Here is a 57,671-nt window from a genome sequence, read left to right on the forward strand (position 1 = left end):
ATCCCCGCCATCGGCGCCATACCCGCCACCAACTCCGGATCCACCAACGGCTCCGGCTCCGGCTCAGGCTCCCGACCCCCACCACCCGGCGGCGCAGACTCCACCCGCGGAGCCACCACACCACCCGGCGCACCCTCAACCGGCTGCCCCGGCTGCTGACCAGGCACACCCCCCTGCTGACCAGGCACAGCATGACCCGGAACAGGCGGACCGGACGAACCCGGGCTCGCCTGCGTCGGACCCGCGTGACCGGGATCGCCTGCTCCATTCGGCTGACCAGGCCCCGACTGGCCCGGCCCTGGAGCGCCGGACTGCCCCTGCCCAGGCGACGGGCTGCCAGGCTGCCCCGGCACCCCGCCTGGCCGTGGCCGCTGCTGATCCGGCCGGGTCGACCATGGCGTCACCGGCCCCGGCGGTGCCTCGGGCTCCTCGCCGGTCTCGATCTGGGGCTCTACTTCTGTTGGCGGCATCGCTTACTCATCACATTCCACTGCCGAGCACTCGCTTCACCCGCACGTCGTCCGCACTGGGTATAACCCGTTCCACCAAGCCGCCGCTCGACGAATCGACGGTGACGAGCGTGGTGCCGCCGACCGCGATCCCCACTTCGGTCGGCGCATTGTTCCGGTAGTTCCAGAAGACCAGATCACCCGCCGATACGGCCGAGAGGTCCACCCGCTGACCGCAGGCACCCTGCGCCGCCACGGTATTCGGCAGTACGACGACCGAGGCGCCCGAACTGTCGGATTGTCCGCACGCTCGCCGAACCGAACTGTCCGGCGGGCGTGCGACGTCCGGCGACGGCGCGCCGACGGGCGCGGTGAGTGAGCACTGCGCCGTCGACTGCGCGGCGGAGGCTCGGTAGATCACCGTTCTGGTGAGCTCGGCGGCATCCATCCGCGCACCGGCACTGCTCTCCGCTCCGCTCGACGCGCCTCGCGACAGCGCGAGCGCCAGTTGACGCGCGCAATCGGCGCCGACTCCCGAGCCCACCGTCAGCAACGGCGCGTTCTGATACGGCGCGTCTTTCAGCGCCGTCGCACAGGCACGCTGCCAGTCGGACGCGCCGGTGTCGTCCGGGGCGATGGTCAGTTCCGCGTACGGGTTGGTGGTGGGAACGGTGGTCACCCCACCCGTCGGCGCGCTGTGCGCCGTCGGCCGCGCCACCGCCGAGGCGCGACTCGCGGTCACCGTCAAAGAGGGGTCGGGCCCCACCGCACTGTCGCACTGGTAATGCAGGTCGGACGCGATCGACGATGTCGCGCCGCCGATGACCAGCACCAGGCCCATCATGAGCAGGAGCATGGCACCGACGCCCCCCAACACCACCCATACCCAGAGCGGCATCAATACGAGCGTCAGGAGACGACCGATCATCGTGTGCCTTTCTGTGATATTTGCACCACTGTTGTGCCCTCATCGAGGGGTGGTCAGCGGCCGCGGGGGTTTCTGAGGGGATTCAGAATCGCGTCCGGAATCTGAGGCAGCGGATGTGCGGGGTCCGGCTGTGGGAGCGAGACGGCACCCGTGATATTCCGGCCCGCCTGCCATTGGTCGGTTTGGGCAGCTTTGTCGATTTCGGAACGCAGTACTCGGACCCGATCGAAGTCGTTGGGATCTTGGGCCACCCAGTTGGTGGCCGCCTGGACCCGCAGGGCATGCTCGTTGGCGATCCAGCTCCTCAACCGGTCCGCTTCGGTTTGATTCAGGTCCCGGCCATTGATCCGCAGCCGCGCGGCGGAACCGCCCGTGACCGGCCCCTCTGCATGGGCCTGCAATGCATCGATCCACGCCTTGTTCGGATTGTCGATGTAATCTCTGCCGAGCTGGGCCAGCTCTTCCGAAATATGCACTCCGCCCCCATAATCACCCCGATACCGATCGACGCTGGCCTCCAACCCATGGAACCTGGCCATCATCATTCTCGGATTCGTATGGAAGTCCCGCTCGAAGTGCTTATGCGCGGCGACGACCCGGCCGAGGTGCTTCGACGCGAGCGGCTCGTCGTCTGCGTGGCGGATGATATCCGCTCGTGCGATGGTCGCCCGTTGCCCTCTCCCCCAGCTGATGCCGGCCATCCGGAGGGCGTACTGCACGCTGCCCATCATGCCTGTCGTATGCGCGACATTCTCCGCCGCGAAGGCGGCGGCTCTTTCACTGTTGCGGCGCGCCCCGGACCTCGTTATTCCTTGTCGCGCGAAATCGGCGGCGGATACCCGGTCGTATGCGGAACCGTGCGCGGCCATTCGAAGGTCCCGCGAACTCAGGCCCCTCGCCTTATTCTTCTTGTCGGCATGATCTACCCGCGAGAAGGGACTCAGCGGGTTGAGACGGCCCGCGAACATCCATGCCGTGACCGGCGAGCTGTTGATGGTGCTGACCGCGCCGAGCATCGCCAGCGGGCTCAACGAGTTGGCCGCGCCGGAGTTACCCATACCCAAGCCCATACCCAGTGCGGAGCCGCCACCCCCGCCGCCCCCTGACGATCCGCCACTTTGTATCGCCGCTCCGATACGGTTGGTCACCCAGTCGTTGGCCTCGTCGATATTCCGGCTCAGACGCCGCACCTGAATGATGGCGATGATCTCGACGCCCGCCCCGATGACGAACACCACCATGATCTGACCGTTCGCCGCTCGGAACAGGCTGCCCAGCAACAGCTCGTATACGCCGAGGGCAATGACGAAGAAGCCCATCTTTCCGGCTGAAATGAATCCGTGCACGACGCAGCGCACAGTGAACGTCTGCGTCGGACCGTAGATGAATCCCCCCGCGGCGAATCCGAAGATCGACGCGAATCCGTAGTAGATGAGGTCGAGCGCGGCCCACATGATCTTGATGGACAAATACGCGGCGAAGGCCAAGAGGATGACCGCGCACAGCAACAGCAGCAGTCCGGCTCCGATCTGACCGACGCCCGGATTCCCCATCGCGGCATACGCGGCGCCGTCGCCGCATGATCTCATGCCGTTGCGCACCCGGTCTTCGCTGCCCGCCGTCATGCCCGCCGACCACGCGGCCCGGCAGGACGGGTTGCTGTCCACGACGTGCCCGGTGTTCCACACCTGCAACGGCAATCGCACGAAGTTGTCCGTCATGGTCGCTCCTAGCGTGGCGACCAACTGGTTCGGATTAGGATTGCTGTTCCCGTTCAGACCCGCCGCGACCGAGAGTCCCAAGTCGCGCCCTTGCACCAGCAGACCGTGGTCGGACAATGCCTCGGACAACGGGTTCGCCAGGAAGAACACACCGGCGATCGCGAAGACGATCATCGTCGCGACCTGCGTAACGGCCTTGGCGTACAGAGCGCGAACGATGAAATAGCCTACGAAGAATGCACCGATCGCCAGCGCCGTCGATGCCATCAGGGGCGTCGCGATCTGCGCCGTCAGGTTGCGGGCCATCGCTTGCAGTGGCGCGCTGATCAGGTTCAGCCACTGGAAATCCAGCGCCTTGTTCGGAAGCCAGACCCCCGTGATCGACAAGAGCTGCCATACCGCGAACAACGGCATGAGGATGATCCACAGCGCGAAATTGCCCAGGTTCAGCACTCCGCCGCGATCGACCACCAGCATGTAGCTCGACGCATTGACTCCGTAGGAGTCCTTGACATTCATCCAGCTGGTCGCGGTGTTGGGTGCGGTTCCCTGAGTCGCGGTGCCCGGCTGGGCGATGGATACCGCGTGGACGAGGCCCGGGAAGACGAACAGCACGAAGAGGGCCAGGACGATCCACGCGGTTCGCCGACGACGACGCGACGCGGCGATCCAAGCCCGGAATCGCCGGAACACCATCTGCGGCCGCCAACGTTCCGCGTCCCAGAATTGCGGTTCCCAAGGCATCCCGAAGGAAGGCCGATCTACGCGAATGCCGGAGCCGAGCAAAGATCTCATCAGCGGAACTCCGTCAGCGCCGCACGCGCGCCGTTGGCGCTGGTCGGGGTGCTGGTGATCGCGGCGGCGCGATCCGGACGCGCCGGACCGAGCACCTTGCCGCGACCGATGCGGTTCAGCGCGTCACGCATGAACATCTCGCCACGACGCTCCTCGGGAATCTGACGACCGGGCCCAACCGGAGGCGAGGTCTCTTCGCGAAGGATCTGCAACAGGAAAGGCGCTTCCTCCAGATCGACGCCCAACCACTCCAAGCTGTTGCGCGCCAGCGTCTCGTCGCGCTGCCGGAAGACGAACCGGTTCGGGATGAGATTGTGCGCCGCGCCCTGGAAGTCGGTGGCCGGGTCGTGCGAGGCGAGCCCGATCGCGGCCAGGTGCTTACGGCCGTCACGACTGAAATCCGAAGTGACCGCCGAGCCGACCTGTGTCTGCGTGAAATGGTGGGCCTCGTCGCCGACCAACAGGCCGAACCTGCCGTTGTCGGAGAGGAACGCCTCCCGTGCCGCCACGCCGACCAGTTCGTACAGCGCCGTGCCGAGCCGTTTCGTCAGCGGCAACCTGTTGTACAGGTGCGGGGTGGTGAGTTCCTCGGCGCTCGGCAGTTGCAGGTGGTGACTGCGGACCACGGTCGCGGCGGCATCCAAGCGCAGCGGTCGCAGCTTGGGATCGAACAGCACCGGCACCCGCTCCACCACGGTGCCGAGCCGCGCCGCCAGATCGGCGTACTCCTCGCCTCGCTCGGGGTGCTCCCGCAAGCGGCGCACGACATGGAACAGATCGAGCAAACTCTTGATCTTGTGCTCGGCCATGCCTCGTGGTGACAGCAGATTGCTCGCCGCCGCGCCCGCACCGGAGGTCGGCGACAGATCCAGCAGCGGAAGGATCGAATCCAGTGCGCGTTCTCCCGCGATCCGCGGGCTGAACAATCGCAGCGGATCCAGGGACACCGTGGGATTCGCCAGGTCGATGATGACCGCGTCATCGATCGACCGCGCGAAATGCTCCCACTCGCCGACCTGACTGCGGTCGATGGCGAGGAACTGCCCGCCCATGTCGTGGACGAGCACCGCCATCAGCTTTAGGAAATATGACTTCCCCGAACCGAGTTCGCCGGTCACCGCGAAAGAGGCGGACAGGTCGTGCAGCGCCGCCTCCATGATGCCGAAGTGGATCGGCTCGAAATGGCCCGACAGCAGGTTCACCCCGATCACCGGCCCGCTGTCGTCGCCGATCTGACTGGTGGTGAACGGCACGAAACCGGACCACATGTCCGAGGGGACGATATGGGCGAAATCGTCGAAGGCGCGGCGCGGCGGGCTGCCGGGAATCAGCATCGACCACAGGTCGACCTGGGCGCCGACCGGCGCGGTCATATCGACCTGGAACCGCTTGTAGCGCCGCTTGAGCGTGTTGACCGCATCCATCGTGGCGTCCCGGGTCGGCCCGCCGATGGCGATGACCGTGGTGAACGAGACCTCCGATTCACCGCCGTTGACTTCGAAATGCTGGTTGTATTCACCGAGCATCTGTGCCTTCGACGCCAGCGTGTTCTGTGCGAACGAGATCTCCTGGTCCCGCTGGTCCATCTGCTCGCCGAGCCTGCGCAGGCTGAGCTCGTTGTTCTTGAGCACCTCGTCTGCGGGTTTGGTGGAGATCCGCATGCCCCAGTCCACGGTGACGTCGCCCAGTCCCTCCAGCACGTTGAGGAACTCGCTGCCGCCGGGAAACGTCATGCCCGCGTAGGGGAACGAGTGCGGCGTCAACATCGCCTGGTATGACGGGCGGTAATCGAAATCGGGCTGCACCACCTTGATCACGGGGACGAACGAGGGCCGGATACGCCGATTGCTGTCGGCCTGGGCCCCTTCGTCGAGCGCGGCAGACCGGAACACCGCCGCCGTCGCGTCGTCCAGCGCGCCGGCTCGGGTGGGCGCCACCGGGTCCCCGGCCGCACCGCGGGAGAGATAGTGCTCCCACAGCCATTGGAACAGGGCCGCGGGCACCGGCATCGGATCGAAGTCACCCCCGATCCTGGACAGGATCTCGTTCGCCTTGTCGTCGTATTCCTCCAGGTCGGCACGGGAGATCGCCGTCGCATCGACCGTCGTGGTGCTGCCGCGCCACAGGCGCGACAACGCGGACATGCTGGAGTTGCTGGCGCCGACCGGGATCGACAGCAGGAAGATGCGGGTCTGCGGCATGATCGCGTGCACCCGCTCGTAGGAGGCGACCACCTCGTCGGCGTAGTCCTCGCACTCGTCCAGGTCGACGCCCTCCACCATCTTGGTGAGCACATCGATCGTGTTCAGCCGCGCCTGGATGCCCAGCAGCAACGACCCGCTCGGCAGGTTGGTGACCAGCGCGTGGTGCGCCATCTTCACGTCGTACTTGTCGCCGGCCTTGCGCAATCCGTAGCCGAGCGGATTGATGAAGTAGGTCGCGGTCACCAGACCGGAATGGGTGAACTGAAGATTGCCGCGGATCGCCGCGGTGGGCTGTAGATCTCGTCCGAGTGCCATCAGGGGCGTCCTCCGGGAGCCGGGCTGTCGCCGTTACCATCGCCTTCGTCGTTGCCGCTCAGCCGCAGCCACAAGTCGGTGACTTTTCCGCCACCGCTCATCACCTCGAGCATCCGGACACCGGACTTCGGCTCGGCGGCCACACCCGCACCATCGGGGCGGTCGGGCAGTAAAAGAACCACGCTCTCCTCGACGAACACGGTGTGGCGCGCGGAGTCACCGGTGATCGGCATGCCGGAGGCGGACACCGGCTTGCGATAGACGATGAGCCTGCCGAGCCAGAAAGCACGCGAGATCATCCGGACGCCCGTGTACGGCACGAGCCCGAGCGCGAAGACCGCCAGGATGGTCAGCGCCAGACCCGTGATGAACGTGACGGCCGGGTTGAGCGGGAAAGTCATGGCGCACACCGACGTAACCGACAACGTCCCCACGCCGGCCGCGATCTGCGGCAGGGTATAAGGACCGAACGGAAGCTTCTGCCCGTTCTGAGCCTTGCCGATCATCGTGGGCACACGTTTGATCGGCGTGAACACCTTGATGACTTGGGTCATCGATAGCCACCGATAGGGTGATCGGGAACGATCAGGTTCGCGTCCGTGCGCGCGTAGTTGATGGTCGTGGGCAGAATCCAGATCACCACCCCGGCCATCAATCCCGATCCGAAGACGACGATGATCCGCGCCGGCGACAACCTCGATTTCGCTGCCTCGGAAATCACCACACCGATCGTCACGATGGCGATGATGATCATCCCGCCCCATCGGACAAAGATCAGGATGCCATAGAGGATGTTGCTGAGATTACCCATCGGGCTGCCTCTCGGATCAGTTCTGTGTCGCCGGCGGAATCGTCACCGTCGGCGAGGAAGACGAGGTGGAAGTGGGCGGCGCTCCGCCGCGGGAATCCTGACCGACGACTACCGCCAGCGGACTCGACAAGGCGGGAATCGGATCTATGGACACCACCTGCCACTGGCCCGCGTTGCGGATCATGGTGAGCGGGTAGGCCAGCGTCGCGGTCGCTCCCGTATCGGCTTTGGGGTTGACGGTGGCCAGCACTTGGGCTTTCGCGCCGCCGGAGCCGCAGCTCGAATCGTCCGTGGTGAGCGAGGTCAACTCGACGGCGGTGAAGGGCGGCGGTTTCAGCGCGGCCAGCCCGGCATCCGGAGTGATGTAGCGGGCCACGTCACCGTTCCCGGCCAGCATGGCACTCAGGAAACCGGCCGCGACCTGTCCGAGCGGAGTATCCGGCGCGCAGGGCGCACCGTAGGCCAGTTTGAGATCGACGCCTTTCGAAGGAGCCTGGACGAGGGCGGGCGTCGATAGCGCACGCAGCCGCCCGTCGGATACCGAGACCGCGACGCGGTAGAACTGCCGCTGATCCGGCGCGGTCGCTGCGCCGACTTTGCCGACCCGGACCGACACCGTCACCGACCAGACTTCGAGCCCGCCCGCCGAGAGCGCGCGCGATACATAGACGACCGAGGGGTCGGAGACTTGGCGCGCTGACGAAGGCAACGTGATCTGCTGATTGGAACCGACGTATTCGCCGATCCGGTCCTGTTGTCCCGCAATGGCGCTGAGGTAGGCGACGACGAACTGCTCGGCGTAAGAACCGGCCAATTGCGCATGCCCGACGATTGCCGTCGTCGAATCATCCGACGGTGCGGGTGGACCGGAGTCGAAGACACTGAGAATCGCGTGACCGCCGCCGAGTACGGCGAGAACGGCGAGCACCGCGACCACAATGTTGTCGCGACGGCGGCGGGCGGCCATCCGGCGAAGCAGTGCCTCACCCGAATCTGCCGACTCACGAACGCCTGTCCTCACTCCCGAAATGGTAGAGAGCACAGGCGTTGTTAACCGGCCGGTAGTTCCCACTCGTGGGAACTAAACTGTCAGCAGGCCGGGTTGCTTTTCATCCTGCCCGCGAGCCAATGACGCAATTGTTCGTCGTAGCCGATCGGCGCGTTGCGCTGCCGCGGTTCCAGCACCTGGCGATGGGTTTCCAGCAACGGAACGTCGTCGGCGGCACGGACCAGCTGGGCGATCGCCAGCTGTCTGCTGGAGTACCCCGGATAGGGATAGAGGAGCAGCGATGTGGGCGTGTAGCCGCCGCCGTAGTTGAGTACTCGCAACGTCACACCGCAGCTGTCGCCCGACCGCAGCCGTTCGCCGAGCTCCGCCAGCCGGGGACGGTCGTCCGGATGGAAGACGTCGACCGGACGGAAGAGGTAGTCCCACCGCACCCACGGCGCGGGATCGGTGAGCCAGTGCGAGATGCTGGTGTGCTCGAGCTGGACCACGGCCAGATGCGTACCCGCCCGGCGATGCGCCTCCCGCAATCCGATTCGTTCCAAGGTCGGCCACGCCGCAGGCGCGTTCTCCGAGGTCACGTCCTCGATCAGCCACCAAGCGCCGCGCGTGCGGTCGTCGTCGCGGGCACGAATGGTGATCCGCCATTGGGCCGGGCGCCCGAATCCGTGTATCACGGTAGTGTCGAATTGCATTCGCTCACCGGGCTTGGGGTCGTAGAGCAGATCGAGCATCTCGGCGTGCCGGTCGAAACTCGATACCCGGTGGAACAGTTCCGCGATCGACATCCTAGGGACGTACTCTTCGGCGGTACTGCCGGACAGCCGCGTGATGCCACTCGGTTGCTGAATGGTCTGACTGCTCAGGTCCCAGATGGCGCCCACCGCCGGGCGCAGCGGAGGCACCCGCTCGGACGCGGGGCCCAGCCACAGTCGCACCGCGTGCACGTCGCCCGCCGGACCGAAGATCGGGCGGATGAGCAATTGGTGCCGCCCCGCCCGCGTCTGAATGGCGAGGTCGACATCCTGCGCCTGATCGTGCGCGGTCTGGATCGCCTCCGTCAGCCCTGCGGTCGTGAGTTTGTCGTACAACGCCGGTGTTTTGGACAGGGTTCGCTGCAGCACCCGCTGCCAGCTCGCGAACTCACGCGGTGCATCCCCCACCGACGCCACGGACATGCCGTCCGGCGTCAACGTCTCGATCGTCACCCATGGAATCACTGCGCCACTTCGCTTCGCACTTGCCCGACCAGCCGTTCCTCCGGGTCCGCCAACCCGGATGAGACATTGTGACTCAGGCAATGTACCGTTATTTAGCGGCGCAATCAACTCCGTGACATCGCCGCCCGTTCTCATGAAGTCTCCACCATGTTCACGAAGCACGCGCAGCCGTGTTCATTTTGTTCACGTCCGGTTCGGGAGAACCCTCCTTCCACCGGCGCGCAGCCCAACGGCACATCCGCCGCAAACTGATCCACAAGATCAACGGAAGCCGTCGACCGCAGCCGACGGCATTCCCTCGGCAATCCATGCGCGGCTTGAATTCGCTCGCGCGCAGGGCATTACACCACCGCGCGATCGATCAGGCATTCCTTCCGGACAGCGCCAGCACGCCCGCGCCCATGATCGTCGCGATGTCTCCCAGCTGCGAGGGAAGCACCCGCAATCCGGGCAGAAAGCTCAGCCTGGCATGCGTGGCGACCGCCTCGCCGAGTGGTTTCCACAGCGCGGGCCCTGCGGCGGCGAGCGAGCCGCCGAGCACGACGAGGTCGAGATCGAGCAGTGCCGCCGTGGAGGCGATCGCTCGGCCGAGCGCCGTTCCGGCTCGGCCGAGCGCCGCGGCGGGAATGTCCTCGCCCACGCGGGCGGCGTCCAGCAGTTCCTGCACCGACGCGCCCGCCCAGCCCTGCTCCCGCGCCCAGCGCACCACGGCCAGGCCACCGGCGACCGCCTCCAGGCAACCGCGGCCGCCACACGAGCACCGCTCGTCGAAGCCGGGAACCAGGACATGACCTATGTGCCCCGCGTTGCCGGTACGCCCCACCAACACGAAGCCGCCGACGACCACCCCGCCGGTGATGCGATCGGAGACGTTGAGCGCCAGACTGTCCATCACTTCGCTCGTCGCGCCGAAACCTCGCTCCGCCAGCGCCAGGCAGACGCCGTCCAGCGCGAGCGGAACCTGCGCCTTCGGAAACAACTTCCGCGCGGCTTGAACGATGCCGAAACCGGCTCGCCATTCCGGCACCTCGGAAGGAGCGATCACCCCCGCTGCCATGTCGATCGGCCCGGCCGAAGCGATGCCGAGTGCGGTGACCTCGCCACCGCCCGCGACCTCGAGCAGCAGCTCCTGGCATTTATCCCAGGCGCCCGTCACCGGGATCGGGATCCGCCGGACGTCGTCGGTGTCGACATCGTCCGCGACCCGGGTCGCCGCGAAGCCCGACGACCCGATCTCCAATGCCAGCACTGTCATGAGTTACGCACCACCGAAGGACTCGACGCGAAAAGCTGCACGCAGCATAGTCACAGACCGTCGGTGCCGGTCGGCTTCAGGGGCTGCCCGAGCACGATGTGCCGACGGGGTGCGGGAAGAGTGGATACGGTACGCAGCGGACGCGGCCCGGTGCGAATGATGCGCATAGGGCGCTTGTGGTCGATCGGCGCGGCGCGGTGCCGGTCCAGGTTCTCGATGACGCTGCCGGAGTTGTCATAGGCGACGCCGGCCCAGATCATCGCGCGGGGACCGTCACCGCGGGTGGTCAGCGTCTGCGCCAGTTGGCGGCACTGCGTGAGCAGCGGGCAACTCTGGCAGGTGCGCACCGCCGCTCGCCAGGCATCCGGATTCCCGCTGTCCATGTCCCAGTTGTCCGGGACGTCGGCGCACGGGGGCCGCTGGTTCGACTTTGCCGGAATCGACGAGATCTTTGCTGACGCAATGGATCCCGTGTCCATCGGAAGGGTTCGCGTAATGCTCATAGCCATCTCCGGGGATGCCGAGCACACACCTCTGGCAGGTGCGTGGCCCATGGATCGGACGTCATCAGGGCTGCTCAACAGTCCCCGGAACCCAGCCGCGATAAGCTGGTCTACGCACGGTAGCCCACTGTTGCCCAGCACACAACCTTTTGTACCGCTATGTAACGGCTCGTTGACCTTCAAGCAACACCCAGCTACCGTCTTTAACGGCACGTTATGAAACGGACCGTTTTCCACGGGGGCCCGACTATGGTTTCCTTTTAAACATGGCTGCAGACTCTGAATTCACGATCGACGAACTGGCACGGGCAGCCGACACCACCGTGCGCAGCGTCCGCGTGTACCACGAGCGAGGCCTGCTGCCCTCGCCGGAGGTGCGCGGGCGGATCGGGTACTACGGGTCGGACCACCTCAACCGGCTGCAAACGATCAGCCGCTTGCTGGGGCGGGGCATGAAGCTGAACGGGATCAGGGAACTGCTCGAAGCCTGGGACCGTGGCGACGGACTCGCCGATGTACTCGGAGTGAAGAGTCAGAACGCAGCCGAAGCAGACCCGGAAGCCACCACCGAGCCACAGGACAGCTACGCGGAGTTGCCGGACTACGCGAAGCAGGCGCTGGCCTCCAGCGAGGACCCGCTCGAGGCGTATCGGGTCACGAATCCACGATGCTGCGATCTGGCCACCCGGCTGCACGACACCGGGCTGCCTATGCAGGACACGTTCCAATTGGTCGAACGTCTGCGCGCCGACTGCGATCGCATCGCCGACCGCTTCGCCACCGAGTTGTTCTACCGGCTGGCCGGGCAGACCTACGAGGAATCCGCACGAACCCCGCGGGATCGCACGAAACTGGAGACCGATCTGGCGATCGCCCGGTTGATCGTCACCCGCGCCACGTCGGAACTGATCGATCAGGCGTTCGCCCGGCACTCCGAGTTGCCGCCGGTGGTCGCCAGCCCGCAGCGGCAAGCCGAACAGTGACGGCGCGGGCCGCGAACCGACCGTTCTCTTATTTCCATCCGGCGCTGTCGAATACTTAAGTAGACAAAATCGTTCGAGTCTTTCGAGCGCTGCGCCGATGACGGCGACCCGAATGTCTCGTATCCCGATCTCGCGCGTCGAACGCGACGGCCGGCGAATCGTCGAACTCGGCTACTCAGGACCGATGCCGAAGGGTTGCCACGGGGTGTCCGGCGACCGCGGCCGCAGACGGAAGTCTCCGCGCCTTCCCCATGGCCGCCGTCGCGCACGGGCGAAACCCGCTGGGATACGTAGGTATACCGATCCGATGATCGAAGACGGCGCGGCGGCGGTACCGCCTGCCGATCGAGATCCGAGCACGAACCTCACCCCCGAACGATGGTCGGGGTGACAGGATTTGAACCTGCGACCCTCCGCTCCCAAAGCGGATGCGCTACCAAGCTGCGCTACACCCCGTGGCCCTCGCGGCGACGCGGCGGCCGCCGACGAGGATGAATGCTCCGTGGAGCGGGTGACGGGAATCGAACCCGCACCATCAGCTTGGAAGGCTGAGGTTCTACCATTGAACTACACCCGCAGGCATACGACACCGATGGGATCGCCACGATGTCGTGTGCGATCCGACTGTACCGAACCAGGCTTCCGAAACGCCAATCAGCCCCCCGCGCAGCGCGATCTCGCAGGTTGCCCGCCGTAGCGCTCCAGGGTTGCCGCGTCCAGTGTCGCACGGCGGGCGCGCGGGCACGCGGCAGCGCGCGCCGGAAATTTTTAAAGGTGATTTTTCATTGAAACTCTGGCGTGTCGGATTCCGGTGGGCGAAACTCAGATGACACAGATGTCACGCCAGGAACTTCGCTCGAGGGAATTCCGATGAGGACCGCACGACTCGCTGTCACAACCGCCGCGCGCGGCGTGTCGCGCAGCCACGGCCACGACACCGAGCAGGGTTCCGGGCGCTCTGCGCCGAGAAGTCTTTCCGGCGAACCCTCGGCCGATCGCACGGCAACCCGCTGGCCGGGAGAGCGGGATGACACCGACATCGCGCCACTGGGCGGCGAGCGGTACCCGAGCCGGTTCGGCCCGAGGACCGCGAGCAGGCGCCAACCTCGAGCACGCCAGGAACAACCATTCGCAACTCGACAGGGAAGACGAGGACGTCGCGTGCGAGAACAGATTCTCGTGAAGCAAGCGGCGCGTGGACGGTCCGGACCGCCCCCGTGGCTCACGCACCACTCTCCGCACACCTCGTACAGCGTGTCGCCAGCGCGTCGCGCCGCGATTTTGCAGCGAACGGGAATCCGGTGTAACACCAACTCGACGGGAACGATCACATACCCGATCGCCATTCGCCAGGCGTCGAGAACACGTTGCAAATCGCCGCTTTTCGATGCCGAGTGGCTTGCTAGGATCCTTTTTGCCGGACGGGGGTATCTGGAAAGGGGGCGGTGAACGTGCGCCGAACCAGGTGGACGCAACCGCGTAGCAGTGGGAACGATCAGGGTGACGCCGGCGCCTGTGTGACTACAGGGCACCTGGGTACCGACGTCGCTCACACCGGGTGAGTCCGATGTCGACCGACATCGAGCCCCCGGTAGCCGCTATGGCCCGAGCATGGGCCCGTGCGGTCTGCGCCGAGCCCGGTTCGGGCGCGGCGCCCCAGCAGTTGGAACCGGTGCTGATCGAGATCGTCGAGCGCCTGCTCACACTCGCGCGATGCGAGCCGTTCCCGGTTCCGGAAGCACGCATGCTCGGGGCCCGGCTCGCCGATGCGCCGTTCGACCGGATCCGGATGCTGGCGCAGGCCACGCGCTGGCTGCTCGGCTTCCCGTCCGGCACGCCCGGCTCCCTGGTGGCCACACGCTGGCCGTTCATCGCCAGTCAGGCCATCGACAGTTACGCCCAGGCGCTTCAGGAGCGCGCTCTCGCGCAACAGGAACAGAACCTGTCGGCCAAGGTGTCGCTGCGCGTGCAGGAGATCGCCGCGCTGCAGCACCGGTTGCGCCACGAGGCCACCCACGACGCGCTGACCGATCTGGCCAACCGGACGCTGCTGCAGGACAAGGTGCGCCTGATGGCCACCGACCCGACGCGCGGCGTCGGGTTGCTGCTGATCGACCTGGACCGGTTCAAGCAGATCAACGACGGGTACGGGCATGCGATCGGTGACGAAGTGCTGGTCGAACTGGCCGGCAGACTGCGCGAAGTGTGCCCGCCGGACACGGTGATCTGCCGGTACGGCGGTGACGAGTTCGTGCTCGCGACCAACCCCCACCACAACAACCTCGGTGACCTCGCGCATCGGATCGTGGCCGCGCTGCGTGACCCGGTCTGGTCGTCGGCCGGGCCCGTTCCGGTGTCGGCCAGCGTGGGCACCGCCTACAACCCGCCGGGCAGCCCGCTCGATTTCACCGATCTGCTGCGCCGCGCCGATCGCGCGATGTACTCCGCGAAGACGGCCGGTGGGCGCCGCTTCGCCCTCGCGGACGAGCCGGACATCGACACCGCCGTGGCCGGCTGACCCGGCCGATCCGGGTCAGCCGGGTTGACAGGTGGGGCACCAGAAGAGATTCCGCGCCTGCATCACCTGATGGGCGATCGGCGTCTCGCACAGACGGCACGGGGCGCCTTGGCGGCGGTAGACATAGGTGCGCGGGCGATCCGGGGCATACGAGGGCTCGCCGTGATCGTGTTCGGGCCGCACCACGACCATCTTCCCGACGCGCACCCCTACCCGCATGAGCGCGACCAGATCGGACCACATGTCCGCCCATTCGCCCGCGGACAGCTCCGTACCCGGACGATGCGGGGAGATCCCATGGCGGAACAGCAATTCCGCGCGATAGACGTTGCCGACCCCCGCGACCACCTGCTGGTCCATCAGCAGCGCGCCGATCGGCCTGCGGGAACGATGGATGCGCTGCCACGCCCGGTCCGGATCGGCGCCGCGCCGCAGCGGATCAGGACCGAGCCGATCGGTGAGCGCCGTCACCTCCGGCGGAAGCAGGATCTCGCACGCGGCAGGCCCGCGCAGGTCGGTGCCGAAGCCCGGCTGCCCGCCCGGTTCCCCGGACAAGCGCATCCGGACCTGCCCGACCGGCTCCCCCATCGGCAACGCGGATTCGGTGAACGTGCCGTACAGGCCGAGATGCACGTGCACCACAAGGCCCGAGTCGTAGTGGTGCAGGAGGTGTTTGCCCCACGCCTCGGATTTCGTCAGCACCTGCCCGTCCACGCGGGCAGCGCCCGCGGCGAACTTGCCTTGCGGGCTCGATACGCGCACCACACCGCCCGCGAGGCGACGCTGATGCAGCCGCGCGAGGCGGTGCAGCGTATGTCCTTCCGGCACAGCCGGTTACGACCTCCGTGCGCTCAGTACGCGGGAACCGCCGGGGCGATTCCGGTCTTCTCGTACTCGGCCAGGATGTCGATGCGCCGCTGGTGGCGCTCCTCGCCCGACCAGGGGGTGGAGACGAACGCGTCCACGATGGCCAGCGCCTCCTCGGTCGAGTGCATGCGGCCGCCGATGCCGATCAGCTGCGCGTTGTTGTGCTCGCGTGCCAGCTTCGCGGTCTCCACGCTCCAGGCCAGCGCGCACCGGGCGCCGGGCACCTTGTTCGCGGCGATCTGTTCGCCGTTGCCACTGCCGCCGAACACCAGGCCGAGGCTTCCGGGGTCGGCGACGGTCCGGCGGGCCGCCTCGATGCAGAAGGCGGGGTAGTCGTCCAGCGCGTTGTACTCGAGCGCGCCGCAGTCGACGACCTCGTGGCCCGCCTGCTCCAGATGGGCCTTGACGTGATTCTTCAATTCGAAACCGGCATGGTCGGCACCCAGGTAAACGCGCATGGCAGGCATTGTGTCAGGTGGCCGCCGCGCGGCGGCGAGAGGGCTTACCCCGCGATTAACACCGCGGCGGGCCCGCGCGAATCGACTGATGCGCCAGTTGTGTTCGCGGCCACAGTGCCCGATGACACGGCCGACGCGCCGACCCCGTTCCCGGCAACTGAATAGAGTTCATTCCATGCAGCCGTTCGAACCCCAGCCGTCCGACCAGGCGGGCCGACAGGCCGACCCGTACGCCCAGCAGGGCGGGTGGGTCTCGGATCGGAGCACGCCTGCCGCGTCGTACGGCCAGCAGTACACCTCGGGCTCCTATCCGTCCGCGCCCCCGGCTGCGTATCCGGCGCCCTATGGCTCCTACCCCGGCGCCCCGGTGCCCCCCGGAGCTCCGCCGCAGCGGCAGCCCCGCGGTCTGTCGCCGTTCGGCATGCCCGCACGGCACAGCTGGGAGATACCGATGCTCGTCGTCGTGGTGGTGTTCACCGTGTTCGCGTATCTGATCGCGCTGGTGCTGCTCGCCACCGGGAACTTCGACCAGTACGTCCTCGCGTTCGCGGCCGCCCCGCTGCTGCTGTGGTTCGGTCGCGGCATCAACTACGCGGGCCAGCGGGTGAACGGCGTGAAGATGTCGCCGACCCAGTTCCCCGAGGGCTATCAGATGGTGGTGGACGCCGCCGCTCGCTTCGGCATGTCGAAGGTGCCGGACGCCTACGTGGTGCTCGGCAACGGCCAGATCAACGCGTTCGCCAGCGGGCACGGGTTCCGCCGCTACGTAGTGGTCTACAGCGATCTGTTCGAGATCGGCGGCGCCGCACGCGAACCCGACGCGCTGGCGTTCATCATCGGCCACGAGGTCGGTCACATCGCGGCGGGGCACACGTCGTACTGGCGGCAGCTGGGCATGTTCCTGGTGCCGTTCCTGCCGGTCGTCGGCAACAGCTTGATCCGCGCGCAGGAGTACACCGCCGACAACCACGGCTTCTGCAACCGGCACACCGGCGCGTCCGCCGCCATGGGCACCCTGGCCGCGGGCAAGTACATGAACCGGCTGGTCGGCTTCGACGAGATGGCCGACCGGGCGGCCGTCGAGAAGGGCTTCTTCGTCTGGATGGTGAACGCTCTGTCCAGCCACCCCGTGCTCACCTGGCGGATGTGGGCGCTGCGCGATCGCAGCAGGCACGGGAAGCTGTTCCTGCGCCCTGCCCCGCCCGCGGGCGCCGGTGTGCCCGCGGGCGGGTACGCGAGTTCCTACGGCCAGGTGCCCGCGAGCCCGCCGAAGTCCGCGTTCTGACCGGGCCGGGTGCCGCGCGACGGCACCCGGGCGCGGGTGCTCAGTCGAACGACGGATCTTCGGTCCGCGTGCGCTTCAGCTCGAAGAAGTGCGGGTAGGACGCCAGTGCCACCGCGCCGTCCCAGACCTTGCCCGCTTCCTCGCCGCGGGGAATACGGGACAGCACCGGACCGAAGAACGCGGTCCCGTTGATGTGGATGGTCGGGGTGCCGACGTCCGGTCCCACCTTGTCCATGCCCGCGTGGTGGCTCTCACGCAGCGCCTCGTCGTAGTCGGTGCTCTCGGCGGCCGCGGCCAGCTCGGCGGGCAGACCGACCTCCGCCAGCGCGTCGGCGATCACCGCGGCGAGGGTCTCCTTGCGGCTCTCGCGTTCGTACTCGGCCCGCCGGTTGTGGATGCGCGTGCCCATCGCGGTGTACAGCGGCGACAGCACCTTGTCGCCGTGCTCCTGCGCCGCGGCGATCGCGACGCGGACCGGGCCCCATCCCGTGTCGAGCAGTTCCTTGTACTGCGGCGGCACATCTCTGCCCTCGTTCAGCACCGACAGGCTCATCACGTGGAACCGGGCTTCGATGTCGCGCACCTGCTCGACCTCGAGGATCCAGCGGGACGTGATCCAACACCACGGGCACAGCGGGTCGAACCAGAAATCGGCGACGTCCTTGGTGGCTTCGTCGGTCACGGGCGGCTTCCTCTCGATCGCAAGCGGACGGGCGGCCGCACACTGCGCCGCCCTACCGAGCAACCACGTCGGCGCGCGATTCGTTCCCACTCGCGGCATCCGTTTTCCCGAGCGGCGCGCACGGCTGCCAGTAGGGTTGACCGGCAGGTGCTTGGTTCCCTTCGGAGAAGGAGTCCGCGATGAGTTCTGACCAGCATTTCGTCATAGTCGGCGGCGGACTGGGCGCGGCCAAGACAGCAGAAGCTCTGCGCGAGAAGGACTTCGAGGGAAGCGTGACACTGATCGGCGCCGAGGAGCACCTGCCCTACGACCGGCCGCCGCTGTCGAAGGAGCATCTGCTCGGGAAGAAGGCGCTGCCGGAATTCATCGTCGATCCCGCGCAGTGGTATCGCGACCACCACATCGACATCCGCCTCGGCACCACCGTCACCGGGCTGGACCCCGGGGCCAAGACGGTCACCCTGCCCGACGGTTCCACACTGTCCTACGACAAGCTCGCGCTCGCCACCGGCTCCACGCCGCGGACACTGCCCGTTCCCGGCGCCGACGCGCCCAACGTGTACACGCTGCGCACCATCGAGGACTCCGACACGTTGATCGAGCTGTTCGGCAGCGCGACGCGGCGGCTCGTCATCATCGGCGCCGGCTGGATCGGCCTGGAGGTCGCCGCCGCGGCCAGGGCGGCGGGCGTCGAGGTGACCATCGTCGAACGCGCCGACCTGCCGCTGCTCGCGGTGCTCGGACCGGAGATGGGCGAGGTGTTCGCCGATCTGCACCGGGCCAACGGCGTCGACTTCCGGTTCGGCGCGCAGGTCGAGGCGATCACCACCGAGGACGCGATCGCGACCGCGGTCGCCAACGGCGTCCGGCTCGCCGACGGCACCACGATCGAAGCCGACGCGGTGCTGGTCGCCGTCGGCGCGCGCCCGAACGTGGAGCTGGCCGCCGACGCCGGTCTCGCCGTGGACGACGGCGTGCTGGTCGACGAACGCCTGGCCACCAGCGATCCGGACATCGTCGCGGTCGGTGACATCGCCGCCCAGCAGCACCCTGTGCTCGGCAGGCGGGTCCGGGTGGAGCACTGGGCCAACGCGCTCAACCAACCCGCGGTCGCCGCCGCGACCATGCTCGGCAAGCAGGCTTCCTACGACCGGCTGCCCTATTTCTTCACCGACCAGTACGACCTGGGCATGGAGTACACCGGGTACGCCGCGCCGGGCGAACACGCCAGGGTCGTCGTGCGCGGCGACACGGCGGCACGCGAGTTCGTGGCGTTCTGGCTGGACGGGGACAACCGCGTGCTCGCCGGGATGAACGTGAACGTCTGGGACGTGACCGACCGGATCAAGGAACTGATCCTGGCGGGCGAACCGGTCGATCCGGATCGGCTGGCCGACACCTCGGCCGAACTGTGATGCGGATCACTGCAGAGATGTGTCGAACGCACGCGACGTGCTCCGACCTCCTCGCGGGCGCCACCGGAGCGCTCCCAGCGACCGAACGCCGGAGAGGAAATCGACCGTGAAATACATGCTGCTGAAGACCTACGCACCCACCAAGTACTGCGACACACCGATCAACGAATGGTCCCCGGAAGAGATCCAGGCGCACATAGACTTCCAGCGCGCGCTGGGTGCGCAACTGGCCGAGGCGGGCGAGTTGGTGGACGCGCAGGGATTGGCCGGGCCGGAGGAGGCGCGGATCGTCAGTTCGGACGGCCGGTCGGCGCCGGTGGTCACGGACGGGCCTTTCCCGGAGACCAAAGAGTTCTTGGCGGGGTACTGGATCGTCGACGTGGACAGCCCCGAGCGGGCCTACGAGATCGCGGCGCAGGCCTCCGCCGCCCCCGGCCCCGGCGGCAAACCGATCGGCGAGTACATCGAGGTTCGCGCGGTGATGGGCGCCCCCGCCGCCGAGCAATGAGCGACCGGAGTGCGGTGCCCGACGACACACCGCTCCCGGCGAGCACCGAGGACCTGCTGCGCGCACTGGCGCCGCAGGTCCTCGGAACGCTCGTCCGCCGCTTCGGTGATTTCGACACCGCAGAGGACGCGCTGCAGGAAGCGCTGCTCGCGGCCGCGACCCAGTGGCCGATGCAGGGCCTGCCGGACAATCCGCGGGCTTGGCTGATCCAGGTCGCGCAGCGCCGAATGGCCGACGCCGTGCGCGCGGAGGTGGCCCGGCGGCGCAGGGAGACCACGGCTTTCGACCGCGAGGTGCCCGACGCCGTCCCCGTGGACCACGACGACACGCTGACCATGCTGTTCCTGTGCTGCCACCCGGCGCTGACGCCCGCCGCCGCCATCGCGCTGACGCTGCGCGCGGTGGGCGGACTCGGCACCGAACAGATCGCCCGCGCCTTCCTGTTACCGGAAGCGACCATGGCGCAACGGATCACACGAGCGAAGAAGAAGCTGGCCACCGTCGAGCGGCCCTTCGCGCAGCCGGGGGATCAGCGGTGGCGCGAGCGGCTGGGCGCGGTACTGCACGTGTTGTACCTCATCTTCAACGAAGGTCATACCAGCAGCTCAGGGCACACGCTGCAGCGAACGGACCTGTCCGATGAGGCGATCCGGCTCACCAGGGCGGTGCACCGGCTGCTGCCCGGCGACAACGAGGTCACCGGGTTGCTCGCGTTGATGCTGCTCACCGACGCCCGCCGGGCCGCACGCACCGGCGCGCACGGCGAACTCGTCCCGCTGGCCGAACAGGATCGCGCGCTGTGGGATCGGGCGCTGATCACCGAAGGGACGACCTTGGTCACCGGCACGCTCTCCGGCGGCTTGCGCGGGCCCTATCAGATCCAGGCGGCCATCGCGGTCCTGCACGCGCAGGCTCCGCGTGCCGAGGACACCGAGTGGACCAAGATCCTCGCGCTGTACGACCGGCTCGAACGGCTCTCGGACAATCCGATGGTGACGCTGAACCGGGCGGTGGCGACGGCGATGGTGGCGGGGCCCGGAGCCGGTCTCGCGCTGGCCGAGACCCTCGACGAACACCTGTCGGGTACCCACCGTCTCGACGCCGTGCGCGGCCATCTGCACGAGATGGCCGGTGCGATCGACGCGGCCATCGCCTGCTACACCAAGGCCGCCGCCCGCACGACGAGCGTCCCCGAGCGCGACTATCTGACCATCCGTGCGGCACAGCTGCGCCACGAAGCGCGGGCGGACCTCACGGGCTGAGTGGATGTCCGAATGGCTGTGGTGGGAGCTGCTGTGCGGCGCGCCTGCCGCAGCCGGGGTATCGGCCTATACCGTCGCGCAGCACCGAATGCGGTGATCCGAGCTCGTCGCGGTCCAAACCGGCGTTGGACTTCGGACGGCGCCGAATGCCGGCGAGCGACCAGGTGTCGTGACCGGATCGTGCGGGGTTTCGTACCTGCCCGTGCACGTGCGGCACCACATGCGGCGTCCGCGTCCGCACAGTTTCGCGCGACCTCGCTGCGCCTGCTTCAGATGGGCGGCTGCACGGTTCCCGGCTCGGCGAGACCGGAAGCCGACGATGCGTTCGTCGGAAGTGTCTGCTCCGGCGGCGCGCCGGGCACCAGCATGCGGGGCACTCGTCCGATCGCGACCGGGCAGACTACCCGGTGTGGCAGGCAAACACAGTGCGGGAGTCCTTCTCTTCCGCCGGAACCCCGACGGCGCCGTCGAAGTATTGCTCGGACACATGGGCGGCCCGTTCTGGGCGCGAAAAGACTTGGGCGCGTGGTCGATTCCGAAGGGCGAGTACGAGCCGGAGACGGAGGACGCCGAGGTCGCGGCGAGCCGGGAGTTCGCCGAGGAACTCGGGCTGCCGGTCCCGGACGGCACGTGGCTGCCGTTGGGCGAGGTGCGTTACAGCAGCGGCAAGAAGGTGCTCACCGTCTGGGCCGTCGAAGGCGACCTCGATCCCGCCGCCGTGGTACCGGGAACCTTCCAGCTCGAATGGCCGCCGCGCTCCGGCCGCCTCGCGGAGTTCCCCGAGATCGACCGCACGGACTGGTTCGACGCACCCACCGCGCGAGACAAGCTCGTCGCGGGGCAGCGGCCCTGCCTGGACCGGCTGACCGAGCTGCTCGCGGACTGACCGCTATCGCGGCACGCCCGCCCAGGTCCGGCCGGTGATGAGTTCGTAGGCCTCCACGTACTTCTGGCGGGTCGCCGCGACGACATCGGCCGGGATCTCCGGGCCGGGCGCCTCCTTGTTCCAGCCCGTGGAGGTGGACCAGTCGCGGACGAACTGCTTGTCGAACGAGCGCTGCGCGCGGCCCGGCTCCCACTCGTCGGCAGGCCAGAAACGCGACGAATCGGAGGTGAGCACTTCGTCGCCGAGAGTGAGCACATCGCCGTCCCAGCCGAATTCGACCTTGGTGTCGGCGACGATGACACCGCGTTCGGCGGCGTGCGCGGCGCCCCTGGCGTAGATGTGCAAAGTGAGTTCGCGCAGCCGCTCGGCGACCTCGCGTCCCTCCTGGTTCACCACGTCCGCGAAGGTGATCGCCTCGTCGTGCCCCTCGGACGCCTTGGTGGTCGGTGTGAAGATCGGCTCCGGCAGTTTGTCGCCCTCGCGCAGACCGGGCGGCAGCGCGATCCCGCACACCGAGCCCGTCTGCCGGTATTCCACCAGCCCGGACCCGGTCAGGTAACCGCGCGCGATGCATTCCACCTGCACCATCTTCAGCGGCTTCACCCGAATGCCGCGACCGGCGAACTCGGCGGGCACGTCGGTGGCCGAGACCACATGGTTGGGCACATCGGTGAAGTACTCGAACCACCAGTTGGACAACTGCGTGAGCAGGGCGCCCTTGTCCGGGATCGGCGTCGGCAGCACCACGTCGTACACCGAAACCCGGTCGGACGCGACCAGCACCAGCGTGTCACCGTCCTCGTACAGGTCACGCACCTTCCCGGCGTGCACATGCTTCAACGTCGAGCCTCCGAATCCCTGGGGTGAACCTGCGCTGTACCAGGCACAATACCGCCGCCCCCGAGCACCGCCGCCGCGCCGTCCGCCGCACACAGCGCACCGGTGCGTAAGTGCCGCGAACATTAGGGTTGATCGGGAAAGTCCCGCGCGGCCTGCCACCCCGAGGTGGCATTGTGGGTTTTGCCCGTGCCAGTTCTTCGACCACGAAGGAGCCTTATGTCCGCACCCAACCTCACTCGCGACCAGGCGATCGAACGCGCCGCGACGGTGTCGGTCGAGAACTACCGCGTCGAGCTGGATCTGACCGACGGCGCGGGCAAACCGGGCGAGCAGACCTTCTTCTCCCGCAGCACCGTGACCTTCGGCGCGACACCGGGCGCGAGCACATTCGTCGACATCGTGGCGCGCGGCGTGCGCTCGGCGGTGCTCAACGGGACCGCGCTGGACGTCTCCGGTTACGACGAGTCGACCGGGATCACGCTGACCGACCTGGCCGAGCACAACGAGCTGGTGGTCGAGGCCGACTGCGAGTACTCGCACACCGGCGAGGGTCTGCACCGGTTCGTCGACCCCGCCGACGACGCCGTGTACCTGTACTCGCAGTTCGAAACCGCCGACGCCAAGCGGATGTTCGCCTGCTTCGATCAGCCGGATCTGAAAGCCACCTTCGACATCGCCGTCACCGCACCGGAGGACTGGCAGGTCGTCTCCAACGCGGCCGTGGTGCAGACGCTCGTGGCGGAGCCGGGCAAGCACGTCTTCCGCACCACCCCGAAGATGAGCACCTACCTGGTCGCGCTCATCGCGGGCCCGTACGCGCAGTGGACCGACGTCTACACCGACGACCACGGCGATATCCCCCTCGGCATCTACTGCCGCGCCTCGCTCGCCGAGCACATGGACGCCGAGCGGCTGTTCACCGAGACCAAGCAGGGTTTCGGCTTCTACCACCGCAACTTCGGCGTGCCGTACGCGTTCGGCAAGTACGACCAGCTGTTCGTCCCCGAATTCAACGCGGGCGCGATGGAGAACGCGGGCGCGGTGACCTTCCTGGAGGACTACGTCTTCCGGTCCAAGGTCACCCGGGCGTCCTACGAGCGCCGCGCCGAGACCGTGCTGCACGAGATGGCGCACATGTGGTTCGGCGACCTGGTCACCATGAAATGGTGGGACGACCTGTGGTTGAACGAGTCGTTCGCCACGTTCGCGTCGGTGCTGTGCCAGTCCGAGGCCACCGAGTACACCAACGCCTGGACCACCTTCGCGAACGTGGAGAAGTCCTGGGCCTACCGGCAGGACCAGCTGCCCTCCACCCACCCGATCGCCGCGGACATCCCCGATCTCGCCGCGGTCGAGGTCAACTTCGACGGCATCACCTACGCCAAGGGCGCCAGCGTCCTCAAGCAGCTCGTCGCGTATGTCGGGCTGGAGCCGTTCCTGGCGGGCCTGCGCTCGTACTTCGCCGACCACGCCTACGGCAACGCCACCTTCGACGATCTGCTGTCGGCGCTGGAGAAGTCGTCCGGCCGCGACCTGTCCACCTGGGGTGCGCAGTGGCTCAAGACCACCGGATTGAACATCCTGCGCCCCGACTTCGAGGTGGACGCCGAGGGCAGGTTCACCTCGTTCGCGGTCGTGCAGGAGGGGGCACAGCCGGGCGCGGGCGAGCGGCGCGTGCACCGTCTCGCGGTCGGCGTCTACGACGACAAGGACGGAAAACTGGTGCGCACCAAGCGCGTCGAGCTCGACCTCGACGCCGCCGAACGCACCGAGGTACCCGAGCTGGCCGGCGTGCCGCGCGGCCAGTTCGTGCTGGTCAACGACGACGACCTCACCTACTGCTCGATCCGCCTCGACGCCGGTTCGCTCGACGTGCTGGTCAACCGCATCGCCGACATCGCGGAGCCGCTACCGCGCACGCTCGCCTGGTCGGCGGCCTGGGAGATGACGCGCCAGGCCGAGTTCCGTGCCCGTGATTTCGTCGCGCTGGTCGAGCGTGGAGTCGGCGCCGAGAGCGAGATCGGTGTGGTGCAACGGCTGTTGATGCAGGCCAACACCGCGCTGGGCAGCTACGCCGAGCCGGAATGGGCCGCGACCACCGGCTGGCCGGAATACGCGAACAGGCTGCTGGAGCTGGCGCGCGAAGCAGAACCCGGCTCCGACCACCAGCTGGCCTTCGTCAACGCGCTGACCGGCGCGAAGTTGTCGGCCTGGCACACCGAGGTGCTGAGCGAGCTGCGCGACGGCGACCCGGCGAAGGTCGGATTGCCCGGCTTGGTGGTCGATACCGACCTGCGCTGGCGGATCGTGTCGGCGCTCGCGGCGGCGGGCGAGATCGACGCCGAGGGGCTGCACACTCCGGTCATCGATGAGGAGCTGGCCAACGACCCCACGGCCGCGGGCAAGCGGCAGGCGGCCGCCGCAGCGACGGCGCGTCCGATCGCCGAGGTGAAGGAGCAGGCGTGGGCGACGGTGATGGGCGACGATTCGGTACCCAACATCACCGCCCGCTCGATCGTCGGTGGCTTCGCGCCCGCCGGGCAGGGTGAGCTGCTCGCCTCCTACGTGGAGCGGTATTTCGCCGAGGTGCCCGGCGTCTGGGAGCGTCGTTCCAGCGAGGTCGCCCAGACCGTGGTGGTCGGCCTCTACCCGCACTGGGCGATCAGCGAGGACGCGGTGGCCGTCGCCGACAAGTTCCTGGCCGGCGATCATCCCCCGGCGCTGCGCCGGCTGGTCAGCGAGGGCAAGGCGGGGATCGAACGCTCGCTGCGGGCCCGCGCCTTCGACGCACAGCCGTAGACGAAACCGGCGCGTCCACCCTGGTCGGGTGGACGCGCCGGACTTACGGCAGCTATCGCGGTGCGCAACCGCAGCGGCCACACCACGTCTTACGAGCGAAGCGAGACCGCGCATTCACCGTTCGGAGCCACAAGAGGGCCGCGAACCCCAGCGCCGCAGTCGCTGCAGGTGAAACAGCTACCTGCCGATGGCGGCGGCCATCACGCGGACGGCCGAGACCACGCCGTCGATCAACTGGCCCTGCCGGAACGAGCTCAGCGCGGCGGTGACGCCGAGCTGGCAGACGCGATCGTTCGCACGGTCGGCGACCGCCCGGCCCGAGCGCACCTCGATCGCCTTCTCGTTGGGCGAGACGGCGATGAGCACCGAGTGCGCCGCCTCGGGCGTGCCAGGGAAGATCGCGTCCGCGGACGCGGCCGGGTCCTCGCCCAGATCGCCGATGTAGACGTTGAAGCGCACCTTCGTCGCGCGGGTCGCCTCGGTGAGCACGTTGTCCATGGTGAGCCGCTCCACGTCGTTGAACGGCGCCTCCTTGAACACATCGCCCGCCTCGTGCACGCCGGAGACGCGTCCGCTGCTGGTGATCGCGTATCCGTGCGGCAAATCGGCTTCGACCACCGCGGGCCACTTAGAACCTGCCACTTGCCCGTCCTCCGATCAGCTCCACCGCCGTGGACTCGATGGCCGCATGCTGCTCATGCGGCGTTTCCGCGAAATGGTGACCCGAGCCGATCACCTCTTCGGTGGCACTCCACAGCACCGGCGACGCGGTCCACTTCTGGCCGAGGGCGAAGTGGACCGGCTTCTCGCCAGGCAGCGGCTTACCGAGGAACGACAATCCGGCGATGATGCCGTAGATCACCAGCGGTATGCCGGCGAAGATCAGCACTGTCTCGAGAATGCTCACGGATCAAAGGTAGACGATCCTCTGTAGTAGTTCTCCGTCCGGTCGAGCCGGATCGCCCTCCGTGTCGATTGCATCGGCTCCGAGCTGGGACTTTCCGACGCGCCTCAGACCAACCAGGCGGTCGCGTTCGGCGCCAGCTGACCTCCGTCGGTCGGTGCGCTGGCCAGCAGCACGTCTCCCGGCGGTAGCTGAATGGGCGCGTCCGAGGCGTTGAGCACGCAGACCAGTCCCCCCGGCCTGCGGAAGGCGAGACAACCCGCCGGGCTGCCGTACCACTCGATGCGATCCCCGGCGAACTCCGGCCGCAGCGCGCGCAGTTCGAGTGCCAGGCGATACAGCGACAAAGTCGACCCCAACTCCTCGAGTTGCGCTTCGACGGTCAGCGACGCCCAGTCGCCCGGAATCGGCAGCCACGGTGTCCCGGTGGTGAACCCGTACGGCGGCGCGGCGCCCTCCCAGGGCAGCGGCACTCGGCAGCCGTCGCGGCCGCGCTGGGTGTGGCCGGAGCGCTCCCACACCGGATCCTGCAAAACATCGTCCGGCAGGTCGTCGACGTTGGGCAACCCCAGCTCGGCGCCGTTGTAGATGAACACCGCGCCCGGCAGCGCCAGTTCCAGCAGGATCATCGCCCGCGCTCGCGCCACGCCGAGCGCACCGCCGCCGTAGCGGGTGACCTCGCGCTCGATGTCGTGGTTGGACAACGTCCAGGTGGGCACGGCGAAGACCGGTGCGACGGCCGACAGCGAGTTGTCGATCGCGTCACGCACCGCGTCGGCGTCGAACGCCGATTCCGCGAGGCGGAAGTTGAACGCCAGGTGCAGTTCGTCGGCTCGCACGTACTCGCCGAAGCGGGTGTTGTCGTTCACCCACACTTCACCGATGGTCACCGCGTCCGGGTACTCGTCGACCACCTTGCGGATCCGGCGGTGGATGTCGTGCACGGCGGGATTGTTGAACCGCGGGTCGCTGTCGTCGTGCGCGAGCAGGGCCGAGACGGACAGCTCGGGCATGTCGGGCAGACCGTCGGGTTTGGCCATGCCGTGCGCGACGTCGATCCGGAATCCGTCCACCCCGCGGTCGAGCCAGAACCGCAGCGTCTGCTCGAAATCGGCGGCGACCTCGGGGTCGGCCCAATTCAGGTCGGGCTGCTCACGGGCGAAGATGTGCAGGTACCACTGGCCGGGAGTGCCGTCGGGTTCGGTGATCCTGGTCCAAGCGGGGCCGCCGAAGATGCTCGGCCAGTTGTTCGGCGGCTCGGCGCCGCCGGGGCCGCGTCCGTCGCGGAAGATGTACCGATCGCGCTCCGGGCTGCCGGGAGCCGCCGCCAGCGCCGCGCGGAACCACGGATGCTGGTCGCTGGTGTGATTGGGCACCAGGTCCATGGTGACCTTGATCCGGCGGGCATGCGCCTCGGCGATCAGCGCGTCCATCGCGGCGAGACCGCCGAAGAGCTGATCGATGTCGCGGGGATCGGCAACGTCATAGCCACCATCGGCCATCGGCGAACGCATCACGGGACAGATCCACAGCGCGTCGACGCCGAGCAGTTCGAGGTAGCCCAGTTTGTCCCGGACTCCCCCGAGATCGCCGACCCCGTCTCCGCTCGAGTCCGCGAAAGATCTCGGATAAACCTGGTAGAACACGGCCGACCGCCACCACGACTGCGTGGTGCGATCCACCGGCGCCGTTAAGGCTGGTGCATCACTCACATCCGCAATAGTGCCAAAGTTTCGAGGCGAAAGCCTTCTCCCGGCACACAGTTTCGAATGGCGGGCAAATACCCAGCACTGCCACCCGCACAGGCGAAAAAGGCTGCTCCGCTCCGCCTCTCGCACGTAACCGTCACGCTACCTGCGGTTCACCAGCGAATGTTTCGCCACCACAACGCGGTAGAAAACACACCAGCGCCGCGGTGCTGCGCCGTGGTCAGAACGGGGCGTTCACCAACGAGTTGGCAGCCATCTCCAGGTAGTCGAGCAGCGCCTTACGGTGCTCGTCGTCGAGCGTTTCCGGCTCGATCTCGGCGACCGCGATACGCATGCACCGCAGCCACGCGTCCCGCTCGATCGGTCCGATGGTGAACGGCATGTGCCGCATGCGCAAGCGGGGATGGCCGCGCTCGTCGGAGTAAGTGCGCGGACCGCCCCAATACTGCTCCAGGAACATCCGCAAACGACGCTCCGCCGGACCGAGATCCTCCTCCGGATACAGCGGGCGCAGCACCTCATCGGCGGCCACCTCGCGATAGAACGTCGCGACGAGCCGCCGGAACGTCTCCGCCCCACCGACCGCCTCGTAGAACGACGTCGCCGTTTGCTCGCCCGAAGTCATAGACCCTCTCGCTTCACCGGATGCGCCGCTGTCCATTGTGCCCGCGCCCTGGCACCGCCGCCGTACCGCCCTTGCGCCGCCGATCGGCAACCGGAACATCGCGCCGGAATGGCACTTCAGCCACAGTTAACCGGACATTGTTGAAAATCACCGTGCAATGCCCGACATTCCATGGTCAACTGGGGGACAGTCTCTGCTTTGCAGATACCACATGATCCTGCCAATCATGAAATCGAGGTCGAGATGAAGCAGCGGCACGGCGCCCGATCACATGAGGCGCGAGCGCACCGACAACTCCAGCCCGCCGACGTCCACAATTGTGGGTCGGGGGCTACTCCGCTGCACATCTTGTCCGAACGATATCCGGGTGGACATCGTGGCCATCACGACCACGGACCCCGCCCGACCGCCCCGCCCGCCGAGGGCACGAACTGGCTCAAGACCAGGGTGTTGCTGTTGAACGCCACCTACGAGCCGCTCACCGCATTGTCCGCGCGCCGCGCGATCGTCCTCCTCATCTGCGACAAGGCCGACGCCGTTCACCACAACGACGAAGGGCCGGTAGTGCACTCCGCCGATACGTCGGTGGCCATTCCCTCGGTGATCCGCCTGCGCACCTACGTGCACGTTCCGTATCGCGCCAGGGTGCCGATGACCCGCGCCGCGCTCATGCACCGGGATCGCTACCGCTGCGGCTACTGCGGCGGCAAGGCCGAGACCATCGACCACGTCATCCCGCGCAGCCGCGGTGGGGAACATTCCTGGGAGAACTGCGTCGCCAGCTGCGCGCCGTGCAACCATCGCAAAGCCGACAAACTGCTCAGCGAGCTGGGCTGGACGCTGCGTGCCCCGCTGGTCTCCCCGAAGGGCCCGCACTGGCGCCTGCTGTCCACTACCGCCGAACTCGACCCCGTGTGGTTGCAGTATCTCGACGAAGGCGCCGCCTGACCGATCAGGTGTACTCCACCACCAGCGTCGCCCAGGTCGGCGACGCCAGTGCCTCGAACACGTGCGGTCGGTCACCCGGGTACGCGATGTAGTCGCCCGGGTGCAGCTCGACGGGCGCGTCGACGGGGCCGACCAGCGCGCGCCCTTCGGCGAGCAGGACGTGCTCGACCACACCGACGCTATGCGGATCCGATCGCCGCGCATGCCCCGGTTCCGCGGTGATGCGGAACAGGTCGCGGCGGGAATTGGCCGGCCCGGCCGCCAGCAGCGTCGCCCGGTACTCCGACTGCTCGGCCGCCACCACCGGCCCCTCACCGGCGCGAATGACGTGCACGTTCGGGCGCGGCGGGTCGAGCAATCGGGAGAACGGCATGTCCAGGGCGACGCACAATGCCCACAAGGTCTCCAGGCTCGGATTCCCGGTTCCCGATTCCAATTGCGACAGAGTGGATTTCGCGATACCCGCCCGGCCGGCGACCTCGCTCAGCGAGAGTCCGGCCCTGGTGCGCTCGCGGCGCAGCGCGGCGGCGATCACCGCCTGTGGTGTTGTCGTCGCGTCCTGCTGCGTCATACCCACCTCTGCTTGTTTTGCAGCGCCTTCGGCGCCGCGTGTGCCGCGATTATGCCGTGGGGTCGTGGTGTTGTGGTTGCGCTGGAGTGCTGGATGGTTGCGGTGCGGACATGTCGCAGCGCGTGTCCTTCGGAGCTCTCGCCGGGAAACCATATTGACGAAGCGCGGCGTCATGTTCACTATAAACTACATGCGTTCGATATGGCGAACACTCGATCGGAATGCGCTGCTCGGGATCGGGGCGGTGTGCCTCGCCGTCGGTGTGATCGGGATTTCCTACGGCGCGACCGCGGTCGCGGCGGGCTTTCCGGTCTGGCTGCCGGTGCTGCTCGGGTGCGTGGTGCTGGCCGGGAGCTCGGAGTTCCTGTTTCTCGGGATCGTTGCCGCCGGCGGCAACCCGATCGCGGCGGTGCTGGCAGGACTGCTGGTGAACGCGCGGCATGTTCCGTACGGGCTGTCGGTTCCCGACGCGGTCGGCACGGGCTGGCGCCGCTCGCTCGGCGTTCATCTGATGAACGACGAGTCCGTCGCGATGACCATCGCGCAGCCCGACGCGCCACGCAGACGGGCGGCCTACTGGATCACCGGCGCTGGGGTGCTGCTCGCCTGGCCCGGCGGCGCCGCCGTCGGAGCGCTGATCGGATCGGTGGTCACCGACACCTCGGCGCTCGGACTCGATGCGGTGTTCCCCGCGGTCCTGCTAGCGCTGGTGTTGCCCGCGCTGCGTGACCGGACCACCCTCGCCGCGGTGGGTGTCGGCACCGCGATCGCCCTGGTCAGCGCTCCGTTCCTGCCCACGGGGCTGCCGGTGCTGCTCGCCCTGTCCGGGGTGCTGGTCGCGGCGCGGCAAAAGCCTCTACCAGCGACCGCGCGGGGAGCGGCGTGATGCTGGCCGCCGGAGTCGTCGCTCTCGCCGCGGGCACCTACGCGTTCCGCTGGGCCGGACCCGCACTCCGCGACCGAGTGCGCCTTCCCGAACGGGTGGTGTGGCTGCTGGAGATCGGCGCCGTCGTATTGCTCACCGCGCTCGTGGCCGTCACCACCTTGCCGCTGGGCACCGCAGACCTCGGATTCGCCGTGCCCGCAGGCGTTTTCGCGGGTGGACTGGTCGCATGGTTCCGACGCCCCATTCTGCTGGTCATTCTCGCCGCAGCCGCGACGACGGCAGTCCTCCGCTACATCGGCGTCCCTTGAGCGGCACCGTGCCCGCAGCAGGAGGCGGCGCCGTCCCCTCCTGCCGACGGCGCCGCCTGTCCCATCGATCGCATCGGAGCGCTCCTGTGCTACTCGGGTTTACAGTCCGCGGCCCGCATTGGCACCGATCCAGCGGCAGCGAAAGAACTGGCGATGTGCGTATTTTCGATGCCGACCCCCGCTAGGCCGTGATCGTCACCCGGCGACTCACGCGACGGAGCGATACAGCGCGCGTTTGGACGGCCTCGCACCGCCGCGGCCGGAGCGACATGCGCTCGGCACCAATTCCTTCAAACCGACCGAAAGGCAGTTTCCACTGCGGGAACCGGTCCGACGCGGCTGTAGGGCCTTGCCCTCCGTCGAGAGGTCGGCCGCCCACCGCGGATCGCGGGCGAGCAGGAATGAACGCGCCAGCACTTCGTGGGAGGCAGCGGAGCGGCCGAGCCCCGCGACCTCATCCCGAATGGTGATCGGTAGCGACGATCCCCGGCTGACCGCCCTCCGGCGCGGATGGTGCGCCGCACCCGGCGACGACCATCGAACGACGCGATCAACGCGGTAGCAGAGGAATTCCACCGCCGAGCCGACGCGCGACCGAGCCGTAGCGAGCGTCGAGTCGCAGCCAGGTTCTGGTCGCGCGGACACGGACGATCTCGGCGGCTGGGATACGGCGAGGGTCGGCCTTCTCCCCCGAGTGCGGGATGAAATCCATCGCCGTGAGCGCGAAGACGACACGCATCGGCACCTGCACCCGGGTGCCCGCGCCGGACACGGTCAGCACCGCCTGATCCAGCAACGAGGCGGGCGGGCCGTGGCCGCTGCCGTGTTCCTTCGCCAGCTGCGCACCCTGCTCGGCGAGCTCGACCAGGGTGCGTGCGGGCACGTCGTCGACGTGTGCGAAACCGTCGACGGGTGGCAGCGCGCCGCGCCATGCGGAGTCCATCGAATATCCGAGGTCGATCGGACTGCCACCGGCCGAACCGGCCAGCACGAGGTCGGCGCCGACCGTCACGTCGTCGACGCCGAGTTCGGCGACCACGGTGCGCATCGCCAGCGCTTCGAAACCCGTCGCCACCCAGGCCGAGACGTATTTCTCCCCGCGGCGGCGCAGGCGCACCACCGCCCCGGGGTCCAGCCGCACGGCCCTGGTCAGAAACGTCGCGAGATTCTCCCGCTCCGCCGGATCGGGCACATGCAGCACTCGTTGTTCCGCCATCACGGCCGCTCCGCCGTCAGCACTCCGCCGCCACCGACGCGGTCGCTCAGTCCATCCATTCGGACAGGTAATCACGCTCGGCGTCGGTGAGCCTGCGCAACCGCTGCGCCCGCATGTCGAACGCCGCGATCTGCGTGGACGCCACCACGGCTGCGGGCGAGTCGGGCAGCGCGCCCGCAGCCCGCACCTCGTAGCCGATGGTGAAGTCGACCGCGCGCAGCTGCTCGATCCACATGGCGATGTCCAGCGGCGTGTCCTCGTGCCGCAATTGACCGCGATAGCGGACACGCAGATCGGCGAGGACGCACCCCTCGCGCAGCGGTGCGGTCGGGCGGCCGTCCTCGAACAGCCACGGAATGCGCGCCTCTTCCAGCAGCGTCACCATCCGGGCATGGTTGACGTGCTGGAACACGTCCATGTCCGACCACCTGACATCCACCTTGGCGTGGAACCGCTTGGGCAGCACCAGGCTGCCCGCGACCTTCCCGCTGCCGCTCACCGAACTCGTCAACGTGGTACCTCCGATTGAGCGCCCACCCCGCTCACCATGCTCCGCACTTGCCGCGCTGCAACCGACAACGTGGCGAGATCGTGGGTTCCGGACTCGAACAATTCCGACAGCGCCGCCCTGGCTCTGCCGAGGCGGGACTGATTCTTCGACTCCCAGTATGCAATCTTCTCGTCCGCCGTCTCCTCGGGGTCGCCGCCGGAGAGCACGTCGAGCGTGAGCGAGCGCAGCGACCCGTACATGTCGTCGCGCAGCGCGAGCCGCGCCAGCGCGTGCCAGCGGTCGCCACGTTCGAGGTGGCTGACCGCCTGCAGCAGCCAGTCGATCTTGAGGTGGTCGTTGAGCGCGTAGTACAGCGACCCGACCTCGTCTCCGTCCCGGTCGGTGATGTCGGCGATATCCACGATGTCCAGCAGCGGGAAGAGGTGGAGCAGACCGAACACCTCGGTGGCGAGGTCGGTCGGCGCACCGCGAGCGATCAACTCGGCGGACCGGTCGGTGAGCGAGAACACGTGGTGCCCGCGCAGCCATCCCGGCACTTTGGGGGCGAGTTCCCGCACGTCGGCCCGGTACCGGCTGATCTCGGAACCCACCGCGATCGGCTGCGGGCGATTGCTCAGCAGCCACCGGGATGCCCGGTCGAGGGTCCGCTTCGTCTCCAGTTCGAGCAGGTCGCGGACCGGGGTCGGCGCGTCACAGGCGCGGATTCGCGCCCATCGTTCGTCCAGGTCGAAGATTCCGCTCGCCGCGGCGAAGGCGCGCACCGCGTCGGTGGTGGTGGCGCCGACCTCTTCGTTCAACCGGTGCGCGTAGGTGATGCCGCCGTAGTCCACCATCTCGTTGACGATCATGGTGGTGACGATCTCCCGGCGCAGCCGGTGGCGTTTGATCGCCGCTCCGAACCGGTCGCGCAGCGGCGTGGGGAAGTACTCCGGCAGCCGCGCGGCGAAGTATTGACTGTCGGGCAGGTCGGAGTCGAGCAGATCGGCCTTGAGCGAGAGCTTCACGTGCGCCATGAGATTGGCCAGCTCGGGCGAGGCCAGTCCGGCGTTCTCCTCCAGCCTGTGCTTCATCTCCTGGTCCGAGGGCAGCGCCTCGAGTTCGCGGTCCAGGCCGCGACGCTGTTCGAGTTCCTCGATGAGCCGCGTCTGCACGCTGAGCATCTGCGGCGCCTCGGTGCGCGAGATGCCCATGAGGAAGTTCTGCGCCACATTGTCCTGCAGGACCATCTGGGCGACCTCGTCGGTCATGGAGGCCAGTAGCGGATTGCGCTCGTCCGGCGGCAGCTGACCGCCGGAGACCACGGCGTCGAGCAGGATCTTGATGTTGACCTCGTGGTCGGAGCAGTCCACGCCCGCCGAGTTGTCCAGCGCGTCGGTGTTGATCTTGCCGCCGTTGCGGTTGAACTCGATGCGGCCGAGGGCCGTGGCGCCGAGGTTGCCGCCCTCGCCGATCACCTTGACCCGCAATTGATCCCCGTTGACCCGGACCGCGTCGTTGGACTTGTCGCCCACCTCGGCGTTGGTCTCGGTGCTCGCCTTGATGTAGGTGCCGATACCGCCGTTCCACAACAAATCCACCGGAGCGAGCAGGATCGCGCGAACCAGATCCGGCGGCGACAGCGATACGACGTCGTCGCCCAGGCCGAGAGCCGCCCTGGCCTGCGGGCTGATCGGCACGGCCTTCACGGTGCGATCCCACACACCGCCGCCGGGGCTGATCAGCGACGTGTCGTAATCCGCCCACGACGACCTCGGCAACGCGAACAACCGCTGCCGCTCCCGGTACGAACGCGCCGCGTCGGGAATCGGATCGAGGAAGATGTGGCGGTGGTCGAACGCGGCCACCAGACGAATGTGCTCGGACAACAACATGCCGTTGCCGAACACATCACCACTCATGTCACCCACACCGACCACCGTGAAGTCCTGGGTCTGAGTGTCGATCTCCATCTCACGGAAATGCCGCTTGACGCTTTCCCACGCACCCTTGGCGGTGATGCCCATCGCCTTGTGGTCATAACCCGCCGAACCACCGGAAGCGAACGCATCACCCAACCAAAAGCCATAACTTTGAGCCACGTCGTTGGCGATATCGGAGAACGTCGCAGTGCCCTTATCGGCCGCAACGACCAGATAGGTATCGTCACCGTCACGCCGCACCACCCGAGCGGGCGGAAGCACCTCCCCGCTCGCGCGATCCACGTTGTCGGTGACATCCAGCAGGCCCGAGATGAACGTGCGATAGCAAGCCACACCCTCGGCGCCCAGCGCCTGCCGGTCCGCGACCGGATCACCGGTGGCCGCGGGTGGTTGCTTCACCACGAAACCGCCCTTGGCGCCGACCGGCACGATGACCGCGTTCTTCACCGCCTGCGCCTTCACCAGGCCCAAGATTTCGGTGCGGAAATCCTCCAAACGGTCCGACCACCGCAAACCACCACGGGCCACCGGCCCGAAGCGCAGGTGCACGCCTTCCACCCGCGGCGAGTACACGAAGATCTCGAACTGCGGCTTCGGCCTGGGCAGTTCGGCGATCTCCCGTGGCTCGACCTTCACCGACACGAAGTCGCGCGGTTTGCCTTCCGCGTCGGTCACGTAGAAGTTCGTCCGCAGCGTCGCTTTGACCAGGCCGAGGATCGCGCGCAGGATGCGGTCCGCGTCCAGGCTGACCACCTCGTCGATCCGCCCGCGCACCTGGGTCTCCAGTTCCGCGGCGTGCTCGGCGGAGACGGTGTCGGGATCGAAGCGCGCCGCGAACAGGTCGACGAACAGGCGCGCGATATCCGGATAGGTGAGCAGCACACGGCAGATGTTGGCCTGACTGTACGGAAAACCGGCCTGCTGCAAGTACTTCGCGTAGGTGCGCAGGATCGACACGGCCCGCCACGGCAACCGGGCACGCAGCACGAGCTCGTTCATCCCGTCCGCCTCCGCGCGGCCGTACCACATGGCCGCGAAGGCTTCCACGAACCGTTCCCGCAGCCCGCGCACCTCCGCCTCCAGCACGTCGGCGCGCTTGGAGGACTCGAGCAGTTCGGCGTCCAGATCGCGATCGAGCGAACTGCGCAGCAGCTCCGGGCGGGCCAGCAGGCCGAAGTCGTAGATCCACCGCTCACCGCCGGTGCCGTCCGCCGCCGCCTCCAGCGCGATCTGGTACGGCCGCTCGTCGACCACCTCCACACCGAGGCTCTGCAACAGCGGAAGCACCTGGCTCAAGGAGATGCCGCTACCACCGACGTAGAGCGTGAAACGCCACGAGCCCGGCGCCGAATCCGGCTTCCGGTACAGATATTGATCGATGACGCCGTCTCGCAAATGTTCCAGGCGCACGATGTCCCTCAGCGCGCGGGCCGCGGCGAAATCCTGTTTGTAACCCTCGGGGAAGGCCTCCGCGTATCGCTGCACCACCGCGGGATCGAGCACCGTCGACGTGCTCACCTCGTCGTTCAGCCGGTCCTCCCAGGTGCGGCTGGCCTCGGCGAGCATGTTCTGCAAGCGCAGCCTGGTGGGCTCGGAGGTATCGGCGCCGGGCGGCGTACGGCGCGGGACACCGAGTTCGGCCTCCGGCATGCGCACGGTGAAATACACTCGCGCCAACTCGCTTTCGCCCACCCGCGCGGAGTAGTCGATGGACACGCCACCCAGTTCGCGGACCAGGATCTCCTGCATCTCGAGCCGAGCGCTGGTGGTGTACCGGTCCCGCGGCAGGTAGACCAGGCAGGCGACATAGCGACCATAGGTGTCCGCGCGCAGGAACAGGCGCACCTGGCGCCGCAGGCTGACGCTCAGCACGGCGGTGGCGGTGCGGCGCAGCGTCTCGCTGTCGGCGGAGAACAGCTCGGTGCGGGGGAAGGACTGGATGACCTCGAGCATGGACTGACCGGAGAACGAGTCCAGGTCGAATCCGCTCTCCTCGATGGCCGAACGGACCCGGCGTTCGATCACCGGGATGTCCAGAACGTTCTCGTGCACGGCGGTGACGGTGAAGACGCCAATGAACAGGTGTTCACCGACGATGGTTCCGTCGGCGTCGAAATCGGCGACACCGACGAAATAGGGATACACCGCACGATGCACGGTGGCGGGGACCAGCCCCTGGGTCAGCGTGAGCAGCGGACGGTCACCGCCGTTGACCGGCACGTGGAAGTCGGTGCCCACGTCGGGCCGCAGCACGCCGAGGCAGGTGTCGGGCACGACGGTGGACATCTCGCGGCCCTGGTCGGTGCTCAGTCGGTAGCGCGCGTAGCCGAGCAGGGTGAAGTTCCCCCCGGCCAGCCAGCGCAGCAAGTGAGCGGTGTCGGTCAGTTCGGTCGGCTGGAACGGCGCGGACCCGGATTGCGCGGCCGATTCGAGATCGTCGGCCAGTCTGCTCTGCACGTCTTCGATGGCCTCGGTGTCGCCGATCACCTGACGCACGTCGTCCACCACGTCCGGCACCGCGGATTCGACCTTGGCCAGCAGCGCCGCACTGGTCGACGGGTGCAATTGCACGTGCATCCAGGACTCCCGCAGTCCCGCCCCGCCGGTGCCGTCCACCTCGTGCGCGGCGGCGTGCGTCAGCCGCCCCTCCTCGTCCCGCTCGACCTCGAAGATCGGGTGGATGATCTCGCTGACGCTGACGCCGATCCGGCTCAGCGACGAGCTGATCGACTCGACCAGCAGCGCCATGTCATCGGTGACGATCTGCACCGCCGCACCGATTCCGGAGCCGTCGTCCGGGTGGTACACCCGCACCAGTGCGCGACCGGGGCGGCGCGTCACCGCCAACTCCAAGTGCCTTCGGAAGATCTGGGTGATGCCGGTGATCGCACAGTCCACATCGCCCGCGTCGACGTGGCGGAAGTACGCCTCCTCGAGCGTCGCGAGTTCGCCGCGCAGTGACTGCGGCAAACCCGCGGCCCACGCCGCGCTGGACAATTCGGACGAGACGGTCATTTTTCGCCAACTCCCTCGGATATCGGTTCCGTAACAAAGTGACGCCGGTCCGAGAGTAACTGTGCGCCGATGACGCGTGGGTGAATTCCCTTTTCACATCCGGTGGTTCACCACGACGGCGGAGTTCGCCGCTCGTGTGCCGAGATCACACGCGACAACCTCGGGCACAGCACAGAAGTCGGACCCGCGAACGTCAGGTGAGCGCGACAGGTCGTATCCGTGGCGGCAGCGGCGCCGCACCGGTACCTCGGGTCAGCTCGACCACCGCGTCGGCGGTCGAAGCCACCGATTGCTCGAACTGCGCCTGCGCATTCACGACTCCCACCCTAGCGAGCTACGCGCGGGTAGGTGTCACTCCTGTTCCGCGTTCCCCGGAAAGACTTTTCGCGCCACCCCACCGCGGCCGTCGCCCTCGCTCTCGACCCGAACTCCGGCTCAACCGGCCCCGCATGGCACACCAGCAAACGCCAGGCAGCGCGCACTCGCTCATAGCAGGCAGCGGGCACCCTGGCAGGGAGAAACCTCGCCGACACCAGATCCAGCGGCGGTGAAGGTGCCCCGGACGTATATCGAACAGTCGGAGCCCTTCCCCGCTCACCGACCAGGCCCAACAAGGTTTACGCTGCGCGGGGCGAACTGCATCCGAGTGACCCACCCCGGGAACATATGCGTCCGACGTCCCTGTCTTGCCCCCTATGGCCCCAGCAACCACCGCCGACCGGGGCCCTCCACAGGCGAGGTCCTGCGCCGCCCGAAGTCGAACCGTGGGGTCCGCCGAAATCCGGGCTTTCGCGGCGTTGTCGACCTCGCCCGGCCACAGCATCCAGGCAGTGCGACACGTAGGGCGGGTGCGGCCGCACCGTGCACCCGCCTACGCCGACGAACTCAGCCGCGGGTGAGTTTGCGGTGCGTAACCCGGTGCGGGCGGGCCGCTTCCGGGCCGAGCCGCTCGACCTTGTTGGCTTCGTACGCTTCGAAGTTGCCCTCGAACCAGAACCACTTGGCCTCGTTGTCGGAGTCGCCCTCCCACGCGAGGATGTGGGTGCAGGTGCGGTCCAGGAACCAGCGGTCGTGCGAGATGACCACGGCGCAGCCGGGGAACTTCTCCAGCGCGTTCTCCAGCGAGCCGAGGGTCTCGACGTCGAGGTCGTTGGTCGGCTCGTCCAGCAGGATCAGGTTGCCGCCCTGTTTGAGCGTCATCGCCAGGTTCAGCCGGTTGCGTTCACCGCCGGACAGAACGCCCGCGGGCTTCTGCTGGTCGGGGCCCTTGAAGCCGAACGCGCTCACGTAGGCGCGCGACGGCATCTCCTGCTGGCCGACCTCGATGTAGTCGAGGCCGTCGGAGACCACCTGCCAAACCGTCTTCTTGGGGTCGATGCCCGCGCGATTCTGGTCGACGTAGCTCAGCTTGACCGTCTCGCCGACCTTCACCTCGCCGCTGTCCGGCGACTCGAGCCCGACGATGGTCTTGAAGAGCGTGGTCTTACCGACGCCGTTGGGCCCGATCACGCCGACGATGCCGTTACGCGGCAGGGTGAACGACAGGTCCTTGATCAGCTGACGGTCGCCGAAGCCCTTGTCCAAGTGCTCGACCTCGACCACCACGTTGCCCAAGCGCGGGCCCGCGGGAATCTGGATTTCCTCGAAGTCGAGCTTCCGCATCTTCTCGGCCTCGGCCGCCATCTCCTCGTACCGGCCGAGGCGAGCCTTGTTCTTGGCCTGCCTGGCCTTGGCGCCGGAACGGACCCAGGCGAGCTCTTCCTTGAGCCGCTTCTGCAGCTTCTGGTCCTTCTTGCCCTGGACCTCGAGCCGCTCGGCCTTCTTCTCGAGGTAGGTGGAGTAGTTGCCCTCGTACGGGTAGGCGCGGCCGCGGTCCAGCTCCAGAATCCACTGGGCGACGTTGTCCAGGAAGTACCGGTCGTGGGTGACCGCGAGCACGGCGCCCTGGTACTGCGCCAGGTGCTGTTCGAGCCAGTTCACGCTCTCGGCGTCCAGGTGGTTGGTCGGCTCGTCGAGCAGCAGCAGGTCGGGCTTGCTCAGCAGCAACTTGCACAGCGCCACGCGGCGGCGCTCACCACCGGAGAGGTTGGTGACCGGCTCGTCCGGCGGCGGGCAGCGCAGCGCGTCCATTGCCTGCTCGAGCTGGGAGTCCAGGTCCCACGCGTCGGCGTGATCCAGGTCCTCCTGCAGCTTGCCCATCTCCTCCATGAGCTCGTCGGAGTAGTCGGTGGCCATCAGCTCGGCGATCTCGTTGAAGCGATCCAGCTTCACCTTGATCTCGCCCATGCCCTCCTCGACGTTGCCGCGGACGGTCTTCTCCTCGTTGAGCGGCGGCTCCTGCTGGAGGATCCCGACGGTGGCGCCGGCGGCGAGGAACGCGTCACCGTTGTTCGGCTGGTCCAGTCCGGCCATGATCTTCAGCACGCTGGATTTACCCGCGCCGTTCGGGCCGACGACGCCGATCTTGGCGCCGGGAAGGAAGTTCAAGGTGACATCGTCGAGCACGACTTTGTCGCCGTGCGCCTTGCGAACCTTCTTCATTTGGTAGATGAACTCAGCCATAAGTGTGAAGCCTATCGGTGCGAGAGATGGGGGGACGAAGCAGAGCTACCCTGCCGCCGGGACGAAAACCGGCCATGCGATCAAGCGTCGACCGGCTCGGGCGCGCTGCCGCGCGGCGGTGCCGAATCGGCGGCAACGATATTCTCCCCCGGCGCGTCGCCCACCGGCACCTGACCTTCAGCGCTCGCGATCGCGGAAGTATTCCGTGGCGGCAGGTCGGACAGCCGCGTCAGGTGCGCGACACAGCGGGACAGGTCCGGTCCGACCGCGGTGGCGCGCATCTCCAGATCCCGTCGCTCCACACCGTCCTTGCTCCGGTACTCGTGGGAGCGCAGCTGGCCGTAGGCGATGATCGGATCGCCGCGCCGCAGTGACGCGTCGACACCTGCCACCAGCCTGCGCCAGCAGCTGACGGTGAGATAGAGGGTGCCGTTGTCCACCCATTGCCCCGACGTCTGGTCCAATCGGCGGGAATTGCTTGCCAACCGGAAGGTGACCACCTGCTCGCCATTGGTCAGATCACGCTTGACCGGATGGGTGGCGATCGTTCCGATCACGGTCGCATTCGCCTCGTACATAGCTACGCTCCTTCACATTCGGATCCGGAACCGCCCGGAATGTCCTCCCCCTCCAGGAGGCACTTCCAGCGTGCGCCGATTTCGCGGACCCGAGCGATCCGATCCGGGAATGTGCACAACTTCCCGAAATGTGAAGACCGAGCTTTCACGCCCGCGTGGTCAGAACACCGCCACGTCGGTATTGGCGCCGCAGAGGACCACGACCGGTCGCTCGTCCGGCGCGGGAACGTAGACGCCGCTGTGCACTGCGGCCAGCGCCGTGGCGCCGGACACTTCCACCAGGATGCGGAATTCGCGCCACAGATATTCCCGCGCCGCGCTGATCGCGTCGTCGCTGACCAGCACCGAGCGCACGCCGTGGCGGCGGGCGACGTCGAGTGCGATGTCACCGATCCGGGTCGGTCCCAGCGAGTCGACGGTGATCCCGGACCCGACAATGTCCACCGGACGCTCGGCCGCCAACGCCGCGCGCAGGATCGCGGCGCCGTCGGGTTCCACCCCGATCACCCGCTGACGCCGCCCGACCGCGGCCGCGATGCCCGCGACCAGTCCGCCACCGCCCACCGCGGCCAGCACCGGCGGCCGACCACGTACCTGCTCCTCGAGTTCCAGCCCCACCACACCGATGCCCGCGACCACCGCGGGCAGGTCGTAGCCGTGCAGCAGCAGCGCGCCCCGTTCGGTGGCCAGCTCGGTCGCGTGCTGCAAGGCCTCGGCGTAGCAGGTGCCGTGCCAGAGCACCTCCGCGCCGTGCGACCACATCGCGGCGACCTTGGTGTGCGGCGCCGTCTCCGGGACGACGACGGTGCAGGATTTTCCGAGCCGCGCCGCGGCCAGCGCCGCCGCGATACCCGCGTTGCCGCCGGAGGCGATCACCACCTGATCGACCCCGGCGCCCGACTCGAGCAGCGCGTTGAGGCTGCCGCGTACTTTGAACGTCCCGCCGTGCTGGAGGTGCTCGAGCTTGATCGTCACCGGGACGGGACCGGACGGGCTCGCGATGGAGGTGTGGAAGACCGGCGTCTTACGGATCTGCCCCGCCAGCCGCTTGCGTGCGGATCGCACGTCCGACCGGTCCACCCGCCCGGCCGGTCTGTGTGGGGAGACCGTGGTGGCGCGTTCACTCACTTACGCACTTCTCCATCTCGCTTGGCCAGTTCGGCGAACATCGCGTTGTGTGCGGCGAGTGCGGCGTCGTTGTCGCGTTCGGCGGCTCGATCGGTGCGCTGCGCGAGTCGCTGATCGCTGCGCGACCATTGGATCAGCAACGCCAGCATCACCACCACCAGGGGGACCTCACCGCTCGCCCACGCGAGGCTGCCGCCGGTGCGCTGGTCGCCGAGCAGATCGCCGTTCCAGCCGAGACCGAGGCCGTGGTAGAACCAGCCGCCGAGCACCGTGGTCATGCTCATCAGCGCGATGCCGAAGAACGCGTGGAACGGCAGCGAGCCGAACACCATGGCGAGCTTGGTCAACGGCTCCACCTGCCTCGGCTTGGGATCGATGCCGATCACCACCCAGTAGAACAGGTAACCGCTGAGCAGGAAGTGCACGTTCATCAGCAGGTGCGCCGCGTGCGAGTCGGCGTAGGCGTCGAAGATGCCGCCCAGGTACAGCGCGTAGAAGCCGCCGACGAAGATCGCCGACGCCACGATCGGGTGGGTCAGGAAACGCGAGACCGGGTTGTGTACCGCGGCCAGTAGCCATTCCCGCGGACCCGGCACGCCACCGCGGCCGGCCGGCGGCAGCGCGCGCAGCGCCAGCGTCACCGCGCCACCGAGCGCCAACAGGATCGGCGCGAGCATGGACAGCGCCATATGGGCTCCCATATGCACGCTGAACATCGCGGGGGAGTACCGGCCGACGCCGGAAGAGGTGGCGACGAGCAGCACCACACAACCGGACAGCCAGGCGAACGTCCGCCCGGCCGGCCACGCGTCACCCCGCGCTCGCAGCCGCCGCACGCCGAGCAGGTACAGCACCGCGAGCACGATGGACAGCGTTCCGAAGATCAGATCGAACCGCCAGTCGAACACCAGGCGGGCGAAGCTGGGCGGCCCGGCCAGGTTGTAGCCCAGCTCCACTTCGACCGGCGTCGGAACGGAATCCGGCGGTGGCGGCGGCGTACGGCCGAGCCCGACCGCGAGGCCGATGGTCGCGGCGAAGATCAATACTTCGACGCCCGCGTACCGCACCAGGGCCGACCGGTCGCCGGGATCGGCCGCCAAGGCGGGCAACGAGGCGCGGCGCTGCACGTAACCGAACACACCGAGCACCGCCAGCGCGGCGGCCTTGGCCAGCACCAGCCTGCCGTAGGTGCTGGAGAGCAGTTCGTCCAGCGGCACGCGGACCCAGGAGTTGATCACGCCGCTGACCGCGATCACGGCGAAGGCGACCGTGGCGGTCGACGAGAAACGCCGGGCCGCGACGTCGGTGTACGCACCGCCGCGCAGGGCGTGCGCGAGCACCGCGAACAGGCCGCCGACCCAGACGGCGGACGAGATCAGATGCAGGATCAGGCTGTTGGTCGCCACGTCGTGCGACCCGCCCGAGGAGGAATGGCCGGTCAACGCCAGCGGCATCATGGTGGCGATCGCGGCCCCGAGCAGGACCGGAGTCCAGCCCCAGCGCAACGCGAGGCGGCAGCCCACGGCGACGATCAGGGCGAAAACGACGGTCGTCCGCCAAGCTCCGGCCAACTCGATTCGATCGATCGCCTGCCACAGTTCCTGCGGGCGCAGAACATCCCCCACCGGCCGTCCGGTGGTGTCCGAAACCGTCAGCGGCACCAGCAGCGCCGCGCAACACGCCCAGACCACCGCGAAATTCGACGCCCTGCGCACCGCGCGATACCCGCCGACGTCCAGCAGCCCGTTCGACTGCGGCGGCGCCAGGAAGGCCGCGAAAAACAGCGAGCCGACTGTCAGCGCGGCCGACAGGTCGGCGAGCGCCCGGACCGCGGGCAGTCCGTAGGTGGTCGCCGGACCCGGGTCGGGGATGCCGAGCAGGCTCAGTGCCTGCGCCGCCGACAACCCCACCACCAGCGCCGCGACCACGGCCGCGATGGCGCCGGCCAGCGCGGTGATCGTGCCGAACGTCGCCCCCGACCGAGCGGCCTCGACTCGGGGAGCGGCGGACGAGGTGGGGGCGGAGGACATACGACTGAGCGTAGTTCGGCGAGTATTCCGTGGCCCGGTCGGGTTTGTACCGATATCCTTGGCCCCGATCACCACGGCGCGTCACCTACTGTTCGGGATGGCTGAAACGTTGCTAACGCTAAGAATCCGGCCACCTGGACGCTCGCTATAATCGACTCGCTGGACAGCACGGCCAATGTCGGCCATCGTAGAACCCGCTGCCTCCGTAGCTCAGTTGGATAGAGCAAGGGCCTTCTAATCCCTAGGTCGCAGGTTCGATTCCTGCCGGGGGCGCAACAACCCCTGTGACCTGTACATACAACGGGTCACAGGGGTATTACCCACCGAGCGCGACGCTCAAACACCAAAGAACATTGCCCGGTCGGCTTCCCTATCCGGAGCGTAATTTCGACGATCCGGCCGAGTTCGCCGACCACTTCGCGACCGAGTTGCGGCACCGCTTCGGAGCAGTCGGCCAGGAAGTACGGCGGCACGCCGAAGGTGGCCCGGAAGATCGCCGTGGGTGAGCACGCCCACGATGAGAATTCGGTCGCGGAGGGCCGCAGTACGCTGTCGCCGGTGAGTTCTCCGGTCCTGGACCACATCGATCGCGCGATCGTGCACGCGCTGCACATCGACGGGCGCGCACCGTTCAGCCGCATCGCAGCGGTGCTCGGCGTGTCCGATCAGACGGTCGCACGGCGGTACCGCAGGCTGCGCGCCACCGGGCAACTGCGGGTGGTCGGCCTGCCGAACGCCCGGCGACTGGGGTGGGTGGAGTGGTTCGTCCGGGTCCAGGTGACCCCCGACGCGGCGGTGGCTGTCGCCGATGCGCTGGCCCGGCGGCCGGATACCTCGTGGGTCTGCCTCACCTCGGGCGGCACGCAGATCGTCTGCGTCACCCGCACCCGCAGTTCTCGGGAGAGCGATGCCCTGCTGCTCGGGCAGTTGCCGAAGACGCCGCGGGTCACCGGCGTCACCGCGCACTGCCTGCTGCGTGTCTTCGCGGGCGGTCCGGCCGGCTGGCACGGCCGGGCCGACTCGCTCACCGCCGAGCAGATCGCCGCACTGGCCCCGTCTCAACAGGCGTCGACAGCGCCTGCGGAGGGCGACGAGGAATTGTTCGCCATCCTCGCGCAGGACGGTCGCGTCGGTTACTCCGACATCGCCCGGGCGACCGGGTGGTCCGAGATGACCGCCAAACGCCGCCTGGCCCAGTTACGCGAGTGCGGTGCGTTGTTCTTCGACGTGGATATCGATCCGGTACTGCTGGGATTCGAGACGCTGGCGATCCTGTGGCTGACCGTCGACCCGGCACGGGTGCGGCAGGCCGCCGAGGCGATCGCCGCGCATCCCGACGTCGCATTCGCCGCCGCCACCACCGGCCCCACCAACCTGCTGCTGTTCGCGGCCTGCCGCGATGTGGACGCCCTCTACGACTTTCTCGAACAGGGCATCGGCAACCTGCCGGGCATCCGCGGCGTGGAAAGCGCTCCGGTCATCCGTAACAGCAAGCGAGTCGGCGCAGCCCTCACCCGAACACGCCGCTGAGCGCGACACATACTTCCGCCCTATTCGGTGCTCAGTCTGGGCGGGAGCCGTTGCGTGGCCGGGTGAGCGATTCCACCATTGCAGACGGCAATATGTCGAAATCCCGCAATCAACGGGCGGTGACTGGAACAGGTGCCCCACGGCGGCCCAGCCTTTGAGCATGACCGACATCGATCGCATCGACCACTCCGTCCTCTACACCACCGACATGGATGCCACCGCCGGAACATACGAGGCGCTCGGCTTCACCCTCACGCCGCTGTCCATGCACATGGGCTCGGATCGGCCCGGTGGTGAGCGCAAACCGATGGGTGCGGGCAACCGGTGCGCGCTGTTCGGCTCGACCTACCTGGAACTGCTCGGGCTGTTCGGGGACGGTTCGGTCGATCCGTGGCAGATCCGGCCCCTGATCGCACAGTACGAGGGTCTGCACGGCTGCTCGTTCGGCTGCGCGGACGCCGAAGCGGTCGAGCGCCGGCTGCGCGCGGCCGATCTGTCGTCGTCCGGGGTGCTGCCGCTGCAACGCGACGTGGACACCCCCGACGGCCCGGCGACCGCGCGGTTCGAGGCGGTGCACCTCGACCGCGCGCTGACCCCCGAGGGGCTGATCCACATCGCCCGGCATCTGACGCCCGAACTGATCCATCAGCCCCGCTACCTGGACCACGCCAACGGCGCCACCCACTTGCACAGCGTGCTGCTCGTCGTGGACGACACGGAACTGGCGGCGACCGTCGACCGCTACGCCCGCATCCTCGACGTCCGGCCGCTGACCGAGGCGCCGCTGACGGTCCTGCCGCTGACAGTGGGCCGGATGGAGATCGTCGCGGTCTCCGACTTCGAGGCGGTCCTGCCCGGGGAGCCGGTGCCCGCACTGCCCTACCTCGGGGGCCAGGCCGTCGCCGTCGCCGATCTCGACGCCGCGCGGAAACTGGTGGTGGGCAACGGTTTCACCGTGCGCGAGCTGCCCGGGGGATTCTTTGTCGGGGCTGCCGAGGCCCGCGGCGGGGCGGTCGCCTTCCTGGCGGCATGAGCGATGAACGAATTGGTACACGCGCCCGCCGGGGCATTGCGCGGTGTCACCAGCGGGTCGGTGACCGCGTTTCGCGGCATCCCGTTCGGCCGGGCCGCGCGGTTCGCCGCGCCGGGGCCCGCTGCCGCCTGGACCGGGATACGCGATGCTCGGCGGCCGGGTCCGGCGTCTCCACAGCCACGCTCGCGGCTGGAACGGGTGATGGGGCCGGGCAGTGCTCTCGACCGAAGCGAGGACTGCCTGTCGCTGAACGTATGGACACCGGGCGGCACCGGGCTGCCGGTGCTGGTCTGGCTGCACGGCGGCGGGTTCTCCAGCGGTTCGGGCGCCGAAGCCTGGTACGACGGCTCCCTGTTGGCCGAGCGTGGGCGGATGGTGGTCGTCACGGTCAACTACCGGCTCGGCGCATTGGGGTACCTGTACTTGGCGCCGGAATACGGCCCGCCCAATGTGGGCTTGCTGGACCAGGTCGCGGCGTTGCGCTGGGTGCGGGAGAACATCGCGGCGTTCGGCGGCGACCCGAGACGCGTCACGCTGGCAGGTCAGTCGGCCGGGGCGCTGTCGGCGCTCGCACTGCTCCGCCACCCGGCCGGTGTAGGGCTGTTCCGGCAGGTCATCTTGCAGAGCACGCCGACAGGGACGCGGCCGTACGCCCCGGCCGCGGCCGCCGGGATCGGGCGGCAATTCCTCGAGGTACTCGGCCTGCACCCCGAGAAGGCGGATCGGCTACGGGCCGTGTCGATCGGCCGATTGCTGTCCGCGCAGGGAGAGCTGGCCCGGCGGCGGGCCGTACCGCTGGACGTGACACCGCCGTTCCAACTGGTCGCCGCGGGCGGGGTGTCCGCCGACCTGGTGGGCGGACTGCCCCATGACCTGCCGATGCTGGTCGGCACGACCCGCGACGAAGCCCGCGCGTTCTTCCCCGACGGGCCTGCGGAGCTGACCGAACGGTTCTTCGGCCTCGACGGCCTGCCGACCCGATCGGCCTTCGCTTTCCGGTTCGACTGGTCTCCGCCGGACAGCCTGTTCCGAGCCTGCCACTGCATCGACCTGCCCTTCGTGTTCGGCCGTCTCGAGGCCTGGCGCACGGCGCCGATGCTGGCCGGCGCGGACCCGGCCGACCTGCGGCGACTGACCATGAAGGTGCAGCAGGCCTGCGCTGCGTTCGTGCACACCGGTGATCCAGGCTGGGCCGGGTTCCCGCACATCGAGCACTTCGTCTAGGTCCGTGTCTCGAGCCGAGATCACCGAAGCCTCACTCGCCGCCGATCGCGACGACGTACTTGCCGGAACCTCGTCCAGTGGCAAGCAGATCGTGTATTTCAGCGACCCGGTCCAGCGAGTCGACCACCGTCACCGGCAGTTCCAGTCCGCCGTCACCGACCTTGGCCAGACCGTCGGCGAGGGCCGCGGCGACTCTGTGCGGCACCGTGTCCCGCAGCCGGCTGATGCTGAACCCGATCAGGGCGACGTTGCCGCCGATGAGCCGGGCCAACGGCGGCAACGGCGTGGGCGTGCCACCGGTCGCGTTGCCGAACAGTACGATTCGCGCACCGGGCGCGGCCAGTTCCAGGTCGAGCTCGAGATTCGCGGTACCGGTCGGATCGAGGATGACGTCCACCCCGCCCGGGGCCGCGGCCCGCACCGCGGCGACGACATCCTCGCCGCGCGCGGTGACGACATCCCACCCCGCCGCGAGCCCGTCCGCGATCTTGTCCGGCCTGCCCACCGTGCCCAACCGCGGGCCCGCGCCCTCGGCGGCCGCCAGTCGCGCGACCGCGTGGCCGACTCCCCCGCTGGCCGAGTGCATGAGCACCGAGTCGCCGGGCCGCAGCCGGGCGGCATCGCGCAGCAACAACGTGGCGGTCGACAGCACCAGCGGCGCGGCGGCCGCGACCGGTAGCGGTACGGCGGCGGGTACCGCGGTGACCACGTCGGCGGAAGCGAGTGCGACCTCGGCCAGCCCGCCCGCGCGGGTCAACGCGGCGACGCGGTCTCCGACGGCGAAACGGTCGACCCCCGCGCCGAGCGCGCGCACCCGGCCCGCCACCTCCAGCCCGGGCGTGTACGGCCAGCCGGAGGCATATCCCGCGTCGCCGCGTCGCGCCATGACATCCATGAAGTTGATACCGGCGTAGGCGACCTCGATCGCCAGCTCGCCCGGACCCGGGCGCGGCTCGTCGGTCGTGACGACCCGCGTCGTGGTCGCATCCGGCGCCGGACCGGTCAGCTGCACTGCCCGCATGAGGACCCCTTATTCGATGTTCGATGTTCGTCGAACATAGAATAAGCACGGTAGCCTGGTTTCACCAAGGGGGAAGGAGTGCGCACATGGCCCGATCGCAACGGAACACGGCACCACCGCGGCACCCCGACGTCGCCGAGCTGGACCTCCTCGACATCCTGCACGCGCTGTCCGACCGGACCAGAATGACGATCGTGCGGACGCTGTGGACCGGGCCGGAGCGGGTTTGCGGCACCTTTCCCGTGGATGTCGCGCCCTCGACGCTCAGCCATCACTTCCGTGTCCTACGCGAAGCCGGCCTGATCCACCAGCGAGACGAAGGCACCAAGCGCTGGACATCACTGCGCCGCAACGATATCGAGGCCCGGTTCCCCGGCCTCGTCGGCCACATAGTCGACGCCTTCGAACGCGCGTGAATCACACCGCGGTGCGCGGCCGCCAGGACCCGAAAACTGCGGCGACTACGGCGTTCGGCGCGGACCGCAGTCGCCGAGCCCGCCTGCCCGCCACCGGCAGCGGGCACGCCACCGGACCCGGCGGCTAGATCGTCGCGGTCGACGAGGCGATGTCGTCGGCCAGCGGGGCGATGGCGCCCAGGATCTGGGCGACCAGATCGGCGGGCACACCCGCCGCGGTGAGCGACGCCTCCAGATGCCCCGCCACCAAGCCGAAGTGCTGCATGGTGATACCCCGGCCCTTGTGCACCTGCTTCATCGGAGCACCGGTGTACGGGATGGGACCGCCGAGGGCCGCGGCGAAGAACTCCACCTGTTTTCCCTTCAAGCGCGGCATGTTCGTGCCGGTGAAGAATCCGGCCAGTTCACCGTCGGCGAGCACGCGGGTATAGAAATCTTCCACGACGACCTCGAGTGCCGCGTGACCGCCGATCTGGTCGTAGATGCTGCTGGTTGTCTTGCTCTTCCCGAGCCAGGAGGGCATTCGCATGGCTACCAGGACACCACCGGACTGTTGCGTCCGGATTAGTACAGTGTCGCGACTCTTTTGCCTTCGTCGCAGCGCGATTACTCGCTCCTCACCGCCACGCGGGCATCGCTGAGATAGTTTTGCAACACGTACGGAAAGCCTTCATCCGCACACCGTTTCCATCGCTGCCGCCAATAGCCGGATGCCGTGGTCGATCTCGTCGTCGGCGATCGTCAGGGGCGGCATCAATTTGATCACCTCGTCCATCGAACCGGACGTCTCCACGAGCAAGCCACGATCGAAAGCGGCCCGGCCGACCTTTTCCGCGAGAGACGTGTCCTCGAACGCGACGCCGTGCACCAGACCCCGCCCCCGCGTCGAGACTCCGGGGAAGGTCGAGACGAATTCGCCCAGGGCTCGCGCGATCCGCTCCCCCTTGGCGACGGTCGCGAGTTCCAGTGCGGAATCCGACCAATAGTGCTCGAGCGCGACACGGCCCGTCACGAACGCCGCGTTGTTGCCCCGGAAGGTGCCATTGTGCTCACCGGGCGCCCACTGATCGAGCTCCGGCCGGAACAACACCAACGCCATCGGCAGACCGTAGCCGCCGATCGACTTCGACAACGTCACGATATCGGGCGTGATCCCGGCGACCTCGAAAGAGAAGAACGGCCCGGTACGGCCGCAACCCATCTGCACGTCGTCGACGATCAACAGAATGCCGCGGGCCGAACACAATTCGGCCAGTCCGCGCAACCACTCCGCCCGGGCCACATTGATGCCGCCTTCGCCCTGCACCGTCTCCACGATCACCGCCGCAGGCTTGTCCAACCCCGATGACGGATCATCCAGCGCCTTACGCATCCACTGCAGATCGTCGGCGACACCGAGATACCCGTCGTATGGCATCGGCATCGCGTGCCCGAGCGACACCCCTGCACCCGACCGCTTCGCGGCGTTCCCGGTCACCGCCAGCGCGCCCAGCGACATCCCGTGGAAAGCGTTGGTGAAGCTCAGCACGGTCTGCCGCCCGGTCACCTTGCGCGCGAGCTTCAACGCGGCCTCGACCGCGTTGGCTCCGGTCGGCCCGGGGAACTGGACTTTCCAATCCAGCCCGCGCGGGGCGAGGACGTTGTCGCGCAACACTTCCAGCAACCGCCGCTTGGCGACGGTGGACATGTCCAGCCCGTGGGTGATGCCGTCCCCGGCGATGTAGTCGAGCAGCGCCCGCTTGAGTACGGGGTTGTTGTGGCCGTAGTTGAGCGAGCCCGCGCCCGCGAAGAAATCCAGGTACTCCTTGCCGTTCTCGTCGCGCAACCACGCTCCGCTGGCGGTGTCGAAGACGGCGGGCCAGCAGCGACAGTACCCGCGCACGTTCGATTCGAGTGCCTCGAAAACAGTCATCTCGGCGACGGTCATCGGCGTTCCTTACTCGTCGTGCGCGAGCGCTCCACAATCTGAAGTGAGAGTGTTTCTAACATCGACGCAGTCCGGATGTGGCCTTTTCTTCAAAACGCGCCGAAGCCTTTCCCGCTCCGCGCCGCGGCCAGTAGAGTCAACTCCTTGTGCGCGGCAGACCGGAGGGGGGCGGACAGCGTGCCGTCAGGGAACGATTTCGCAGCGCCGTCGCCCTCTACACATCCCTCGTGGGCGCCGGATTCCGCAGACAGTGGCAATACAAAATGGCCATGTTCGCGGGGCTGTTCACCAACTGCGTGTTCGGGTTCGTCCGCGCGGCCGTCCTCGCCGCGGCGGTGGATGCCGCGGGCGACTTCGGCGGGTACGACCGGGGCAGCATCGGCGCCTACGTGTGGCTCTCCCAAGGGCTGCTCGGCGCGGTGCAGTTCATGGGACCGCTGGGACCGCTGGACGATCGGGTCAAGAACGGCGACATCGCCATCGATTTCCTGCGCCCGGTCGACATCCAATGCGGTTATCTCGCCGACGATCTCGGGCGCGCGGCGTGCACTTTCCTGCCCCGCGGAGTGCCGAGCGTGCTGGTGGGCACCCTCACCTTCGGGCTGGCGATGCCGGTCACCTTCGGCCCCTACCTCCTCGGAGCGGTGAGTGTCCTACTGGCGGTGGTCATCTCGTTCCTGTGCCGGTTCCTCGTGGTGCTGATCGGATTCTGGGTCGTGGAAACCCGCGGCATCCGGGTGCTGTACTACGCCGCGGGCACGTTCCTGGCCGGACTGTTCGTGCCGGTGCACATGTTCCCATCGTGGCTGGGCGCCATCGCGACGGCCACGCCTTTCCCGTCGATTCTGCAATCTCCGATCGACGTGCTCTCGGGACGGATCACCGGCGCGGAAGCACTCTCGGTCGTCGGGATCCAAGTGTTCTGGGTGGTGGTCACCGCGATCGCCGGACGCGTGCTGCTCGTCGCGGGCCGACGCAGGCTGGAGGTGCAGGGTGGGTGACATCGTTGCCCCGCGCACCGAGTCGTGGTCGACGCCCTACGTGGCCGTGTTGCGCTCCAGGATCCGGGCGCAGCGCAGCTACCGGTTGTCGTTCGCCAGTGAGCTTCTGAGCGCATTTCTGGTGGGCCTGGTCGAATTGGCCGAGGTGTGGCTCATCTTCCGCACCGCACGCGTCCTCGGCGGCCTCGACCTGGACGGCGCACTGCTTCTGTTCGGGTTGAGCAACACGAGTTTCGCGCTGTCCCAGGTGCTTTTCGGCCACCTCGACACGCTGCCGGTGCTGATCCGGATGGGCCAGCTCGACGCCTACCACCTGCGGCCGCAACCACTGCTGCTGCAATTGATCACCAGCGACATCTCCCTGCGCCGGTTCGCTCGCGCCTCGGTCTCGATCGTCGCGCTGGTGACCGGTGCGGCACGCAACGACATCGCCTGGAGTTCGACCACGGCCGCGCTGCTCGCACTCACGCTGGTCGGCGGTATCGCGCTGTTCGGCGGGGTGTTCGTCTGCGCCGCCGGATTGCAGTTCTATCTGATCGACGGCTCCGAGCTCACCAACAGTTTCACTTACGGCGGCTCGTTCGCGGCGACGCAACCGGCGTCGGTGTTCCCCACCCCCATGCGGCTGCTGTTCGGGTTCGCGATTCCGGTCTCGTTCACGGCCTATCTGCCCACCCTCGCGCTGCTCGGCTTGCCCGGCCCTCCGCTGCTGCCCGCCTGGCTGGCCTGGCTCACCCCGGTGGCGGCGCTGTGGGTCTGGCTGCTGGCGCTGGGTTTGTGGCGATCGGGCACTCGGCACTACCAGGGAGGCGGCGGATGAGCACGGGCAGCCCGGAGGCGATCATCGACATGGAGAGCCTCACCAGGCAGTTCATCCTGTATCGCAAAAACGGCCGCCGCTGGCGCAGGCGCCGCGAGACGCTCACCGCCGTCGACGGGATGACCGTCCGGATCGACCGGGGCGCCGCCGTCGGCTACATCGGCGCCAACGGCGCGGGCAAATCCACCACGATCAAAATGCTCACCGGCATCCTGGTCCCCACCGCGGGCACCGTACGCACCTGCGGGCTGGATCCCGTGCGGCAGCGACGTGAACTGGCCGGGCGGATCGGCGTGGTGTTCGGCCAGCGCTCGCAACTCTGGTGGGATCTGCCCCTGCGCGAGTCGTTCTCGATCCTCGCCGCGATCCACCGGTTGGAGCCGGGCGCCGCGCGCAAGCGCGCGCACGAACTGATCGAGCAGCTGGAAATGGCCGACACACTCGACACACCGGTGCGCCAGCTCTCGCTGGGTCAGCGCATGCGCGCGGAAGTCGCCGCGGCACTGCTGCATTCGCCCGAGTTGGTCATCCTGGACGAGCCCACGATCGGCCTCGATGTGCTGTCCAAACAACGGCTGCGCGAGTTCCTGCGCACGGAGCGGGCCGAGCGCGGTACGACCCTGCTGCTCACCACCCACGATATGGGCGATATCGAAAGGCTTTGCGAGCGTGTGCTCGTCGTGGATCACGGCCACTTGGTGTACGACGGGTCGCTGACCGGCCTGGCGGCCACCGTCGGCGCGCGCCGGGTACTGGTGGTCGACCTGGCCGAACCGGCGCCCGACCTCGACGATCTACGCTGCGCCCAGCTGCTCGGCACCGAAGGCGACGGTATGCGGCAGCGGCTGGCCTTCGATCCCGAGCAGATCACGGCCGCGCAATTGCTGGCCGCGGTGTCGGAGCGCGCCGAAGTGCGGGACCTGTCGATCGAGGAGCCCGAGATCGAGGACGTCGTCCGGCGGATATACGAATCCGCCCGCTGAACAGGCGGGCGGATTCGGTACCGGTTCAGTCGGGCTCGCGAGCGCCCTGGTCGAGCCGGAAGGGCGGGTACTCGTCCCGCATCAAACCGGCATAGGCCTGCACGCGGATGATCCAGCGATTGACGCCCATCACGAAGTCGTAGATGCCCTGCGGGTAGCGCGCCGTGAACAGCAACCCGATCAACGCGACGATCAGCAGGATGCTCAGCAACGAGATCGAGCCGCCGCCCCAGTCGTCACCGTCGCTCCCCGCGATCGCGATGCCGCCGCTGAGCACCGCGCCGACGATCAGGTAGTGCGGAACGGCGAGCAGCCACCACTTCACCAGCACCAGGCCGCGGTGCAAGGTCTCCGGATAGTCGATCTCCAGGTCGGCCGGGTAGTCCGCGTTCGGTTGCAGGCTGAACGGCGGGTACTTGTCGGTGCCCAGTACCGAGACCGCGTAGAAAGTCACCCGCCATCCCCAGCGCATGACGCCCACGTTGAAGTCGAACAGTCCCCGCGGGTACTTGCCGGTGATCAGGATGGCGAAGAAGGCCACCACCGTGAGCACGGCGTACGCGATGTGTAGGAAGAACAGCACGACGTAGTGCGGAATCGCCAGTAGCCACTTGACCAGCCACAGCCACCGCGACAGCGCGGAGTCCAGATCGCCTCGAACACGAATCGGGCTGGGCGGCGTGACGGGCTTCTCGAGTTCCATGAGCAACGCTCCTTACGGTTGCTGTGATCCATGCCACAACCAGTAGGTGTCCTGATTGTCGCGTATTCGGCCGCCGGCGAACGGCACCATCTGATACCGACATGCCAACGAATCGGGGTGCATTCGGTCTTCGGCAAACGACCGGCGTTGTGCCGCAGCCGATATCACCCGCACCGCGACCGCATCGTCGTTCCCGCCCGCGGATCGTCGCGCGGGCGAACTTGTACCATCGGACAGCGTGACGTTCGGCGCGCTGCGGCTACCGGTGATCCGGATGATCGTGGCTCTCACGTACACCGTCTGGGTGGTCGCCATGGCGGTGCCCCAGTGCCATGTCTTCGGCCACGCTGTCGCGTCACACGCCCACATCGAAGCGTCCGGGCCCGTCGTGGCCTCTATCGTCTCCCCGGCGATCCTCGTCGACCGGCATCAGCACGCCGCCGAACCGGACCGGCATGTGCCCGCCGATGGTGTGCTCGCCGCCCTTCCGCGCGCTGTCTCGCTGCTGCTGTTGCTGTTGATCGCGTCCGTGTCGGTGCTGCTCGCGGCCCCTGGGTCCGCGCTCGGGGGCGGCGTGCGCGCACCCCCGGTCGCGACCCTCCCGGTGTATCCGGGCAGAGACAGACTCACTCGATTCGGCATCGATCGGAACTGATCGGTCAGCGTCAGGCCGGAGCCTGCCGGGGCCCGGCCGGTGTTCGTGCGAAGTCCGCACTCACACCGTCGCTGCCACAGCGACCGCACAGAATCGACGATTCCTCATGACTTCTGCGCTGCAGAACCCGGCTGTGCCCGATCCGGCTCCCCGCGAACCGGAGCCTGCCCTCGCGAGCCCGGCGAGTCTGCTCACGGCGGCCCAGCGCTGTCCGCGTCCGGCGACCATGGTGGGCAACACGCCCGTGCTCTGGATCACCGAACCGCTCGGCGGCACAACGCGACCGGACGGCCTCGGCTTCTGGGCCAAGCTGGAGGGCGCCAACCCCGGCGGCATGAAGGACCGGCCCGCGCTGCACATGGTCGAGCGCGCCATCGCGCGCGGTGCGCTCGCACCTGGCGCTCCGATCATCGAATCCACCAGCGGCACGCTCGGTCTGGGCCTGGCGCTGGCGGGAATGGTGTATCGCCACCCGGTCACGCTGGTCACCGACCCCGGCTTGGAACCGCTCATGCACCGCATGCTCGCGGCCTACGGTGCGCGGGTGGAACTGGTCACCGAGCCGCACCCCACCGGCGGCTGGCAGCAGGCGCGGCGCGACCGCGTCGCCGAACTGCTGGCGCGCGATCCGCGGGCTTGGTGCCCGGACCAGTACCGCAACCCCGACAACCAGGACGCCTACGAGACCCTGGCGCTCGAGTTGGTCGCCCAGCTGGGCAGGATCGACGTCCTGGTCTGCTCGGTCGGCACCGGCGGCCATTCCGCGGGGATCACCCGCACGCTGCGCCGATACTTTCCGCACCTGCGCTTGGTCGGCGTCGACACGGTGGCGTCCACGATCTTCGGACAGCCCGCGGGGCCACGGCTGATGCGCGGGCTGGGTTCGAGTATCCACCCGGACAACGTCGACTATTCGGCGTTCGACGAGGTGCACTGGGTCGCGCCCGCGGAGGCGGTCTGGGCCTGCCGCAGACTCGCCGCGACACACCACGCCAGCGGCGGCTGGAGCGTCGGCGCGGTCGCCCTGGTCGCGGGCTGGCTCGCCCGCACCGGCGATCCGGCCACGCGGATCGCCGCGGTCTTTCCCGACGGACCGCTGCGCTACTTCGACACGGTGTACAACGACGACTACTGCCGCGAGCACGGCTTGCTCGACGTCGCACCACCCACCGCACCGCTGCGCATCGCGCATCCGTCCGACGCCGTCGCGCTCTCGTGGACCCGGTGCACGACGGTCGTCGATCCCCGCGACGCCGCCGGGAAGGAGCGGACGCGATGACCGATCTGATCGCCACCTACCGCGGCTTCAACCGTCCCAGCCGGATGCTGATGGTCAATCAGTTCGCCATCAACACCGGCTTCTACATGCTGATGCCCTACCTGGCCGGTTACCTGGCCGGTCCGCTCGGGCTGGCCGCGTGGGCGGTCGGGCTCGTCCTCGGTATCCGCAACTTCTCCCAGCAGGGCATGTTCCTCGTCGGCGGCACGCTGGCCGATCGACTCGGCTACAAGCCGCTCATCGTGACCGGATGCCTGCTGCGCACCGGCGGTTTCGCGCTGCTCGCGGTCGCGGACACGCTGCCCGCGCTGCTGGTGGCCTCGGCCGCGACCGGCTTCGCGGGCGCGTTGTTCAACCCGGCGGTCCGCGCGTATCTGGCGGTCGACTCGGGCGAGCGCCGGGTGGAGGCGTTCGCCGTGTTCAACGTCTTCTACCAGGCGGGCATACTGTTCGGCCCGA

At 68.0% G+C, this 57,671-nt stretch carries 51 protein-coding genes and 3 tRNA genes (1 of these 54 running past the window's edge); 22 read left to right on the top strand and 32 right to left on the bottom strand.

Annotation, left to right across the window (positions count from 1 at the left end; all coding sequences use genetic code 11):
- Positions 1–480: 480 nt before the first annotated feature.
- The 9 genes from ABZ824_RS33745 to ABZ824_RS33785 all read right to left on the bottom strand — a co-directional run bounded on the left by ABZ824_RS33745 (position 481) and on the right by ABZ824_RS33785 (position 11,207).
- Positions 481–1,347: a hypothetical protein gene (locus tag ABZ824_RS33745; protein WP_356968228.1), complete on the bottom strand. Its 867-nt coding sequence runs from the start codon at positions 1,345–1,347 to the stop codon at positions 481–483.
- A gap of 83 nt (positions 1,348–1,430) precedes the next feature.
- Positions 1,431–3,551 carry a hypothetical protein gene (locus ABZ824_RS33750; RefSeq protein ID WP_356968230.1) on the bottom strand — a complete coding sequence of 707 codons (2,121 nt, stop codon included), beginning with the start codon at positions 3,549–3,551 and terminating at the stop codon, positions 1,431–1,433.
- Between the two features lie 341 nt (positions 3,552–3,892).
- On the bottom strand, positions 3,893–6,412 hold the full coding sequence (locus ABZ824_RS33755; RefSeq protein ID WP_356968232.1) for an ATP-binding protein: 2,520 nt from the start codon (positions 6,410–6,412) through the stop codon (positions 3,893–3,895).
- Positions 6,412–6,948 carry a hypothetical protein gene (locus tag ABZ824_RS33760; RefSeq protein WP_356968234.1) on the bottom strand — a complete coding sequence of 179 codons (537 nt, stop codon included), beginning with the start codon at positions 6,946–6,948 and terminating at the stop codon, positions 6,412–6,414. Before ABZ824_RS33760 ends, ABZ824_RS33755 begins: the two co-directional genes overlap by 1 nt.
- A gap of 14 nt (positions 6,949–6,962) precedes the next feature.
- On the bottom strand, positions 6,963–7,223 hold the full coding sequence (locus tag ABZ824_RS33765; RefSeq protein WP_039796594.1) for a hypothetical protein: 261 nt from the start codon (positions 7,221–7,223) through the stop codon (positions 6,963–6,965).
- A gap of 16 nt (positions 7,224–7,239) precedes the next feature.
- Positions 7,240–8,244: a conjugal transfer protein gene (locus ABZ824_RS33770; protein WP_356968235.1), complete on the bottom strand. Its 1,005-nt coding sequence runs from the start codon at positions 8,242–8,244 to the stop codon at positions 7,240–7,242.
- A gap of 68 nt (positions 8,245–8,312) precedes the next feature.
- Positions 8,313–9,437 (bottom strand): GAF domain-containing protein, encoded by a 1,125-nt coding sequence (locus tag ABZ824_RS33775; protein WP_356968237.1) that lies wholly within the window; start codon positions 9,435–9,437, stop codon positions 8,313–8,315.
- A gap of 373 nt (positions 9,438–9,810) precedes the next feature.
- Positions 9,811–10,704 carry an ROK family protein gene (locus ABZ824_RS33780; protein WP_356968239.1) on the bottom strand — a complete coding sequence of 298 codons (894 nt, stop codon included), beginning with the start codon at positions 10,702–10,704 and terminating at the stop codon, positions 9,811–9,813.
- Positions 10,705–10,754: 50 nt separating this feature from the next.
- Positions 10,755–11,207 carry a hypothetical protein gene (locus ABZ824_RS33785; protein WP_356968241.1) on the bottom strand — a complete coding sequence of 151 codons (453 nt, stop codon included), beginning with the start codon at positions 11,205–11,207 and terminating at the stop codon, positions 10,755–10,757.
- Between the two features lie 266 nt (positions 11,208–11,473).
- On the opposite strand from ABZ824_RS33785, the gene ABZ824_RS33790 reads away from it, so the two are divergent.
- The gene (locus tag ABZ824_RS33790; protein WP_356968242.1) at positions 11,474–12,190 is read left to right on the top strand and encodes a MerR family transcriptional regulator; all 717 of its coding nucleotides are present in this window, start codon (positions 11,474–11,476) and stop codon (positions 12,188–12,190) included.
- A 379-nt stretch (positions 12,191–12,569) separates the two neighbouring features.
- Here the strand turns inward: ABZ824_RS33790 and ABZ824_RS33795 are convergent.
- Both ABZ824_RS33795 and ABZ824_RS33800 read right to left on the bottom strand, forming a co-directional pair.
- A tRNA-Pro gene (locus ABZ824_RS33795) sits at positions 12,570–12,646 on the bottom strand.
- A gap of 47 nt (positions 12,647–12,693) precedes the next feature.
- Positions 12,694–12,767: transfer RNA gene (locus ABZ824_RS33800), tRNA-Gly, on the bottom strand.
- 990 nt (positions 12,768–13,757) lie between these two features.
- Here ABZ824_RS33800 and ABZ824_RS33805 point away from each other — a divergent pair.
- Entirely contained in the window at positions 13,758–14,708 is a 951-nt protein-coding gene (locus ABZ824_RS33805; protein WP_355075952.1) for a GGDEF domain-containing protein, read from the top strand.
- A gap of 15 nt (positions 14,709–14,723) precedes the next feature.
- Here the strand turns inward: ABZ824_RS33805 and ABZ824_RS33810 are convergent, their stop codons facing one another.
- Positions 14,724–15,536, bottom strand: coding sequence for a DNA-formamidopyrimidine glycosylase family protein (locus ABZ824_RS33810; protein WP_356968244.1), 813 nt, complete (start codon positions 15,534–15,536; stop codon positions 14,724–14,726).
- Positions 15,537–15,559: 23 nt separating this feature from the next.
- The gene (locus tag ABZ824_RS33815; RefSeq protein ID WP_356968246.1) at positions 15,560–16,033 is read right to left on the bottom strand and encodes a ribose-5-phosphate isomerase; all 474 of its coding nucleotides are present in this window, start codon (positions 16,031–16,033) and stop codon (positions 15,560–15,562) included.
- Between the two features lie 421 nt (positions 16,034–16,454).
- On the opposite strand from ABZ824_RS33815, the gene ABZ824_RS33820 reads away from it, so the two are divergent.
- On the top strand, positions 16,455–17,318 hold the full coding sequence (locus tag ABZ824_RS33820; protein ID WP_355075996.1) for a M48 family metallopeptidase: 864 nt from the start codon (positions 16,455–16,457) through the stop codon (positions 17,316–17,318).
- Between the two features lie 40 nt (positions 17,319–17,358).
- Here ABZ824_RS33820 and ABZ824_RS33825 read toward each other — a convergent pair whose 3' ends face one another.
- Positions 17,359–18,000, bottom strand: a complete 642-nt coding sequence (locus ABZ824_RS33825) for a disulfide bond formation protein DsbA (protein ID WP_355075946.1) — start codon at positions 17,998–18,000, stop codon at positions 17,359–17,361.
- Positions 18,001–18,179: 179 nt separating this feature from the next.
- Here ABZ824_RS33825 and ABZ824_RS33830 point away from each other — a divergent pair, with 179 nt between their 5' ends.
- The 4 genes from ABZ824_RS33830 (at position 18,180) to ABZ824_RS33845 (ending at position 22,071) form a co-directional block, all read left to right on the top strand.
- Complete coding sequence (locus tag ABZ824_RS33830; RefSeq protein WP_356968247.1) at positions 18,180–19,415, top strand: FAD-dependent oxidoreductase; 1,236 nt, start codon at positions 18,180–18,182, stop codon at positions 19,413–19,415.
- Between the two features lie 106 nt (positions 19,416–19,521).
- Complete coding sequence (locus tag ABZ824_RS33835) at positions 19,522–19,923, top strand: YciI family protein (protein WP_356968249.1); 402 nt, start codon at positions 19,522–19,524, stop codon at positions 19,921–19,923.
- Complete coding sequence (locus ABZ824_RS33840) at positions 19,920–21,185, top strand: DUF6596 domain-containing protein (RefSeq protein ID WP_356968251.1); 1,266 nt, start codon at positions 19,920–19,922, stop codon at positions 21,183–21,185. The genes ABZ824_RS33835 and ABZ824_RS33840 overlap by 4 nt, the downstream gene beginning before the upstream one ends.
- 409 nt (positions 21,186–21,594) lie before the next feature.
- A complete protein-coding gene (locus ABZ824_RS33845; RefSeq protein WP_356968253.1) occupies positions 21,595–22,071 on the top strand; it encodes an NUDIX domain-containing protein in 477 nt (158 codons plus the stop codon).
- A 3-nt stretch (positions 22,072–22,074) separates the two neighbouring features.
- Here ABZ824_RS33845 and ABZ824_RS33850 read toward each other — a convergent pair whose 3' ends face one another.
- A complete protein-coding gene (locus ABZ824_RS33850) occupies positions 22,075–22,911 on the bottom strand; it encodes a phosphoribosylaminoimidazolesuccinocarboxamide synthase (protein WP_355075936.1) in 837 nt (278 codons plus the stop codon).
- A 216-nt stretch (positions 22,912–23,127) separates the two neighbouring features.
- On the opposite strand from ABZ824_RS33850, the gene pepN reads away from it, so the two are divergent.
- Entirely contained in the window at positions 23,128–25,710 is a 2,583-nt protein-coding gene (gene pepN, locus ABZ824_RS33855; protein WP_356968255.1) for an aminopeptidase N, read from the top strand.
- 177 nt (positions 25,711–25,887) lie between these two features.
- Here the strand turns inward: pepN and ABZ824_RS33860 are convergent, their stop codons facing one another.
- The 4 genes from ABZ824_RS33860 to ABZ824_RS33875 all read right to left on the bottom strand — a co-directional run bounded on the left by ABZ824_RS33860 (position 25,888) and on the right by ABZ824_RS33875 (position 28,948).
- Positions 25,888–26,352, bottom strand: coding sequence for a DUF5130 domain-containing protein (locus ABZ824_RS33860; protein ID WP_355075932.1), 465 nt, complete (start codon positions 26,350–26,352; stop codon positions 25,888–25,890).
- Positions 26,339–26,617 carry a hypothetical protein gene (locus ABZ824_RS33865; RefSeq protein ID WP_355075930.1) on the bottom strand — a complete coding sequence of 93 codons (279 nt, stop codon included), beginning with the start codon at positions 26,615–26,617 and terminating at the stop codon, positions 26,339–26,341. The genes ABZ824_RS33860 and ABZ824_RS33865 overlap by 14 nt, the downstream gene beginning before the upstream one ends.
- Positions 26,618–26,721: 104 nt before the next feature.
- A complete protein-coding gene (locus ABZ824_RS33870) occupies positions 26,722–28,296 on the bottom strand; it encodes an alpha-amylase family glycosyl hydrolase (protein WP_356968362.1) in 1,575 nt (524 codons plus the stop codon).
- Positions 28,297–28,543: 247 nt separating this feature from the next.
- Positions 28,544–28,948, bottom strand: coding sequence for a globin (locus ABZ824_RS33875; protein ID WP_195043276.1), 405 nt, complete (start codon positions 28,946–28,948; stop codon positions 28,544–28,546).
- Between the two features lie 243 nt (positions 28,949–29,191).
- On the opposite strand from ABZ824_RS33875, the gene ABZ824_RS33880 reads away from it, so the two are divergent.
- Positions 29,192–29,896 carry an HNH endonuclease gene (locus ABZ824_RS33880; protein ID WP_355075927.1) on the top strand — a complete coding sequence of 235 codons (705 nt, stop codon included), beginning with the start codon at positions 29,192–29,194 and terminating at the stop codon, positions 29,894–29,896.
- Positions 29,897–29,900: 4 nt separating this feature from the next.
- Here ABZ824_RS33880 and ABZ824_RS33885 read toward each other — a convergent pair whose 3' ends face one another.
- On the bottom strand, positions 29,901–30,467 hold the full coding sequence (locus ABZ824_RS33885) for an XRE family transcriptional regulator (RefSeq protein WP_356968258.1): 567 nt from the start codon (positions 30,465–30,467) through the stop codon (positions 29,901–29,903).
- 190 nt (positions 30,468–30,657) lie between these two features.
- Between ABZ824_RS33885 and ABZ824_RS33890 the strand changes: the two genes are divergently transcribed.
- Together ABZ824_RS33890 and ABZ824_RS33895 are read left to right on the top strand one after the other, a co-directional pair.
- Entirely contained in the window at positions 30,658–31,353 is a 696-nt protein-coding gene (locus ABZ824_RS33890; protein WP_355075923.1) for an AzlC family ABC transporter permease, read from the top strand.
- Positions 31,353–31,661, top strand: a complete 309-nt coding sequence (locus ABZ824_RS33895) for an AzlD domain-containing protein (protein WP_356968260.1) — start codon at positions 31,353–31,355, stop codon at positions 31,659–31,661. The genes ABZ824_RS33890 and ABZ824_RS33895 overlap by 1 nt, the downstream gene beginning before the upstream one ends.
- A 550-nt stretch (positions 31,662–32,211) precedes the next feature.
- Here the strand turns inward: ABZ824_RS33895 and ABZ824_RS33900 are convergent.
- From ABZ824_RS33900 to ABZ824_RS33935, 8 genes are all read right to left on the bottom strand, one after another.
- Positions 32,212–32,877: a hypothetical protein gene (locus tag ABZ824_RS33900; RefSeq protein ID WP_355075919.1), complete on the bottom strand. Its 666-nt coding sequence runs from the start codon at positions 32,875–32,877 to the stop codon at positions 32,212–32,214.
- 46 nt (positions 32,878–32,923) lie between these two features.
- Entirely contained in the window at positions 32,924–33,376 is a 453-nt protein-coding gene (locus ABZ824_RS33905; protein ID WP_356968364.1) for a thioesterase family protein, read from the bottom strand.
- Between the two features lie 8 nt (positions 33,377–33,384).
- The gene (locus ABZ824_RS33910; RefSeq protein WP_356968263.1) at positions 33,385–38,322 is read right to left on the bottom strand and encodes an NAD-glutamate dehydrogenase; all 4,938 of its coding nucleotides are present in this window, start codon (positions 38,320–38,322) and stop codon (positions 33,385–33,387) included.
- Positions 38,323–38,515: 193 nt separating this feature from the next.
- A complete protein-coding gene (locus ABZ824_RS33915; protein WP_355075915.1) occupies positions 38,516–38,638 on the bottom strand; it encodes a hypothetical protein in 123 nt (40 codons plus the stop codon).
- Positions 38,639–39,207: 569 nt separating this feature from the next.
- Positions 39,208–40,884 carry an energy-dependent translational throttle protein EttA gene (gene ettA, locus ABZ824_RS33920; protein WP_039796561.1) on the bottom strand — a complete coding sequence of 559 codons (1,677 nt, stop codon included), beginning with the start codon at positions 40,882–40,884 and terminating at the stop codon, positions 39,208–39,210.
- 80 nt (positions 40,885–40,964) lie between these two features.
- Complete coding sequence (locus ABZ824_RS33925; protein ID WP_356968265.1) at positions 40,965–41,462, bottom strand: single-stranded DNA-binding protein; 498 nt, start codon at positions 41,460–41,462, stop codon at positions 40,965–40,967.
- A 159-nt stretch (positions 41,463–41,621) separates the two neighbouring features.
- Positions 41,622–42,590 carry a serine/threonine dehydratase gene (locus ABZ824_RS33930; protein WP_356968267.1) on the bottom strand — a complete coding sequence of 323 codons (969 nt, stop codon included), beginning with the start codon at positions 42,588–42,590 and terminating at the stop codon, positions 41,622–41,624.
- A complete protein-coding gene (locus tag ABZ824_RS33935) occupies positions 42,587–44,620 on the bottom strand; it encodes a cytochrome c oxidase assembly protein (RefSeq protein WP_356968269.1) in 2,034 nt (677 codons plus the stop codon). Before ABZ824_RS33935 ends, ABZ824_RS33930 begins: the two co-directional genes overlap by 4 nt.
- A gap of 199 nt (positions 44,621–44,819) precedes the next feature.
- Between ABZ824_RS33935 and ABZ824_RS33940 the strand changes: the two genes are divergently transcribed.
- From ABZ824_RS33940 to ABZ824_RS33955, 4 genes are all read left to right on the top strand, one after another.
- Positions 44,820–44,893: transfer RNA gene (locus ABZ824_RS33940), tRNA-Arg, on the top strand.
- Between the two features lie 285 nt (positions 44,894–45,178).
- Positions 45,179–46,150 (top strand): Lrp/AsnC family transcriptional regulator, encoded by a 972-nt coding sequence (locus tag ABZ824_RS33945; RefSeq protein ID WP_355075907.1) that lies wholly within the window; start codon positions 45,179–45,181, stop codon positions 46,148–46,150.
- A 160-nt stretch (positions 46,151–46,310) separates the two neighbouring features.
- The gene (locus tag ABZ824_RS33950; RefSeq protein WP_356968272.1) at positions 46,311–47,183 is read left to right on the top strand and encodes a VOC family protein; all 873 of its coding nucleotides are present in this window, start codon (positions 46,311–46,313) and stop codon (positions 47,181–47,183) included.
- A gap of 3 nt (positions 47,184–47,186) precedes the next feature.
- The gene (locus ABZ824_RS33955) at positions 47,187–48,407 is read left to right on the top strand and encodes a carboxylesterase family protein (protein ID WP_356968274.1); all 1,221 of its coding nucleotides are present in this window, start codon (positions 47,187–47,189) and stop codon (positions 48,405–48,407) included.
- Between the two features lie 31 nt (positions 48,408–48,438).
- Here the strand turns inward: ABZ824_RS33955 and ABZ824_RS33960 are convergent, their stop codons facing one another.
- Positions 48,439–49,428 carry a zinc-binding alcohol dehydrogenase family protein gene (locus ABZ824_RS33960; protein ID WP_355075903.1) on the bottom strand — a complete coding sequence of 330 codons (990 nt, stop codon included), beginning with the start codon at positions 49,426–49,428 and terminating at the stop codon, positions 48,439–48,441.
- Positions 49,429–49,514: 86 nt separating this feature from the next.
- On the opposite strand from ABZ824_RS33960, the gene ABZ824_RS33965 reads away from it, so the two are divergent.
- Positions 49,515–49,844 carry a metalloregulator ArsR/SmtB family transcription factor gene (locus ABZ824_RS33965; protein WP_356968276.1) on the top strand — a complete coding sequence of 110 codons (330 nt, stop codon included), beginning with the start codon at positions 49,515–49,517 and terminating at the stop codon, positions 49,842–49,844.
- Positions 49,845–49,968: 124 nt separating this feature from the next.
- Here ABZ824_RS33965 and ABZ824_RS33970 read toward each other — a convergent pair whose 3' ends face one another.
- Together ABZ824_RS33970 and ectB are read right to left on the bottom strand one after the other, a co-directional pair.
- Positions 49,969–50,373 (bottom strand): group 1 truncated hemoglobin, encoded by a 405-nt coding sequence (locus ABZ824_RS33970; RefSeq protein ID WP_356968278.1) that lies wholly within the window; start codon positions 50,371–50,373, stop codon positions 49,969–49,971.
- A 141-nt stretch (positions 50,374–50,514) separates the two neighbouring features.
- The gene (ectB, locus tag ABZ824_RS33975) at positions 50,515–51,771 is read right to left on the bottom strand and encodes a diaminobutyrate--2-oxoglutarate transaminase (protein ID WP_356968280.1); all 1,257 of its coding nucleotides are present in this window, start codon (positions 51,769–51,771) and stop codon (positions 50,515–50,517) included.
- Positions 51,772–51,998: 227 nt separating this feature from the next.
- On the opposite strand from ectB, the gene ABZ824_RS33980 reads away from it, so the two are divergent.
- Genes ABZ824_RS33980 through ABZ824_RS33990 form a run of 3 tightly spaced genes read left to right on the top strand, consistent with a single transcriptional unit; the run spans position 51,999 to position 54,575 of the window.
- Positions 51,999–52,772, top strand: coding sequence for an ABC-2 family transporter protein (locus ABZ824_RS33980; protein WP_356968282.1), 774 nt, complete (start codon positions 51,999–52,001; stop codon positions 52,770–52,772).
- On the top strand, positions 52,765–53,592 hold the full coding sequence (locus tag ABZ824_RS33985) for an ABC-2 family transporter protein (protein WP_356968284.1): 828 nt from the start codon (positions 52,765–52,767) through the stop codon (positions 53,590–53,592). Before ABZ824_RS33980 ends, ABZ824_RS33985 begins: the two co-directional genes overlap by 8 nt.
- Positions 53,589–54,575 carry an ATP-binding cassette domain-containing protein gene (locus tag ABZ824_RS33990; protein ID WP_356968286.1) on the top strand — a complete coding sequence of 329 codons (987 nt, stop codon included), beginning with the start codon at positions 53,589–53,591 and terminating at the stop codon, positions 54,573–54,575. The genes ABZ824_RS33985 and ABZ824_RS33990 overlap by 4 nt, the downstream gene beginning before the upstream one ends.
- A 25-nt stretch (positions 54,576–54,600) precedes the next feature.
- On the opposite strand, the gene ABZ824_RS33995 is transcribed toward ABZ824_RS33990, so the two are convergent.
- Positions 54,601–55,278, bottom strand: coding sequence for a DUF4389 domain-containing protein (locus ABZ824_RS33995; RefSeq protein WP_356968288.1), 678 nt, complete (start codon positions 55,276–55,278; stop codon positions 54,601–54,603).
- Between the two features lie 238 nt (positions 55,279–55,516).
- On the opposite strand from ABZ824_RS33995, the gene ABZ824_RS34000 reads away from it, so the two are divergent.
- The 3 genes from ABZ824_RS34000 to ABZ824_RS34010 all read left to right on the top strand — a co-directional run.
- Entirely contained in the window at positions 55,517–55,933 is a 417-nt protein-coding gene (locus tag ABZ824_RS34000; protein ID WP_355075889.1) for a hypothetical protein, read from the top strand.
- Between the two features lie 106 nt (positions 55,934–56,039).
- Entirely contained in the window at positions 56,040–57,212 is a 1,173-nt protein-coding gene (locus ABZ824_RS34005; protein WP_356968290.1) for a PLP-dependent cysteine synthase family protein, read from the top strand.
- Positions 57,209–57,671 carry the 5' end (the start) of an MFS transporter gene (locus tag ABZ824_RS34010; protein ID WP_356968292.1) on the top strand. It continues 776 nt past the right edge of the window, so the window shows 463 of its 1,239 coding nt (coding positions 1–463); the start codon lies at positions 57,209–57,211; the stop codon falls past the right edge of the window. The genes ABZ824_RS34005 and ABZ824_RS34010 overlap by 4 nt, the downstream gene beginning before the upstream one ends.

The sequence above is a fragment of the Nocardia sp. NPDC047038 genome (assembly GCF_040644075.1).
In the GTDB taxonomy this organism is placed as follows: Bacteria; Actinomycetota; Actinomycetes; order Mycobacteriales; family Mycobacteriaceae; genus Nocardia; species Nocardia sichangensis.

Bases quoted from the DNA above. Each gene is read 5' to 3' on its own strand.
- ABZ824_RS33745 (WP_356968228.1), bottom strand. From the start codon at position 1,347: ATGCCGCTCTGGGTATGGGTGGTGTTGGGGGGCGTCGGTGCCATGCTC.
- ABZ824_RS33755 (WP_356968232.1), bottom strand. From the start codon at position 6,412: ATGGCACTCGGACGAGATCTACAGCCCACCGCGGCGATCCGCGGCAAT.
- ABZ824_RS33765 (WP_039796594.1), bottom strand. From the start codon at position 7,223: ATGGGTAATCTCAGCAACATCCTCTATGGCATCCTGATCTTTGTCCGA.
- ABZ824_RS33780 (WP_356968239.1), bottom strand. From the start codon at position 10,704: ATGACAGTGCTGGCATTGGAGATCGGGTCGTCGGGCTTCGCGGCGACC.
- ABZ824_RS33785 (WP_356968241.1), bottom strand. From the start codon at position 11,207: ATGAGCATTACGCGAACCCTTCCGATGGACACGGGATCCATTGCGTCA.
- ABZ824_RS33790 (WP_356968242.1), top strand. From the start codon at position 11,474: ATGGCTGCAGACTCTGAATTCACGATCGACGAACTGGCACGGGCAGCC.
- ABZ824_RS33805 (WP_355075952.1), top strand. From the start codon at position 13,758: ATGTCGACCGACATCGAGCCCCCGGTAGCCGCTATGGCCCGAGCATGG.
- ABZ824_RS33815 (WP_356968246.1), bottom strand. From the start codon at position 16,033: ATGCGCGTTTACCTGGGTGCCGACCATGCCGGTTTCGAATTGAAGAAT.
- ABZ824_RS33820 (WP_355075996.1), top strand. From the start codon at position 16,455: ATGCCCGCACGGCACAGCTGGGAGATACCGATGCTCGTCGTCGTGGTG.
- ABZ824_RS33830 (WP_356968247.1), top strand. From the start codon at position 18,180: ATGAGTTCTGACCAGCATTTCGTCATAGTCGGCGGCGGACTGGGCGCG.
- ABZ824_RS33840 (WP_356968251.1), top strand. From the start codon at position 19,920: ATGAGCGACCGGAGTGCGGTGCCCGACGACACACCGCTCCCGGCGAGC.
- pepN (WP_356968255.1), top strand. From the start codon at position 23,128: ATGTCCGCACCCAACCTCACTCGCGACCAGGCGATCGAACGCGCCGCG.
- ABZ824_RS33875 (WP_195043276.1), bottom strand. From the start codon at position 28,948: ATGACTTCGGGCGAGCAAACGGCGACGTCGTTCTACGAGGCGGTCGGT.
- ABZ824_RS33880 (WP_355075927.1), top strand. From the start codon at position 29,192: ATGAAGCAGCGGCACGGCGCCCGATCACATGAGGCGCGAGCGCACCGA.
- ABZ824_RS33885 (WP_356968258.1), bottom strand. From the start codon at position 30,467: ATGACGCAGCAGGACGCGACGACAACACCACAGGCGGTGATCGCCGCC.
- ABZ824_RS33890 (WP_355075923.1), top strand. From the start codon at position 30,658: ATGCGTTCGATATGGCGAACACTCGATCGGAATGCGCTGCTCGGGATC.
- ABZ824_RS33895 (WP_356968260.1), top strand. From the start codon at position 31,353: ATGCTGGCCGCCGGAGTCGTCGCTCTCGCCGCGGGCACCTACGCGTTC.
- ABZ824_RS33900 (WP_355075919.1), bottom strand. From the start codon at position 32,877: ATGGCGGAACAACGAGTGCTGCATGTGCCCGATCCGGCGGAGCGGGAG.
- ABZ824_RS33910 (WP_356968263.1), bottom strand. From the start codon at position 38,322: ATGACCGTCTCGTCCGAATTGTCCAGCGCGGCGTGGGCCGCGGGTTTG.
- ettA (WP_039796561.1), bottom strand. From the start codon at position 40,884: ATGGCTGAGTTCATCTACCAAATGAAGAAGGTTCGCAAGGCGCACGGC.
- ABZ824_RS33925 (WP_356968265.1), bottom strand. From the start codon at position 41,462: ATGTACGAGGCGAATGCGACCGTGATCGGAACGATCGCCACCCATCCG.
- ABZ824_RS33935 (WP_356968269.1), bottom strand. From the start codon at position 44,620: ATGTCCTCCGCCCCCACCTCGTCCGCCGCTCCCCGAGTCGAGGCCGCT.
- ABZ824_RS33950 (WP_356968272.1), top strand. From the start codon at position 46,311: ATGACCGACATCGATCGCATCGACCACTCCGTCCTCTACACCACCGAC.
- ABZ824_RS33955 (WP_356968274.1), top strand. From the start codon at position 47,187: ATGAACGAATTGGTACACGCGCCCGCCGGGGCATTGCGCGGTGTCACC.
- ABZ824_RS33960 (WP_355075903.1), bottom strand. From the start codon at position 49,428: ATGCGGGCAGTGCAGCTGACCGGTCCGGCGCCGGATGCGACCACGACG.
- ABZ824_RS33965 (WP_356968276.1), top strand. From the start codon at position 49,515: ATGGCCCGATCGCAACGGAACACGGCACCACCGCGGCACCCCGACGTC.
- ABZ824_RS33970 (WP_356968278.1), bottom strand. From the start codon at position 50,373: ATGCGAATGCCCTCCTGGCTCGGGAAGAGCAAGACAACCAGCAGCATC.
- ectB (WP_356968280.1), bottom strand. From the start codon at position 51,771: ATGACCGTCGCCGAGATGACTGTTTTCGAGGCACTCGAATCGAACGTG.
- ABZ824_RS33990 (WP_356968286.1), top strand. From the start codon at position 53,589: ATGAGCACGGGCAGCCCGGAGGCGATCATCGACATGGAGAGCCTCACC.
- ABZ824_RS33995 (WP_356968288.1), bottom strand. From the start codon at position 55,278: ATGGAACTCGAGAAGCCCGTCACGCCGCCCAGCCCGATTCGTGTTCGA.
- ABZ824_RS34005 (WP_356968290.1), top strand. From the start codon at position 56,040: ATGACTTCTGCGCTGCAGAACCCGGCTGTGCCCGATCCGGCTCCCCGC.